Consider the following 55,795-nt stretch of genomic DNA (forward strand, 5'->3'; position numbering starts at 1 on the left):
AGCGGGCAGCGTCCGGCCAACGGCGGGCAGCGCCCCGCCGGGCAGCCCGGACTGGTGCGGCCGGCGCCGAAGGCCAAGGTCCGCCGTGCCCGCCTGCTGGTCAGCAAGGTGGACCCGTGGTCGGTGTTGAAGATGGCCTTCCTGCTCTCCGTTGCCCTGGGCATCGTCACCGTGGTGGCGTCGATCGTGCTCTGGACAACGCTGGACATCACCGGCATCTTCGACCGCGTTAACGGGCTGCTGAGCGAAATTGCCGGTACTGAGGGCGGCGGCTTCGACCTGCGCTCCTATGCATCACTGGGACAGGTTGCATCGTTCGCCACCATCATCGCCGTCGTGAACGTGGTCTTGCTGACCGCGCTGGCCATGTTGTCCGCGGTGCTGTACAACATCTCGGCCACGCTGGTGGGCGGCATCGGGGTCACACTGACGGACGACTGAGCCGATTTGAAGTTCCGGCCCGGCGTACTGTAAAGTCGTATCTCGGCCCGCAAGGGCAGGGGGCGTATAGCTCAGGCGGTTAGAGCGCTTCGCTGATAACGAAGAGGTCCCAGGTTCAAGTCCTGGTACGCCCACGGATTTACCCATCCCACCGATTTCGGGAGGACACCGTGAAGAAGTTGCTGCTGTTGGCAGCCGCGGCTGCGGGCGTGTTCGCTTATAAGAAGTGGCAGGAATCCGAAGCGGAGAGATCCGCATGGAGCAAGGCGACTGATAAAGTCGACTGACTCCGTCTCGGCCGGCAGATACCGGCCGAAACCCTCCGGGGGCATGGCGCAATTGGTAGCGCACCTGCTTTGCAAGCAGGGGGTTAGGGGTTCGAGTCCCCTTGCCTCCACCGGACGAGAGAGGCCCCGATCTGCGGATCGGGGCCTCTCTGCATGTGCGCCGGATGCGTGATTGCCCCGGGTCGCCCCTACGCTGATGTGGTGATCATTTTCCTGGCCACGCTGGCTGTGCTCGGCATTTCCGCCTCTGGTCCCATCATGGCGGCCACTGCAGCGCCGGCCCTCGCCATCGCGTTCTGGCGAAACATGCTCGGTGCCGTGGTGATGGGAGTTCCGTCAGCCATCGGCCAGCGCCGCGAGTTCCGGCAACTCACGACGTCGGACCTTGGCTACAGCGCGCTGGCGGCGGCCGCGCTGGCACTCCACTTCGCCTGTTTCATCACGGCGCTGCAATTGACCTCCGTGGCGGCGGCGACCGCTCTGGTCTGCCTGCAGTCGGCATGGATAGTTCTGTTTAATCGGCTTCGAGGAGTCAAGGCCTCGCGGCTAATCTTGTCCGGCGTCGGTCTCGCCTTCGTCGGGGTGCTGGTGATTTCCGGGTTCGACCTGCGGGTCTCCAGCGAGGCGCTCCTGGGCGACCTGCTTGGCCTGATCGGCGGAGCTATGGCGGGAATCTACACGATGGCCGGAGGGCGGGTCCGCCGCCGGCTCTCGACCGGACCGTACACCACCATCTGTTACGGTCTGTGCGCGGTGATCCTGCTGGTGATGGCGCTGGCCTTCGGCCAACCGCTGGTCGGGTTCCCTGTTGATGCCTGGGTCGGCATCATTGGCGTGACCGTCGTCGCCCAGTTGCTGGGCCACTCGGTCTTCAACCACCTGCTGGCCGTGCTGAGCCCGCTGGTTGTTTCCATGTTCATCCTGCTGGAAATTCCGGGAGCAGCGCTGCTGGCGGCCATTTTCCTCGGTCAGAGCCTGCCGTGGGGCACCTACCTCGGGCTCGGCCTCATCCTGGCCGGGCTGGCCGCCGTTGTGCTAGCCCAGAACCGGCCAAAACTGGTTGCTCCGGCGCCGGCCTCGGAAGCCACCGGCCCGCCCCGGGAATAGCCGGCTAGAGGCCGCCGCGGGGAACGCGCAGCTGGGTGCGGGCTTGGTGGACCCGGCGCAGCAGTTTTGCCGGGTAGTACACGGTCATGAAGATCAGCATCGGCACCTGAAGCACGCGGCGGTCGATCTTGTGCGCTTTGTACGTCCGCTCGAAGCGCGTGACGTAGTACCGGTAGTCCTTGGGCGAATCTTCCAACCGCCGGGCAGACATGCCGCTGATCATTTCCGGCACGTATTGGATCCTGAGAGCGTGGTCGGCCAGATGGACCGAAATATCGATGTCCTCGTGCAATTGGTCCTCTTCATCACGGCAAACCTCCTGGCTGATGATGTCCCAGGCTCCGCGCCGGATGGCCATATTGGATCCGAAGAGGAAGTGGTACTGCTTCTTGGCCAGCTTCAACACAAAGCGGCGCATGCGGTCGTCGGCCTGCAACCCGAAGCGGCGCATCGGCATGTCGTAGTACAGCACCGGGCCGGTGCACGCCATCACTTCCGGATCGGCGAAGGCGCGTTGCACCTGCTCGACCCAGTCAGGTTCCAGCACTGAATCCGCGTCGATCCTGCCCAGGATCTCTCCGGTTGCGTGGGCGAAACCGAAATTGCGGGTGGGAATCAGGCCCTGTTCGGCATCCTGCTGAAGCAGGATCAGCGGCACGTCAGGGTACTCGTCCTGCATGTGGCGGACCAAGTCTGCTGTTGCATCGGTGGATTTGTTGTCCACCACGATGATTTCCGCTGGCGCCACGGACTGGCACAGGGCAGCATAGATGCACTGGCGGATGACGGACTCTTCATTGAAGGCCGGAATGATGATCGATACCCCGGGCGCGGCGCTCTTCACGGCATGAATCTATCAGCCGTGTTCTTGGTGCGCGGGGAGGCGCGGGCTGCGCCTGGCTGCGCCCTGAAACGTCGAATGGGAGCCCCCATCCGGGAGCTCCCATTCGCAGGTCGGGTTGGTTCGTTAGGACTTACTCCTTGGCGTTCTTTCCCTCCGCCTTGTCGGCAACTTCAGCCGCCTTCTGCCCGGCCGAACGAGCCGAGCTGGAGGCGCCGTTACTGGAGGCACCAGCTGCTGCGGCAGTTTGGCCCGGGGCAGTTCCCGCTGCAGCATCTGCACCCACGTTTTCCACAGCATGCTTGGCCGAGCCGGTAGCAGAAGTGGTTCCCGCACTGGTTTCAGCGGTTGTTGCAGTCGGTGTTCCGGTGGTGGTGGGTCCCGGTACCGGTGCGGCAGCCGGGGTGGTGGGCTGGACCGGTGTCTTCCACGGATCTTCGACCGGCCGTGCTGCGCGCCAGGCGGCCACCGCGGCCACGGCTGCTGCACCGAGAATGCCCAGGATCAGCCAAACCTTGCCGCCGCCGGACTTTTGCTGCTCTTGGAGCCCCTTGGCGGCGGACAGCTTGGCGCTTCCGGCACCTGCCTTGTGGGCCTTGTGCAGCTCCATGGCGGTCAGCTTCGCTCTCTCAGCAGCCGCCTTCTGGATCTTCTTGATAGCCCGTTTGGATCCGCCTGCCTTGATCAGGGCAGCTTGAACCGAGGGAGGCACGGCGTCCTTGTCCAAGGCCCTGGCGACCTGGTCTGCGGTTGCGCCGATCCGGGCTGAGACGGTCGGAATGTACTCGCTGACCACCTTGTCGCGGGCATGCGTGATGGCCGGGGTTGCACGGTCAAGGGTGACCTGGATCCGCGGTGCCGCTTCATCCACGGCATGGGAAATCATCGGGGCCAAGCTGTCCAGCTTCTCCTGAAGCCGAGGCGTTACAGTGGCGACGCCGTGCGAAAGGTCCTTCGCTGCGGTTCCAATACCTTTTTCAATCCGCGGGACGGCCCAATTCCTAGCGGCTTCCACTTTGGGAGAGGCCCAGTCCTTTGCCGTTCCTACGGCGACAAAAATGTTGCCTTCTGCATCGCGGGCTACTCGATGGGTCTTCTTCACTACTACCTCCCGGAGATGGTGACGGTCGCTCATCAGCCTACTTCCTGTGCTTGGGCACGGCTATGCCGATCAAGGAATGCCGAGGATTTTCACTCACCGCGGAACCGGCCACAGTCGGGCTTCGGCGCAAAACGGCGTGGAAGAATGGTGCCATGACTGCTATTGCTACAGCTAAAGCCACTATCCATACCAACCACGGGGACATCGTGGTGAACCTGTTCGGCAACCACGCCCCGAAGACCGTGAAGAACTTCGTGGGACTGGCCACCGGCGAAATCACCTGGAAGCACCCGCAAACCGGTGAAGAGACCAACGCTCCCCTCTACGACGGCGTGATCTTCCACCGCATCATCAAGGACTTCATGCTCCAGGGCGGAGACCCGCTGGGCCAGGGAATCGGCGGCCCGGGTTACCAATTCGACGACGAAATCAACCCGGACCTGAACTTCAACGAACCGTACAAGCTGGCCATGGCCAATGCAGGCATCCAGGGCGGCCGCGGCACCAACGGGTCGCAGTTCTTCATCACCACCGTCCCCACCACTTGGCTCCAGGGCAAGCACACGATCTTTGGCGACGTCACCGACGAAGCCTCGCGCGCCGTCGTCGATTCTCTTAATGCTGTGGCCACGGATATGCGTGACAAGCCGCTGGAAGATGTGGTCATCAACAACATCACCGTAGAGCAGCTCTAAGTTGCCTACCGTCCCCGCCCGGAACGCCGGGCGGGGACCATGTCCCAGCAGGAGCGCCCCCATGTCCTACGGAATGCCAGCCGAACCGCCGCAGACCGATGTCCCTGTCTGCCCGCGGCATCCAGACCGCGTCTCCTATGTGCGCTGCCAGCGCTGCGGACGCCCGGCCTGCCCCGAATGCCAGCGCTCGGCTTCGGTAGGCATCCAGTGCGTCGATTGCGTCAGGGAAACATCCCGAAGCACGCCGTCAGTACGAACGGTCTACGGCGGAGCCGCGGTGATGGGCCGGCCGGTGGTGACCTTGACCTTAATCGGCATTTGCGCCGTCGCGTACCTGCTGCAGTGGGTGATCCCGGGCTTCACCGAACAGTTCTTGTACGCTCCGCTGTACACCCTGCCGAATCCTTACCTGCCGGCGGAACCGTGGCGGATGATCACTTCGGCCTTCCTGCATTCGCCGAACTTTCTGCTGCACATAGCCTTCAACCTCTACGCCCTGTGGATCCTGGGCCGGCATCTGGAGCCATTGCTGGGCCGCCTGCGGTTCCTGGCGCTGTACCTGTTGTCCGGCTTCGGCGGATCGGTCGGCGTGCTCCTGCTTTCAGCGCCCAATGTTCCAGTGGTTGGCGCCTCGGGGGCGATCTTTGGACTCTTTGGGGCCTTGTTCATCGTGCAGCGGCAGCGTGGCGGCGACGTGCGGTCGTTGTTGGTGCTGATCGGCATCAATGCCGTGCTGGGATTTGTGGTGGCCGGAATAGCCTGGCAGGCACATCTGGGCGGTCTGCTGGTCGGCGCCCTGTCCGCGGTGGTGCTGGCCTACGCGCCCAAGGGTAAAAACCGCAGCATCGTGCAGTTCGGAGGTCTCACAGGCATTTTCCTGCTCCTGGTGGCAGTGACGGCGCTCAAGGCCTTCGGCTAAACAAGCCAGGTTCGCCTCAGGCGGGCGGGTACTTCAGTCCTTTTCGGACTGCGGCACCTGCCCGTCTTCTTATTTCCCCAGCCTGTGGGTGAAACTGTGGAGAGAAACCGGTCGCGTTCGGCGGAAAAACGGTTTTATCCACAGGCGTTGTCCACAGTGAGGATAAGTTACACACATGTAGTTCCACAGGTGTGGATAACGCGATTCCGGCGATGAAGGGGCAGAATCGGGAATAATCCCCAAAGTTATGCACGCCTGTGGATAACTTCGGTCTACAAGTGTGAACACGTGGACAACTTAGACTCCAACCCATGCAGCGTGGCATGCCTTACCGTGGAGGGCGACACAATCCGACGGCAAGAGACACAAGCGGGCCCGGCAACCCGGCCGTCGGGTAACGTTAAAAATCCGGTCCCTGGCTCGACCAGCCAAGGACTGCGCCGGCCGTCCCGAACCCAGTTGACAGTCGAATGAATGTCGGGTCCTCGCGTTTTGCACGGCCTGCCGGGTCTTATCGAGGACCTGCTCCTGCCAGCCTGTGCCAGGCCGGGCCACCCATGCGCCCTTCCGTGATGGGAAGGATCAACAGAAGGAAACATACGTGACTACCGAAACCGGCAACTCCGCACGAATCGACCTCACCAGCGAGGAAATCTTCAGTGCCCACGAGGGCGGCAAGCTGCAGATCGGCCTCACTGCCCCGCTGGAAAGCAAGCGTGACCTTTCCATCGCCTACACCCCCGGAGTAGCCCAGGTCAGCCGTGCGATCAACACTGACCCTGAATTGGCGCAGAAGTACACGTGGGCCTCACGCTTGGTGGCCGTGGTCTCCGACGGAACCGCGGTCCTGGGCTTGGGCAACATCGGTGCGGCCGCATCGCTTCCGGTGATGGAGGGCAAGGCGGCCCTCTTCAAGCAGTTTGCCGGTCTGGATTCGATCCCCTTGGTCCTGGAGACCACCGACGTCGACGAGATCATTGAGACCTTGGTGAGGCTGCGTTCGAGCTTCGGCGCCGTGAACCTAGAGGACATCTCCGCGCCGCGCTGCTTCGAACTGGAAGCGCGGCTGATTGAAGCCTTGGACATGCCGGTCATGCATGACGACCAGCACGGCACCGCCGTCGTTGCTCTCGCCGCACTGACCAACGCCGCCAAGGTGGTCAACCGCGAACTGTCCTCGCTCAAGGTGGTCATCTCCGGAGCGGGCGCTGCCGGCATTGCCGTTGCCGAGATCCTCTTGGCTGCCGGCGTTGCTGACGTGACCCTGCTGGATTCACGCGGCATCATCCACAAGGACCGCGGCGACCTGACCGACATCAAGGCTGCCTACGCGGACCGCACCAATCCGCGCGGCACCACCGGCGGCAGCGCGCAGGCGCTCGACGGCGCGGATGTTTTCATCGGCGTTTCCAGCGGCACGATCCCGGAAGAGACGCTGGAGAAGATGTCCGACGACGCCATCATCTTCGCGCTGTCCAACCCTGACCCGGAAGTACACCCGGAGACGGCGGCCAAGTTCGCCAAGGTCGTGGCCACCGGCCGCAGCGACTTCCCCAACCAGATCAACAATGTGCTGGCCTTCCCGGGCATCTTCCGCGGAGCCCTGGATGCCGGAGCCCGCCGGATCACGTCCGCGATGAAGGTAGCAGCTGCCACCGCCATCGCGGACATCGTCGGGGACGATCTTGCCGCCGACTACATCATTCCCAGCCCGCTGGATTCGCGGGTAGCACCGGCGGTTACTGCTGCCGTAATCGCCGCCGTCGACGAAGGCTGACCGTTCCGCGCCGTAGCTCTCCGCAGCCCGTAAACAAGACAGGCGCCCGTTCCCGGATCCGGGAGCGGGCGCCTGGCGTTTCACCTAAGCGTGCGGGTTAGAGCCATTTATTGCGTTTGAAGAACCAATAGAGCCCCAAGGCCATCAGGACCATGAGGAGCAGAGCGAAGGGGTAGCCCAAGGGCCAGTGAAGCTCGGGCATCGCCTGGAAGTTCATTCCATAGATCGCTGCGACAAGAGTCGGAGCGAAGAGAATCGCTGCCCATGACGAGATCCGCTTGACCTGCTCGTTTTGGGCGACGCTGGTTTCTGTGAGTTTCTGCGCCTGCAGCGTCGAACTGAGGCTTAGGGCATTCTGCAGCACGGCCCGGAAAGCATTGACGCGCTCGGTTAGCCGGATCACGTGGTCCTGGACGTCGCGCAGCCCTCGGGCCACCTCCAGGTCCAGGGCATGGTCCTCCGGGCCGCGGTGCAGGATGGAAATGATGCTCTCCAGCGGCTGGATGGCACGCTGGAACTCGATGACTTCGCGCAGCAACTCGTAAATTCGGCGTGAAACGTTGGGGTCCCCGCCGAAGAGTTGGTCTTCGATTTCGTCGATGTCGTTCTCCAGGCCGAACGCCACCGGCTCGTACTCATCCACGACCTGGTCCAAGACCGCATAAAGCGCCGCCTGCGGGCCCGCCGCCAGCAGATCAGGTACAGCTTCCATCCGATGCCGTACGCGCGACAGGTCCGGCGACTCGGCGTGCCTGACGGTAATCAGGAAATTCTGCCCCATGAAGACGTGGAGTTCGCCGAACTCCACTTTTTCCGTCTCATCCATATAGCGGGCGGGCCGGAGCACGGTGAACAGCGTGCTGCCGTACCGTTCGAGCTTGGCGCGCTGGTGGCCGCGCAGGGCGTCTTCCACGGCCAGATAGTGCAGATCGAACTCAGCTGCCACGGTGGCCAGTTCAGGCTCGCTTGGCCTGTAGAGGCCGATCCACGCCATCCCACCGTACCGGTGCAGTTCGTTGAACGTCTGCTCCAGGTTTTTCGGGGTGGAGGCACGTACGCCGTTGACGTAGATGCCGTTATCGACCAGCACCACTGCCTACGAACGCCACCTGGTCGTCATCAGGAATCCGGCGATGGCGATGCCGAAACCAATCATGATGTTCCAAGACCCTGCGGCCGGCAGCGGCCACGCTCCCTGCGTGATGTAGAAAACGATGATCCACAGCAAACCCACGATCATGAGGCCGAACATCACCGGCTTGAACCAGACGGCATTGGGCGGGTTACCCTTGGCAGTCAATTCCTCGGGACGCCGTTCGGTCCTCTTGCGGCGCTTCGACTCGGGCACAGATCCTCCGGGGCAACAGGGGCGGTTGGCATTTGGACCGGGCGGCAGTCTCCACGCGAGTCCACCGCCGTCGGGCCGTCTAATTGTTCAGTCTAGCCAATGTATGTGACGTTCGCCGCCGCGCATTTGCCGGGAGCGCTGCCGCGGGCAGATCATAGTGGAGTGCTGCTGGTTGACGCAGGGCTCCCGTTATCCGGATCGGGGCTTGCCGCCGGCTCCACCAGTCTCCCATCCGCAACACGATTGGCCCGATCGTCACATGAGCAAATCCCCGCGCATCCTCGTCATCGACAACTATGACAGTTTTGTCTACACTCTGGTCGCCTACCTGCAGCAGTTGGGTGCGGAAACAACCGTGGTGCGGAACGACGACGTCACGCTGGATGAGGCGGTGGAACTGGCCGGAGCCCGCGACGGCGTCTTGGTCTCCCCCGGCCCCGGAACGCCCGCGGAAGCCGGCATCTGCATCGAACTGATCCGCTGGTGCGGCCGGGAGGCGAAGCCGATGTTCGGTGTGTGTTTGGGGCACCAGGCGCTGGCCGAGGCCTACGGAGCCACCGTGACCCATGCCCCCGAACTGATGCACGGCAAGACGTCCGACGTCACCCACCGCAACCAGAACGCCTTCGAAGGCGTGCCGAACCCGTTCACCGCCACCCGCTACCATTCCCTGGCCGCGGTGCGCAGTACTATTCCTGCCGAACTCGAGATCACCGCGGAGACCGAGAGCGGAGTGGTGATGGGCCTGGCCCACCGGAGCGCACCCCTGTGGGGCGTGCAGTTCCATCCCGAATCGGTGTTGACCGAAGGCGGCTACTTGATGCTGGGCAACTGGCTGGAATCGCTGGGCGCAGCGGGCACGGCTGTACGTGCTGCCACGCTCAGCCCGCTGATTTCCCACTGACTAGCCGGCGCTAACAATACCCGGCGCCGACAAGACCAGCGCAGACAAGCACCTGCGGTGGGTCGCGGAGCGCAGCGTCGGGCTACCTCGGCACTAGGTGATTAGTCGTTGCCGCGGCCGTTTCCGTTGCCTGAGTTGTTGCCTTCGCCCCTGTTGCCGTCCCCATTGTTGCCGTCCCCGTTATTGCCGCGGTCGTTGCGTTGATCCGATCCCCGGTCGGTTTCCGGCTCGGGAGACGGAGGCTCGACGGCAACGGCCAGGATGATCTCGGTGCCTTGCTCGACGTTGGTTCCCGCTTTGACGCTTTGTCCGACGACGGTGCCTGCCTTCACTACCTCGTTCTCGACTTCTTCCACCCGGTAGGGCAGGCCGACCGCGGCATCGTCGAGCATGGCTCCCGCGTCCTCGACGGTTTCGTTTACCATGTTGGGAACGCTGACCAACCCGTTCGACACAATCAGGTCCACCGTGGCCCCGGTCTTCACCTTCTTGCCGGGAGCGGGATTCGTGGTCACCACGTTGCCCCGTGGCAGGGTGGCACTGTTCGCGGGTTCGCTGTCCCCTGGCTCCAGGCCAAGTTGCCGGAGCTTGTCCCTGACTTCGGCTTCCGTGCGGCCGGCCAGATTGTCCGGGATAGTCGCGAATTCACGGCCCTGGGAGATGTAGACCACCACCTGGCTGCCCGATTCCACCTGTTCGCCGACCCCAGGGTGGGTTCGAGTCACCATGTCCTTTTCGACGTCGTCGCTGAACTCCTGTTCCACCCGGGGCTTGAGTCCGGCTTCCCAGATGGCATTGGTGGCATCGTTCTGGTCCATCCCTGCCACCGCAGGCACGGCAACGGTATCCGGGACAGCATTTTGCACCAGCACGTTGTACAGGTAGTAGCCACCGCCCACCAGCACCAGCAGGAGAGCGATCACCAGCGTCACCGTCCAGGCCCGGCGCCTGGCCCGGCGTTCGGGTTCAATATCGTGCTCAGTGCCCACTGCCAGGGCGGTGGGCATCTGCTCACGGTCGTAGGCGGCGGTGTGCGGACCAGCGTCGTCCTCGGGTGCGTAATCCGTCGGCGTCAGTGCCGAGGTCTGCCCAGACACCGCCTGAGCCTGCTGAGTGATCAGTTCCGTGGCCGCGGCCTGGGCGGGAAACGCTTCCGTTGCCGGACCGGACGGCTGGTGCAGTTCACCGTGCGAGGCCGCGCGCAGCGCTTCGGCAAATGCTGCGGCTGTCTGGAACCGGTCGGCTTTGTCCTTCTGGAGCGCATGCTCCAGCACGGAATCAAGCGCCGGGGTCACCGCCGGGTTGAAACGGCTGGCAGGTTCGGGAAGTTCGCGAACATGTTGGTAGGCCACCGAGACCGGGCTGTCGCCGATGAACGGCGGCCGGCCGGCAAGCATTTCGTAAAGCAGGCAGCCCGCCGAATACAGGTCGCTGCGGGCGTCGACGGTTTCGCCACGGGCCTGCTCCGGGGACAAGTACTGAGCGGTTCCCAGAACCGCCTGGGTCTGCGTCATTGTTGCGGCCGAATCGGCCAGCGCCCGGGCTATGCCGAAGTCCATGACCTTGACGCTTCCGTCCGGCGTGACCATCACGTTGGCCGGCTTGATGTCCCGGTGCACAATGCCCGAGCGGTGGCTGTATTCGAGCGCAGCCAGAATGCCGAGCGTGTAGGCGATCGAGTCGTCGATGCCGAGCTCGTGGCCCTTGATGAACTCGCGCAGCGTCCTGCCTTGGACGTACTCCATCACGATGAAGGGAACCTTGACGTCGTGCGCCGCTGCTCCGGGCAGATCCATGTCGCCGGTGTCGTAGACGGCAACAATCGCTGGGTGGTTCAGCCCGGCCACCGCTTGGGCTTCCCGCCGGAAGCGGGACTGCAACATCGGGTCGCGGGCAAGATCGGCGCGCAGTTGCTTGATCGCTACCGAGCGGCCCAAGCGGATGTCGCGGCCCAACAGGACGTCGGCCATGCCGCCGCGTCCGATGAGTTCACCAACCTCGTAGCGGCCAGCCAGTATGCGCGGCGAGTCCACTGGTTGTCTTCCTTCCATCAAACCAACCGGGATCCGGTCATGGCTTGCCTGCCTTATCCGTGCCCGTCGTCGGCTGGGTCTTTGCCTCGGGTGACTCGGTCTGGGTCGGTGCGGGAGTTTCCTGTTGCTGAGGTCCGCTGGAGACCACATAGCTGACGGTGGATCCGGCAGGGACTTCGCCGCCGGCCGGCGAAAGGCTGAGCACGGTTCCAGCCGGCTGATCGCTCGGTTGTTCGCCAGAGCGCTGCGGAACTAGGCCCGCATTCTGCAAGGCGCTCTGCACCTGGCTCTCCGACTGGCCGACCAGCCCGCCGGGGATGGACACCGTCCCAGGGCCGGTGGAGTAAGTGACCGTGATCGGCGTGCCTACCTCGACCGTGCCGGTTGGCGCGATGTCGATGACTGTGTTTTTGGATTCGCCGCTCTCCACCGGGTTCGGGACCACTTGGTAGCCCATGTTTTCGAGCTCCGCGCGGACGTCACTGAACTGCCGGCCCAGGAACGCATTAGCTGAAATCCGATTGGTTTCCACCGTCGGCGTTTCGCTTGGTGTTTCGCGTGGTGTTTCGCTCTGTGTTTCCACGGGCGTGGCGGCGGTTGTCTTCGGCGAGGACGACCGGGTCGCTGAGCTGGTGGCGGCGGAGGACGACGACTCGGTTCCACCAGTGGGCGTCAGCATGGGCAGCAGGATCGCCCCGGCGACGGCGAAGAGCACAAGCAGGATCAAACCAATCAGCGGCCAGGTCCACGGACTGCGCTTTTTCTGCTGGCGGCGCGGCGCCTCCTCCGGATCGTCGCTGTCCAGGTCCTCGTCGGTCCAGTTACGTTCGGCGCCGAGGCCGGCGGCTCCGGCTGCGGCGCCGGCGCCGGCCACGGCCGGCAACTGGGAGGTCCCGGGGCTGGCGGTGGGGCTGACGGCGCGGGTGGGAGCGGTCCCGGTGGTGGGCACCGGGGCAGTCATCACTCCGGTGTTGCCCTCGCCCTCGAACAGCAGCATGCCGGGTACGGCGGCTTCGGCGGCGCGGATGTCGCCGGCGCGGATGGCGTCGGCCGCCTCCGCCAGTTTTTCGGCGGTTGCGGGCCGGTCGGCCGGGTCCTTGGCCAGCATTGACATCAGCAGTGCCCGGATCGGCCGCGGGAGCGACTCAGGCAGTGGCGGCGGCGTGTCGTTGACCTGGGCCAACGCGATAGCGATCTGCGACTCTCCGGAGAACGGCCGGGAACCGGAGAGGCACTCGTAGCCGATCACACCCAGCGAGTAGATATCGCTCTGCCCGGTGGCGGTCTGACCTGTGGCCTGTTCAGGGGCCAGATACTGGGCGGTGCCCATGACCTGTCCGGTTGCCGTCAGCGGCACCTGGTCTGCCAGCCGGGCGATGCCGAAATCGGTGATCTTCACCCGTCCTTCGGGCGTGATCAGCAGGTTGCCGGGCTTGACGTCGCGGTGCACCAGTCCCTGTGCATGCGCAACGGCAAGCGCCCTGGCAGTCTGGGTGATGATCGACAGCGTCCGGTCCGGGGAGAGCACCCGCTCGCGCTCGATGATGGCCGAGAGCGGATGGCCGGGCACGAGTTCCATCACCAGGTACGCGGATCCGGCCTCTTCGCCGTAATCGAAGACGTTGGCGATGCCGATGTGGTTCAGCAACGCGGTGTGCCGGGCCTCGGCGCGGAAGCGGTTGAGGAAGCCCGGATCGCCGGTGTACTCCTCCTTGAGGATCTTGATGGCGACGATGCGGCCTAGGACCTGGTCTTGCGCCTTCCAGACCTCACCCATGCCGCCGATGGCGATTCGTTCAGTGAGCTGGTACCTGCCGCCTAATGTGATACCCGAGGTAGGTCTCACTTATTTAACACCGCCTCTAGGAGTTGCTTAGCACTTGTACTTGCGAGTGAAGAACCGGTAGCCACATCGACATCTTCGAAGACCACTGATACGACAGCTTGGGGATCGTCCGCGGGCGCGAACCCGGTGAACCAGGAGTTGTTGCCTTCTTTGCCGGCCATCAGTTCGGCCGTGCCGGTCTTGCCCGCGACTCTCACGCCGGGAATCGCCGCGCGGCCGCCGATGCCGCGGTCCACCACGTTGACCATCCAGTCCTGGATCAGCTTGGCATTGTCGGCGGAAAGGGAACGCTGAAGCTCTTGGGGCTTCGGGCTGTCCATGACCCGCAGGTCCGGGGCACGGACGGTGCGGACCAGGTTCGGCTTCATCAGCACGCCGTCGTTGGCGATGGCACTGGACGTCATGGCTACCTGCAGCGGTGTCACGCGCACGTCGTACTGGCCGATGGCCGACTGGGCGAGCAGGTCGTCGCTCATACCGGTGGGGAACCGGCTGGCGGTGACATGGGTAGGGATCTGGTAGGACTCGCCATAGCCGAACTTGGCAGCCTGTTCGGCGATCGCGTCTTCACCCAGGTCCATGGCGATCTGGGCGAACGGAGTGTTGCAGGACTGCTCCAGGGCAAAAGAGAAGTCGACAGTGGTCCGGGCGGCACAGCCGCCGTTGACGTAGTTCGGCAGCTCAACGTTGGTGCCCGGAAGCTTCAGCGCGGGCGGGTTGTCCAGCTTGCTGTCGGCGTCGTACTTGCCGGACTCCAGGGCGGCAGACGCTACCACCAGCTTGAACACGGACCCGGGGGCCAGCAGGCTCTCGTTGGCCGCGTTGGTGAACGGCGACAGGCCTGGCACATCCTCCAGCGCCGCCATGTTCTTGGTGACCTTTTCGGTGTTGTGGCCGGCAAGCTTGTTCGGATCGTAGCTGGGCTTGGATACCATCGCCAAAATGTTGCCGGTGTCCGGCTCCATCACCACGATTGAGCCTTTGACGCCCTCGGGCATCAGGTCCCAGGCCAGCTGCTGCAGTTCGGCGTCCAAGGTCAGCTCCACAGAGGCGCCTTCAACCTGGCCCCCGGAAAACATCTGCACGATCTGTTCGTAGAAGAACTCGTCGCCGGAACCGGAGAGCTGGGCGTTCATCGCCGATTCCATCTGCGTGGAGCCGTAAACCAGTGAGTAGAAGCCGGTAATCGGCGCGTAAAGCTCTGGTTCGTTGTAGACCCGTTGGTAGGCGAACTCGTCGTCGGAAGGAACAGACTCGGCGATGGGATCCCCGTCCACCAGAATGGCGCCGCGGTTCTTGTCGAAGTCCTTGTAGATGGTCCGGCTGTTCCAGGGGTTGGCGTTGAGGTTCTCTGCCTCGAAAAACTGCACCACGGTGAGCGATCCGAAGAGCAGCGCGAACATCGCGAGGGCGACAACCCAAGTGTTGCGGATGGCCTGGTTCATGGCTGGATCACCTCCGTGGATCCGGTGTTCCGTTCGTCGGTCTTGCTGCGGCGCCACGGCCGGTCACCCGGGGGACGGCTGTCGGTTGCCGGGCCGGTCACGGTGGGGCGGCGAGCTGCGTCGGATATCAGCAGCAGCAGGGCAACGATCAGCCAGTTGGCCAACAGCGAGGAGCCGCCGGCGGCCAGGAAGGGTGTGGTCAGGCCGGTCAGAGGGATGAGCCGGGTGACACCGCCGATCACCACAAAGCACTGCAGCGCCAGGGTGAAGGAGAGCCCCGTGGCCAGCAGCTTGCCGAAGGCGTCCCGGCTGCCCAGAGCGGCACGGATGCCGCGGCTGATCAAGAGGACGTAGAGCATGACAATGGCGGAGAGGCCGATCAGTCCAAGTTCCTCGCCGAGGGCGGCAATGATCATGTCGCTGTTGGCGAAGGTCACCAGGTCCGGACGGCCCTGGCCCAGGCCCGTGCCGGTGAGTGCCCCGCTGGCCAAGCCGAACAGGCCTTGGACAATCTGGTGGCTGCCGCCGACGGCGTTGTAGACCTCGGGATCAAAGGCCTTGATCCAACTGTTGATGCGGGCGGTGACATGCGGAAAGAGCTGGAAGGCGACAAAGCCGCCCACGGCGATCATGAGCAGGCCGATAATGACCCAGCTGACCCGGCTGGTGGCCACGTAGATCATCGCCATGAAGAGTCCGAAGAACAGAATGGAGGAACCGAGATCGCGCTGGAAAACCAGCACGCCGATGCTCACCAGCCACGCTGCCAGCATCGGGCCCATATCCTGCCAGCGGGGCAGCTGCAGCGGACCGATTTTACGGCCGGCAAGCAGGATGAGGTCCCGGTTGGTGGATAGATACCCGGCAAAGAATATGGCGAGGGTGATCTTGGCGATTTCACCAGGCTGGAACGTTGCGAATCCCAGGTTGACCCAGATTCTGGCGCCGTTGACCTCCATGCCTACGAAGGGCAACAGCGGGAAGATGAGCAGGGCGGCGCTGGCGATCAGCGACAAATAGGTAAAGCGGCGCAGCACGCGGTGGTCGCGTAACAGCCAGATGACGGCGACGACGACGGCGATGGCGATGCCGGTCCAGAACAGCTGTCGGGTTGCCGCGGTGTCGCCGGTGGCGATGTCCAGCCGGTGGATCATCGCCAGTCCGATGCCATTCAGCGCGGTGACGATGGGAAGTATTACCGGATCGGCATACTTGGCGCGGAGGCGCAGGACCACGTGGACCGCCAGGACGAGCACCACTAGGGTGATGCCTTGGGTGAAGAAGTCGGTGTCAAAGGCGCGGTCCTGGTCCAGCCCAACCAGCATGTTGGCGCCGATGCCGACGACCAGCGCCAGTATGAGCAGAAGCAGTTCGGTGTTGCGCCGCGAACGGGGCACTGTCTGGATGTTACTCATGGCTTATCCCCCTACACATTCCGGCGGCAGGGCGGCTTCCGCACTGGCAGCCGGACTCGGCGTGACGCGCCGTGCGGCACTCGCCCGTTCCGTCGGTACAGCGCTGGGGCTGGGCCCTGGTTCGGGGCAGTTCTGTTGGCTACTGATCCGGAGCTGCTCCACGATTTGTTCGGCATGCACCAGATCCCGCGCGGAGATGCTCGAATTCAGCCGCTGCTGTTGATAAACGGGCAGGCTGTCCAGCGGGATGTTGTAAACGGTGTCCACATGTGAAAGGTCAAGCGGGCCGAAGTTCTGCGAGACGCCGTTGAAGATCGCCACCCGGCCATCCGACGCGCCGACAAAATACTGTGTCTGGGTCCAGAGGTAGCCGAACCACAGCACAGCCACCAGCAGAAGCGACATGACGGTCAGGAACGCCGGAATCAGCCACGGCTTGCGGAGCGGAGCGGCCGCTTCCACCTCGGACGCCTCCGGTGCCTCCGGGGCCTTGTGGGTCAACAGCGCCGCTGCGCGCCGCTTGTTGGAGTGGGCCGTGACGATCGGGATCTGTCCGGTTTCCGTGGCCAGCGCCGCGGCACCCACCAGCACATGCGGGCGGTTTCCCAGCTCACGGCGGATGGCGTCGGCGCGGATCGCCTCGTGGGGTTCATCCGGTTCACTGGGTGCCTCGGAGTCCGCCAGCACCCCTGAGACTCCGTCCGGAGAGGCACCCGCAGCGGCCGCCGGCCCAGCGGCTGCACGGGAGGCACCGCCGTCGTCGGTTGCCGCCGACTCGAGCGGTTCCGCGGTGAGGTTCAGGGATGCGGTGTCAGCGGCTTCAGACGGTGCCTCGACGACTTCGATCATCACAATGGTCACGTTGTCGGGCGAGCCGCCGTCGAGCGTGAGGTCCACCAGTTGATCCACGGCGTCCTGCAGCGTGGGCGCGTTGCGCACCACCGACTCCACCACGCGGTCCGGCACGACGGCATTGAGCCCATCGGAGCAGAGCAGCCACTTCTCCCCCGGCTCGGCATCGTGGCTGGCCAGGTCGAGTTCGGGGCTGGCATCCACGTCGCCCAGCACGCGCATGAGCACGTTGCGGTGCGGGTGGATCTCGGCTTCCTCGGGGCGGAGCCGGCCTTCGTCGATGAGCCGCTGGACGAAGGTGTGGTCAATGCTGACCTGCTCGAAGATCCCGTTCTTCAGCCGGTAGGCGCGGGAATCACCGATGTGCGCGAATTCGAGCTTGTCATCGTGCAGCAGCAGGGCGGTCACGGTGGTGCCCATGCCGGCCAGCTTGGGATCGGTCTGTACCAGCTCCGAGAGGATGGAATTGGCGGTCTGGATCTCGTCGGCCAGGACCGTGGCCGGTTCCTGATGGCCCGCGCGGTCCAGATGGACCAGGTCCAGCACGGTGGAGGCGGACGCGACGTCGCCGCCGGCATGGCCGCCCATGCCGTCGGCAACTACGGCAAGAAAGCGGCCGGCATAGGCGGAGTCGTCGTTCTTGGACCGCGTCATGCCCACGTCCGACCGCGCTGCATAGCGCAGAACCAGAGCCACGGTCATGGCCTCAATTCAATGACCGTCTTGCCGATCCGGATGGGAACTCCCGGGTCAACGGGCAGGGCTCGGGTCAGTTGGTTTTCGGCCAGATAGGTGCCGTTGGTGGAACCCAAATCCTCAATGAACCAGCGGCTGCCCTGCGGAAAGAGGCGGGCGTGGCGGCCGGAGGCGTAATCGTCCTCCAGCACCAGCGTGGCTTCCTGTGCGCGGCCCAGCAGGATGGGACTGGCTGCCAACTCCAGCGAATGCCCGGCCAGCGGGCCTTCGGTGACCACCAGCCGGCGCGGAGCCGCCCGGGGTGTCGGGGCGGCTTCGGCCAAATCGGGATTCTTGCGCACTTCCCGCGCGGTCGGGCTGCCGGTGCGGTTGCGTTTGCCGATCTGCAGGTCGCGCCGCAGGGCCGAGACGATGCTAATGATCATGATCCAGAGCAGGATCAGGAAACCGAACCGCAGTGCGGTGACAACAAGCTCCCCCATTAGGCCCCGCCGCCCCGTGTTGGCAGCAGGCGGAAGGTAATGCGGGTGCGGCCCATGGTGATGATGGAGCCGTCGGTGAGCTCGGTCTGGCCGAGGATCTTTTGGCCGTTGACGTAGCTGCCGTTGGTGGAGCCCAGGTCAACGGCCAGTGCGGAGCCGCCCGCGGTGCGGATCTCCAAATGGCGCCGGGAGACGCCGGTGTCGTCGACCATGATGTCGGCTTCGGAGGAACGCCCCAGCACGATTGAGGGTGCGTTGAGCGAGTAGCGTTGCCCGTTGATTTCGAGCACGGCCTGCAGTTGGGTGGGCTGCCGGGACGGTGCGGCCGGTGCGCTGCGTTGAGCCGGGCGCTGCTGTTGGCCGTCCGACTTCACCACGGTGGCCTGGACTTCGAAGTCGCCGCCCTTGAGGGCGCCGTCCTTGGCGAAGGAAACGCGAACCGGACCTTGCAGAGTGTATTTCTGGCTATTGACGTGGCGGATCACCACGTCGCACAGTTCTTCGGCCAGGGTTGCCCCCCATTGCTCAGCCATCGCGTAGTCGGAGTCGCCCAGTCGGACCTCGAAGACGTTAGGGGCCAAAGTGCGGCCCTGCGCCAGGGTGATGGAACCATTGTCCAGCTCGCGGCGCAGGCGGCTGGCAATCTCCACCGGCTGCACCTGGCCTTTGCCGCCCACGGAGAAGGCGCCACGGACCATCTTTTCGATGCCGCGTTCCATACTGTCCAGAATTCCCATCGGGCCGCCTCCTCCCTGTTGTCGTCCTGCATGCTTTGCCTGCGAGAAGCGGACAGAGCACACCGGTCTGGCGATTCTCCCATTCGATACTACTTGCGCGTGTCCCAAAAGGCCCTATTCAATAACGATTGCCCAAGCCGCGGCGGTGCGGCAACGTGGTGAAGCTCACCTGGGCGGACTGCGACGGCGGCGGGCGTCGCCGGCCGTTGAGGCCCTCTCGATCCCCGTGCCCGTGCGGATTGAGGGGGCTGGATCCCCCGATTGGGAATTTGGGCCTGTTTCACGCTACTATTGATCTCGCTGTTCTTGAGGAAAGCGAACCGGGAAAAACGGTTCCAGCCGACGGAACATGTGAAATGCGCGCGAGTGGCGGAACGGCAGACGCGCTGGCTTCAGGTGCCAGTGTCCGAAAGGGCGTGGGGGTTCAAATCCCCCCTCGCGCACGCAGAGCAAGAGCCCCGGTCTTCGGATCGGGGCTCTTGCCGTTAACTTCCGGTTCCGCAGCCCCGTTGCGCAGCGGCAGGACCGCGCTGATGGACCTTTCTTGTGCTGGCGCGACGGGATATTGTGCCAGCCATGCGCATCAAGATGACCAGCATCCATGTCACGGATCCGGCAGCCGCCTTCACCTTCTATACCGAGGTGCTCGGCTTCCAGGAGTTGATGGCCCTGCCCGAATTCTCCCTGTTCATCGTTCAGTCGGACGAGCCGGGTGAAGGTGCAGGACTGTTGCTCGAACCCAGCGACAATCCAATCGGCGCGGCCTACCGGCAAGGGGTGTACGACGCCGGAATGGCTGCCATAGTCTTCGGCACGCCGGATGTGCAGGCCGATTACGAGCGGCTGACCGCCGCCGGTGTACGGTTCACCGGCCCACCGGCTCCGGACCCCTCCGGCACCCTGGCCGCCGTCTTGGACGACGGCTTCGGCAACCTGATCCAGCTGCACCAGGACTGAGCCGGGCGGTCTGGGCCTGCAGGTAGTTGAGCACGGCCGAGGACGACGCGGCGATGCTCCAGGGCGCGAAAGAGCCGTTCCGCGGCCCCCGAACCTTGGACGGGGACAACCCCCGTACCGGGCGGACGGAGTGCTTTTCTTTCCTCCGCCCGGTGCGGCGGGTCAGGCCTGCTTGCCGGCTTCCTTCAGCCGCTGCTCTTCCTTTACGCGCTGCTCTTCCGCACGAACGGCGGCGAAGGAGGCGCGCTCGGCAACCAGCCACTGGGGCGGATCCTGCAGCAGCGCGGTGATCTCCGCCGTCGTCAGCGCCTCGGTGACGCCGCCGCGTGCCAGGCCGGAGATGGAGACGTTAAGCTTGCGGGCCACCTCGGGCCGTGGATGCGGGCCGTTACGGCGCAGGTCGGCCAGCCACTGGGGCGGATCCGTCTGCAGTTTGTTGAACTCTTCACGCGAAATCAGGCTGTCCTGGAACTCCTGCGGGGCCGCGGGCAGGTAAATGCCCAGTTTCTTGGCGGCCGTGGCCGGTTTCATGGACTGGGACGTTTTCGCGCTCATGAGCCCAGCCTATCCGCCCTGCGCTACGGTGATGAAGTGCAGGATGCAGACGACGAGCCGAAAACGCCGGCCCCGCCCGCCGGACTGAAGGTTGGCTACGTCCCGGGCGTGACGCCGGGGAAGTGGACGCGCCGTTGGGTTGAGCGGTTGCCGGACATCCCGTTGACCGCTTTCCCCTGCGCGCAGGACGAACAAACCGCCATCCTGCGCGACGGCCGGGCAGACCTGAGCTTTGTGCGGCTGCCGGTGGACCGCCAGGGTCTGAGCGTGATTCCTTTGTACGCCGAACTGCCGGTGGTGGTCGCGCCGAAGGAACATGAAATTGCCCTGTACGACGACGAGGTGCCCTACCAGGAGATCGCGGGCGAGAACTTCCTGAACCCGGAGGAGATGGGTGGTGCCAAGACCGGCATGGAGGTGGTGGCCTCCGGGGCCGGGCTGATGATCCTGCCGATGTCCGTGGCGCGGCTCTACAACCGCAAGGACGTGGTGTACCGGACGGTCACTGACCAACCGGAAACGCAGATTGGCCTCGCCTGGCTGGCGGACCGGACGGATGCCGCCATCGAGGAATTCATCGGGATTGTCCGGGGCCGCACCGCGCGAAGTTCGCGCCAGCCGTCGGTGCAGGAACAGCAGGAGAACACTAAAGGCCGCAAAAAGACGGCCCAGAACGACGGCGGAGCCTCCGGCGCGGCGAAGGGCGCCAATGCAGGCAAGGGCTCCGGCGCGAGGCGGGAACGCGGTTCGGGGCCGGCGGGAGGCAAGCAGTCCGGCCAGGGAAAGGGCAAGCCCGGCGGCGGTCGCACACCCAAGGGCCGCGGACCGCGGCGCGGACGGCGGTAGCGTCCGTCCGCCGGATGCCGGGTCCACGGCGGTGTTGGCTAGGCTTCAGTTATGACCGTGAGCAGCCCTGACCATCTGGACGATACCGATCTTGCGGCCTGGCTGGTGCGCGCCGCCGGAACCCTGGCCAACGGAATGCGGTCGGGGGTGACCACGTTCGAGGAGAAGACCAGCATCTCCGACGTCGTCACCGCTGCCGACCATGCCGCGGAAAAGCTGGTGGTGGACACGCTGCGTAAGCTCCGGCCGGACGACTCGATTTTGGGCGAGGAAGGCTCCAGTCACCAGGGAACGTCGGGCCGGACCTGGGTGATCGACCCGGTGGACGGAACCTACAACTTCTTCACCGGAGGCCATTATTGGTGCTCCGCGCTGGCATTGACCGACGACGCCGGGTCCCGGCTGGGGGCGGTCTACCACCCCGCAGAGGACGTGCTGTGGCTCGGCGGGCGGGACCTGCCCACCGCCCGGAACGGCCTGCCCGTGGCGGAGATCGCCAGCGCGCCGCTGGCGGCCAGTTGCGCCTCGGCGTACCTGCACCATACCTACTTGCGGGACGAGGCCGCGGGCGAACCCTACCTGCGCACGCTGCTGGGTTCGGCCACCTACCGCAGTTGGGGGTCCGCCTCCTGCGAGCTCGCCGCCACGTCGGCCGGACTCTTTGGGGTTTGGTACCAGCAGGGGCTGCCGGACTGGGACTGGCTACCGGGCCAGGCCTTGGTGGAAGCGGCAGGAGGGTCCTCCGCCGTCGTGGAAGTGGATGGCTATCGTTGGTCGGTGGCAGGCGGCCGACAGCAGGTGGCCGAGGCAGTCAGCTTGTTGCAGGGGTAAACGGGTTTCCGTGCCGGCCGGCGTGGCATAGTGGGGCTGTGGAAAAGACCTACGAAACCATTCAGCTGGAATGCCTCGGCGAATTGGCCACCATTGTCATCAACCGTCCCGGTTCGCTCAACTCGCTGAACACCCAAGTGGTGGCCGACCTGGCGCAGTTCGTCGCCGACATCCGGTCGCCCGAAGGCCAGGAAGTCCGCAGCATCCTGATTACGGGCGCCGGCGAGAAAGCCTTTGCAGCCGGCGCCGATATCCGCGAACTGTCGTCGATGGGGCCCGACGATGCAGAGGCGCACAGCGCGGCCATGCAGGACCTCACCCGGGTGCTCGAGACGTTGGACCTCCCCGTGATCGCTTGTGTCAACGGGTTCGCTCTGGGCGGGGGCCTGGAACTGGCACTGGCCTGCGACTTTATCTACGCCACGGAGAACGCGAAGTTTGGCCTGCCGGAAGTCGGGTTGGGCCTCATTCCCGGCTTTGGTGGCACCGTTCGGCTGCCGCAGCGGATCGGCGCCGGGCGAGCAAAGGAACTGATCTATACCGGTCGCAGCATCGGCGCCACGGAAGCGCTGCGGATCGGCCTGGCCAACGCCGTTTTCGCCACCAAGGACGACATGCTGGACGCTGCGGCCGCTACCTGCCGTGAGATTTCCGCGAAGTCCCCGGCCGCCGTCGCCAATGCCAAGCGGACCGTGGATGCGGCCCTCGGCATTCCCACGGCAGAGGGGCTTCAGATAGAGCGCCGGGCCTTCGGGCAGGCCTTCACCACGGAGGATTCGCGGATCGGCAGGGACGCTTTCCTGGACAAGGTGGCGCCCGCCTTTACCGGGCATTAAAGGCGGGCGCGGGCAGGGTGATCAGCGAGTGGCGCGGTGCCACGCCGGATCGTACTGGGTGGCAAGCCGGGCCAGGGTCAGTGCTGCCAGCATCAGGCCGAAGTCGCGCAGTGCCACGTCGTAGAACCCCGACAGGGTCAACAGGTTGATGATGATGCCGGCCAGCCACAGGGCCACGACGTAGGCGGCGTAGCGGGGCTTGATCCAGACCAGGATGCCGGCGGCGATTTCGATGACGCCAACGATCAGCATGGCGGTGTGGGCGCTGAAGGGGAGCAGGCTAACGACCCACGGTGCCAAATACTGTTCCCAGTGGGTGAGCAGGTTGAAGAACTTGTCCAACCCCATCAGGATCGGCAGGACGGTGAATCCCAGCCTCAGCATCCAGAAGGCGCCGTAGGCGGGCTCGGTCCTGACCCGCTGCAGTGTTGGAGTGATGGTAGCCATCGGAACCTCCGGAAAATTCTAAAAACCGAATAAGTATTTTTAGAATCCTCCGAATCGGCTCCGATGTCAATGGCCGCCTGGTTGCCGCCGCTAATGCTCCGGATGCCAGGCGTCGGCCTGCGTGAGCCGTTTGGTCACCGCGGGGCCGCCGATGCTGGTCAGGACCGAACGCTCGCCGACGATGACCAGCAGGCTGCGTGCGCGGGAAGCCCCCACGTAGAGCATCTCGCGGGCCCGCTCCGGATCGGCGAACCCGTTGACTGCCAGCACCACCACGGATCGTTCCAGGCCTTTGAACCCCAGCACGTTTCCATAGAACACGTCGCTGTCGTCGAAGAAGGCGTCCCAGTATCCTCGCCAGCCCAGCGCGTCCACGTCCTGCTGCTGAACCGGGTGCTTTCGCTTGGTGGTCAGCAGGGCCACCTGCTGCGGGGCCCAGCCTTCACGCTCGATCAGCTGGTTGACGGCATCGTCAGCCCGTTCAATAACGGTGCCGGCCGGTGCTTCCACTATCCGGATCCGGGCGCCCGAAAGGCCCCGGGGGATGGCCAGTTCGTTGGACAGCGCGCCGGACAGGGCCGCGATTTGCTTGGTGTTCCTCAGGTTCTCGTTCAGCACGAAGGGCGGCGCTTCGATCGGCGGCCGGCCCTCGCGGCCGAAGATCCGCTGGTCGTCGTCCATGAAGACATACAGCCCGCCCGCAGCGGGATCCTTCAGGCAGACCAGGACGGATTCCCACCAGAGCGCACCGAAGTCCTGGCCTTCATCAACCACGATGGCATCGAAGAGCTCTTGGTCCGGCTGGATCTTGGCCAGGCGTTTGAGCGTCCGGGGCAGGTAATGCTCGTAGTACTGGTTGGTCAGCAGCCGGGGGTCCAGCGGATGGTGCGCGCCCCAGCGCACTGGCAGGTCGTGGAACATGCCCACGTGGGCGGGGCGGTCGGCCGGTTTCCAGCCTGCGGTTTCTGTCTCGAAGTAGCGGGCCAGGCCCCGGCTGTAGCAGAGCAGCGCTACCCGTTTTCCGGCCCGGGCCAGCCGCCGGGCCTGCTCCAGCGCCAGCCACGTCTTGCCGGTTCCGGCCCCGCCGATGATCCGCGCGCGCCGCTGGTTCTTGAGCACATCAAGGATCGCCGCCTGGTCTCGGGTCATTTGGTCGGCGCGGCCTTCGTGTTCTGCCGCCGCGGAGAGGGCCCCGTTGCCGGGCAGCGGTCGGGTCAGCTGCGCCAGAATGCGCTCGGCGACGTCCGGGGTGGTGTCGCCGTCGCCGTCGCCGTGGAAGTTGATTGCCTCCCGGACAGCATCGTCCGGATACTTCAGGTCCTGGGCGCCGATCACCATCGCACGCCTCAGGCCGGGAATGTCCCAGCGCCGGGGCACCGACGTGTAAGGAAATGCCAGCAGGTGCGCGAAACGGACCTGCCGGCCAAGCCCCAGCTGGGCGCCGAGATAGCGCTGGAGCATATGCCGGCCGTCTTGGACCTGGACCAGCGGGTCTTTGATCCGGTGTTGCTGGCCGTTGCTGGCCTGGTACCACTGCCCCGCGTCGTAGCTGACATGTCCGCCTTTGACTTCGATGGCTGCTATCCCGACGCCGGGCCAAATGACGAGCAGATCGATTTCCCGCTCGGTGCCGTTTTCGATGAGGTTGACCGAATGCAGCAGTGCCGCGGACGGCGGAAGCGTTCGCACCAGCGCGTCCCAGACCTCCCGTTCGGCATGCCTGTCCCGGCCGAACTCAGGCTGTTCCGGAAAACAGCGCGGCATACCGCCCCCTCAACATCAACACAGTGGTTTATCACACAGACTACCCAATGCACGTCACCGGTCCGCCGTCGCCCGGCACGGGAGGCCGCGGCAGGCATCGGCGCAGGCTGCTCAGCAAGCGTGGCAATTCGTTGCCGAGCCACCGACCGTTATGTAGCGTTAAGCAAAGTGGCAGCTGAAAGCGGCGCACGCGGCGCCGTTCCTCAGCGGATTGAGGATGATCATGGCAACTGTAGATGAAACCGTTGAGATCGCCCGGCCCGCCGAGACGGTCTACGCCGAATGGCTGCGCTTCGAGTCCTTTCCCTCGTTCATGCACGGCGTGAAGTCCGTGATCCGGACGTCAGACACCACCCACCACTGGGTCACGAAAGTCGGCGGTGTGCGACGCGAATTCGACACCACGGTGATCGAGGAAGAGCCCGGACAGCGGATGGTCTGGACCTGCGAAGGCGGCGTCAGGCACCGCGGGACGGTGACCTTCGGAGTGGTCGACGCCAACACCACTTCTCTGCACGTCCATATCGACTGGCAGCCGGGTTCGCTGCTGGAGAAGGCCGGTTCCGGACTGGGCTCGGACCACCGCGAAGTGCGTAACGAGCTGTGGCGCTTCAAGAATTTCGTGGAGTCCGGCGGGTCGGAAACCCATGATGTCGGCGGCAAGGAGTTCTACGGCGGGACCTTTGCAGGGGGGTTCCCGCCACAGACAACGGCGCAGCGATACCTCCCCCGGAACGAGGACGCCAACGCCTACAGTTGGGAACCGGACCTCAGCGAGGCGGAGCGGGAGCGCCGGAGGCTGCTGCACCTCAAGAAGCGCAGGGAGGCCCGGGAAAGCCGCGGCGAAGCCCGGGAAGGCCGGAGGCTGCTGCACCTCAGGAAGCGCAGGGAGGCCCGGGAAAGCCGCGGCGAGGCCCGGGAAGGCCACGACGAACCGCGCGAATGGGCCGACGATCCGATGCTGGACGACCCCGCCCTGCGCGAACCGCGTGCTAGGGACGAGAGCTCAGGTGCAGGGAGCTAACGGCGCGAACACAGCCTGAAGCCAGCCGTCCGGAACCGCCGTCAGGAACGCGCGCTGATCCGTTCGACCGAGTCTGCAGCCCGCTGCGACAGCTCCTCGGACAGCGGCGCACTCTTGGCGGAGTTCGCGGCATCTGCCTGGCCTTCGGGGCTCAACACGTATTGCCCGAAAGCCTTCACCAGGTCCACCTTGTTCTGGTCCTCGTATGTGGTGCAGTAGATGTGGTAGGACACCAGCATCAGTGGGTAAGCTCCGGCCGCGGTGGTCGCCCGGTCCAGTTCCAAGGCCAGATCGTGTGCCGGCCTGCCCTGGACCTGCTTGGCCTGGTCGAGCGCCGTGGCGGCTGCTTCTGCGCTGACCGGGACAAAGCTATCGCCGACTTTGAGGCTGGCCTTGCCCAGTGGGGCTCCGACGGCTGAATCATCGGCGTAGGTCACGGCGCCTTTGGTCCCGGCCGCCATGCTGACGACGCCGGTGGTTCCCTGCGCATTTTCGCCGGCGTATTCAGCGGGCCAGGTGTCGCTCGGCTCTGCCGTCCACGTGTCGGGCACGACGGCATGCAGATATTCGGTGAAGGTCTCGGTGGTGCCGGAGTCCTCCGAGCGGTTCACCGGCGTGACCGGCAGGTCGGGCAGGTCAACGTCCGGGTTGTGCTTGGCAATCGCGGGGTCGTTCCAGGACTTGATCTTTCCCTGGAAGATCTTTGCGATGGTCTCCGCGTCCAGATTCAGTTCGGTGATGCCGGGGAGGTTGAACGCCACGGCAATCGGGGAAATATACGCCGGAACGTCGAAGGCGCCCTCGGGGCCGCAGACTTTCCGCGACTGCTCCAGTTCCTCGTCATCCAAGTAGGCGTCCGACCCTGCGAAATCGACGGCGCCGGCCAGGAAAGCGGTGCGGCCGGCACCCGAGCCGTCCGGCGAATACTGCACCTGCGCGTCGGTGTGGAGCAGGCCGAAACCGGCCACCCATGCATCCATGGCGGCATTCTGCGACGATGCGCCGGCTCCGGTCAGGGTGCCGGACAGCGTAGAGCCTTGCTGCGCGGCGGACTCTTGCGCCGGACCCAGTGGGTAATCGGAACCGCAGGCGGCCAGGGACAAGGACATGAGGGCGGCGGCCCCTAGGGCGGCCGCGCGGTGTTTCAGCTCAGGCATCCGGACTAGCGTACCCGTGCGCTGGCGCGAACCCCAAGGCGCTAGCGTCCCTCCAGGTCCTTGACGGCCGGTCCTTCCAGTACCTTTCCGTCGGGGCTGAAGCGGGACCCATGCAGCGGGCAGTCCCAGCTCGCTTCAGCATCGTTCCAGGACAAGACACCGCCCAGATGGGTGCACACCGCACTGATCCGGTGTGTGGCGGCATCCACGGTGCACACGCCGACCGGCCGCGCATTCTCCCGGACCACCGTTCCCTGTCCCTCAGGCGGTGCAGTTTGGCTGGTCCGGGTTAGCCCGCCCAGCCATCCGGTCAGCAGTTCCAGCCCGGCGGACGCGTTGGTTTCGGCCGTGCTCGCCGCATCCCGGCCGGAAATGCGGGATTTGTAGAGCTCCTTGGCCCAGTGGTTGTCGCCGCCCAAGATCGAGGCCGAGAGTGCCAGCGCAGCGGCAACCCCGTTCGTCATGCCCCACTTGTTGAAACCGGTGGCCACCAGGATCCGCTTTTCGCCGGGTAGGACGGGGCCCACATAGGGCAACGCCCCCGCCGGTTCATAGTCCTGGGCGGACCAGGTGTGCGTCGGCTCGGCGCCGGGAAAATGCTGTTGGGTCCAGCGGACCAGGTCTTCGACCTGTCCGCGGGTGTGGCTCTGCCGCCCCACCACATGGCCGTTGCCGCCAGCCAGCAAGAGCTCCCGGCCGTCGTGGCGTGCCGTGCGCAAAGAGCGGGTTGGCGCGTCGATGGACAGGTACATTCCGGCCGGAACGTCACCCGGGACGGTGAAGGCGGCTGCGTAGGACCGCTTGGGCGTCAACACGCCGAAATGTCCCCCGCGGTTGAGCATGGGTGTTCCGGTGGCCAGCACCAAGGTCCCGGTCTGGACGTCACCCAACCCGGTTCGCACCGTGACGGTCCGCGCCGCGGTGCCGGCGCCGCCGTCGTTCGCATGGCCGACGCCGGTGACCCGCATGCCCTCGAAGACCATGCCGCCGCGGCCGCGCAGTTCGGCAACCAACGCGGCGAGCAGGCGCATCGGGTGGAGCTGGGCCTGGTCCGCTAACCGCAGCATGCCGGTCACCGCGAACGGCAGCTCGGCGGAGCCGGACACCGTTTCCACCGAAAGGCCCGCCGATTCGCTGGCACGCTGCTCGGCAGCCAGATCGTCCGCGCCCTGCGGGGTAGCGGCATAGGTGTAGGCGTCGCGCCGGTCGTATTCCACCTGGTGTTCGTCGCAGTACCGCAGAATCCACGCCTGCGCCTCTTGCTGTGCAGCAACATAGGCCGCGGTGGTGGCGGCATCGTGGTGGCTGGTGATGCGGGAGAGCTGGCCGCCCTGCAGCAGGGACACCTTGGCGGTGGTATGGCCGGTGGTTGCGGCGCCGACGGACCGGGCCTCCAGCACCGCGACCCGCTGTCCGGCCCTGGCGAGCAGCACCGCAGTGGCCAGTCCGGTCAGGCCCGCTCCGGCTACTACCGAATCGAACCCGGACTGGCCCGTATATGTATCCACGGCAATCCCGTCCGCGGTATCTAGCCAGAGCGAATGCATCGATGCTGTCCTTTCGGCCTGTACTACACACCACACCCTGTCCCTGCGGGCGCGTCAAGGCCCAAATGCACCGGACACCTGACAGGATGGAAGCAATGACGGCCGGCGGAAGGCGGAGGGCATGAAAACTGCGGTGCTGATGATCGATTTGCAGAACGCGTACTTCGAAGACCCTGCGTTGGCCAGCCGGCGGGAAAACGTGGTGGAAGCGGCAAACCTGCTGATCAAAACCGCGACGGCGGCGCAGGTACCGGTGCTGCTGGTCCGCACCGAGCACCAACGAGATCGTTCCACCTGGACAGTGAGCATGCTCGATGATGACCAGGGCTTCATCTTCGAGGGCACCGAACAGGCCGACCTCCTGCCAGGGCTGCAGGCGGAAGGGCTGGAGAGCATCGTCAAAACCCGCGATAGCGCGTTTTTCGGTACCGACCTGGCCGAGCGGCTGCGCCGTGACGGGGTGGAACGACTGGTACTCGCGGGCGTCGCCACCCACAATTGCGTGGCACAGACGGCGGCCGATGCGTTCGCCCACAACTTCCGCGTGGTCTTCGCCAAGGACGTCATGGCCTCGACGAATGAAGACTATGCCGACTCCATGATGCAGATCCTCAGCGACGAGTACCGCCAACCGATCTTGGGACGGGGCGCGATAGCAGAGCTGCTGGCCGGAGCCCGCGAACGCTGACCTGCCCGCCTAATCCTCCGAGAGCAGGTGGCACCAGGAGTCCGTCAGTGTCTCCAGGCAGGTCTCGCGGTCCACGAACCAGCCGGTGCTGATCCAGCGCTGGGACAAGTATTCCAACTGGCCGAAGGCAAGGACACAGCGGATTTTGCGGCTCGACGGGTCAAACCGGTCGGCCCGGTCCAGACCGGCGGTCATGTCTGCGGCTACGTCGCGGAACCAGTCCTCCAGCGTGGTGGCGACCTCGGGCTCGATCGGGGCCGCCTGATAGACCGCGTGAAGATAGGGGCGGGTCGCCTCCCACTGGTCGAACTTGCGGTTGAGCCAGGTCCGGACCAGGTCCCGCTTGCCCAGCTCCACCACGGCTGACAGGGACGGGTCGTCCACGCTGGTGAGGATGGCGTCCACGGTCTTGACCACCTCGCCCATTAATTGCGCCTTCGACGCGAAGTGCAGGTAGAAGGTGGTCCTGGTGGTGCCGGCGCCGGCCGCGATGTCGTCGATGGTCGTGGCCGCATAGCCCTTCGACTCGAAGAGCTCCAGACCGGTGTCCAAGAGGAGTTGCCTGGTCTGCTGTTTCTGGACTTCGCGCAGTGTTGCCATGCGTCACAGGATAGTCGGTGGCGGCGCCGTCTCCTGACCGCACGAACGTTACAACGCGGAGAGCGGCTCCGCCGGAACGCCTAGCTCTCCCGCAATGGACGCGATCCTTGCCGCCCACGATAGTTAAACGACGCTAAGCACATTCACTTGACAGCGTGTTGTCTGAATCACTAGTGTTGGCGCCATCACGGGGTCTGTTGCCCGCCGTCACATTCAGCAGCACCGCGCGCAGCCGTCAAAGACGCACCGGCACGCCCCAGTGCTACCCGTTCGCACCAACAAGGAGTTCCCTATGAGCCAGGGCCAGGAAAGCGTTACGTCACCGCAGTCCTATCCACCGCCACAGGCGCCGCCGACGGATACCCCGCCGGCCCGCACGAAGGGCACCCTGGCCGCCGCCTCGCTGGCGGTGATGGTGGCGCAGATTGCCAACGCCCTGCCCGGCGCCCTCAACGGCGAGTTCCAGTTGACCTTCAACACCTTCGGCTCTCAGCTGACCTGGATCACCGCGGCCTTCATGATTCCGGTGGTGGTCTTCGAACTGACCTTCGGTGTGCTGGGCGACAAGTACGGCCACCGCAAGCTGGTCCTCGGCGGTGCGGTACTGGTCATGATCGGTTCGCTCATCTGCGCCATTTCACCGACCGTCCAGGCGATGTGGATCGGCTCGGCCATTAATGGTCTCGGCGCAGGGGCCATCTTCCCCGCGTCGCTGGCGCTGGTTGCGTCGGTGGCACGGACGATGCAGGAGCGCGTGCGTGGCATCGCGATCTGGGCAGGCTTCCTGTCCGCCGGTTCGGCCCTGTCACCCTTGCTCGGCGGAATGTTCGCCGGCTTCGGCTGGTGGCGCGGCGCCTACGCCGTCGTGGTGCTCACCGGCCTTGCCGCCCTGCTGCTGACCGCCCTGCGTTCTGCCGAAGCCAAGGTGGCGCGGGAACGCCGGCTGGACATCTGGGGCCAGATCACCTTCGCGCTGGGCCTGATCCTGATTCTGTTTGGCCTGGTGCAGGGCCCGGAAGACGGCTGGACCACCTCCCACGTGGTGGCTGCCCTGGTCGCCGGTGCCGTCCTGCTGGCCGTCTTCGTGGCCATCGAACTGCGGGTGGAATCTCCGTTGCTGGAGCTGAGGCTGTTCCTGAACCGCCAGTTCACCATCTCCTCGATCGTTGCCGTGGTCGGCATGTTCGCCTTCCTGGGCGCCTGCTTCTCCACCAGCATGTGGCTGGGACCGGTCCAGCACCAGAACCCGCTCTACCTCGGCCTGCTGTTCCTGCTGCTGCAGGGCCCGGCGTTCGTGTTGATCCCTGTGCTTTCCCGGCTCCAGGCCCGGGTCTCCTCCCGCTGGCTGATGACCTTCGGATTCCTGGCCATGGCTGCCGGCGCCCTCATCAATTCCCACGCCGACGTGACCAACCGTGACGTCACCACCTTCATGCTGCCGTCCCTGCTGGTCGGTCTGGGCTTTGCCTTCACGTTGAGCCCGATGACTGCCGTGGCGGTGAACTCGGTGCCGCGGGAGATGACCGGCATGGCCAGCGCCACCACCAATTTGCTGCGCGACCTCGGCTTCGCCCTGGGTCCCGTGCTGGTGGGCGCTATCGCACTGTCCACCGCGGGCGGCCAGTTGGTGGCATCGCTGCAAACCTCCGGTTTGGCACCGGACCAACTGGGCCCGGCAATGGGCATTGCCGAAGCCGGCGGCCCCATCGCGCTTAACAGCATCCCGGATGGTGTTCCCGGTTCGGGCGCCAGCCAGTTCGCGCTTGAGGCTTTGGGCAGCGGATTCACCCAAGCCTTCCTGGTGGTTGCCATTGCAGCACTGGCCGCGGCCCTGCTCAGCTTCTTCGGGCTGCATGGTGTCCGCGAGACTGATCAGGAGCCGGAAGCAGTGCAGGCCGACGCCTAGTCCTCCCCGCCCGGAACAGATGAGGAAGCCGGTCACTCCCAACGGGATGACCGGCTTCCTTGCGTCGCGCGGACGTGATCCGCAGGCGCTTAGTGCTCGGCGTCCGGCTGCAGGCGGCGCACGAACGGGGCGCACACGACGGCAACGAGGCCCAGGATGCCGCCCACGGTGAAGGCGACCCGCACGCCGTCGACCAGGGCAACGTTTTCAGCGATGCCGCTTGCAGCGGCCAGAGTGGTGCCGATGGTCATGGCTGCGATCAGCACTGCGGTGCCCGCAGCCCCGGCCAACTGCTGCAGCGTGTTCATGATGGCGCTGCCGTGGCCGTACTGCTCGCGCGGCAGGGCACCCAGGGCAACGGTCATCAGCGGCGTCATCAGCATGGCCATGCCGATGCAGAACACCGTGTGGAAGGCGACGATCACGGCGATCGGGGTGTCAATGTGGACGCTGCCCAGCAGCCACTGTCCGCCGGCCAGCAGGACGGCGCCCGGAATGACGATGGGGCGAGGTCCGACTTTGTCGTAGATGCGCCCGACGATCGGGGAAACGATGCCTTGGATTAACCCGCCCGGGAGCAAGGCCAATCCGATCGTCAGCGTGCCCAAGCCCATGCCGTTCTGCATGAAGATGGGCATGACCATGACGGTGCCCAGCATGGTTGCCATGGCGATCATGACGATGACCACCGAGATGCGGAAGTTGTGCACTGTGAACGGACGCAAGTCCAGCAGGTCCGAATCGGTCTTGCGCAGGGCGCGCTGGCGGCTGATGAACAGCACCAGCGCGATGATGCCGACAACGAGGGAGACAACCGGCGCCCAGGCACCTTCCATCAGGTCGGCAATGGAGGAGAGCGCGTAAACGATGCCGCCGAAGGCGAAGGCGGACAGGATGACCGAGAGGACATCCAGCGGAGCCTTGCGGGTTTCCTTTCCGGTCTTGATGGCGAAGACACCGAAGAGGAACACGACGACGGCTACCGGGATCATCAGTCCGAACACCCAGCGCCAGTTCAAGGAGTTGATGATGGCGCCGGAAAGGGTGGGGCCGATCGCTGGAGCCACGGAAATCACGACGGAGTTCAGGCCCATCACCGTGCCTCGGTGCCGGACCGGGACGGAGGTCAGCGTGGTGGTCATCAGCAGCGGCAGGATGATCGCAGTGCCGCCGGCCTGGATGATGCGGGCGACCAGCAGGACTGCGAAGGTCGGCGCGACGGTGGCCAACGCCGTGCCCACGATGAACAGCAGCAGCGCGGCGACGAAGAGGCTCTTGGTGGTGAAACGCTGGAGCATGAAGCCGGTGGTCGGAATGACAACGGCCATGGTGAGCATGAAGCCGGTGGTCAGCCACTGAGCGGTGGTGGCCTGGATGCTCAGATCGGCCATCAGGTTGGGCAGGGCGACGGTCAGGACTGTCTCATTGAGGATCATGATCAGCGCTGACAACACCAGCGCGGTGATCACGGCGGCAACGCGCTTGGGTGAGATCCTCTCAGGCTCTACGGCCTGTGCCGCCGCCACTTCTCCGGGCGGAACTTTCTCCTCTAGGACGTCTTTCATGAACACCTTTTCTGTAGCGCTAGCGGGGCTAGGGGACTGGCTTCGTATTACTTACAAAAGTATAAGTATATGCCCTAGGAGGGTTGTAGGACGCAAGCTCTTAGTTCGGTCTGCCGATCAGGACGGCCAAGCGCTGGAGGGCCGGAAGGCTGCCTGCTAGCTGCTCTTGCTCCTCGGGGCCGAGTTTTGCGGCTGCCGCGCCGAGCGCTTCGGCCCACGCTGTTTCCAAGAGGGTTCTGATGCGTTGTGATTCCTCAGTGGGGTGCAGCGTGACGTAGCGTTTGTCGGCCGCGTCGCGGATGCGGGTCACCAGGCCGCGGGCAACCAGTTCGCGGAGCTGTGTACTGACGTTGCTGAATTGACGGTCCAAGCGGGCAGCGACTTCTGCGACGGTGATGCCGGGCTGGGACTCGATGACGCGCATGATGTCCACCATGCCGTTCGGAAGCAGCGGAATCCCGGCGTTTTCATGCGATTTGCGACGCACATCGGACGAGATGTCGATCAAGGCCACGGCCAGCTGGCGGTGGTCCACGGCGTGGCCCTGCACGGCGCCGGGCTGGGTGCTCTCCATCCCACAAGCATAAGATGCGGGGCGGATGCCGGGACGGGAGTCGGGACCCTCACCTCCAGTCCACCGAGCAGGACCCTAGCCCGCGGGCAGTGTGCGACGTAGCCTGAGGTGAACCGCCAGGAGGGACGTGCCATGGACCAGGACATCCAAAAATACATCAGCGCACTGGTCGAGAAGGAACAGCAACTGCGGGACTCCATGCCGGACGATCCGGACAAGGCCTCTGCCCGTACCACTGAACTTCGCCGGTTGGAGGAGCAGTTGGACCAGTGCTGGGACCTGCTCCGTCAGCGCCGGGCCAAGCGCAAGGCCGGCGAGGACCCCGGCGAAGCGGAGACCCGGCCGGTAGACGAAGTGGAGCACTACCGCCAGTAGCCGCGCCCACGAGGAGCCAGCAGCGGCAGGCGTCGCCCCGCCGTCGAACTGGGGCCGGAGTCAGGCACCCTTGGTGGACTTGGATCCGGACTTCTTCTTGGCCGGGGCATCGGAGGACGATTTGGCTTCCCGGTTCTTCTCCACGCTGCGGCGCAGGGCCTCCATCAGGTCCAGCACCTTGCCGCCTTCCTCCGCTTCCTCCTCGCCGAAGGTCTTCTCCGTGTCCAGCGCCTCGCCCTGCTCCAGCTTCGCCTCGATCAGGGTACGAAGCTGTTCCTGGTACTCGTCGGTGTAGTCGGCGGGGGTGAAGTCCGAGGAAAACGAATCCACCAGTGCCGCCGACATTTCCTTTTCTTTGGCGGAGATCCGTACGGTTTCTTCCAAAGAGGGAAAACTCGCCTCCCGCACTTCGTCCTCCCAGAGCAGGGTCTGCAGCATCAGGACCTTGCCGCGGACGCGCAGCGCCGCCAGCCGGGTCTTTTGCCGAAGGGCGAACTGGACAATGGCGGTGCGGTCCGTCTCCTCCAACGTCCGGCGCAGCAGGACGTACGCCTTGGTGGACTTCGAATCAGGCTCCAGGTAGTAGCTGCGGTCGAACATGATCGGGTCGATCTGGTCGCTCGGCACGAACTCCACCACTTCGATTTCGCGGCTCTTTTCCACGGGCAGCGACTTGAAATCCTCGTCGGTGATCACCACCGTGTGCTCGCCGTCGTCGTACGCCTTATCGATGTTCTGGTAGTCGACGGTCTTGCCGCAGACCTCGCAGCGGCGCTGGTACCGAATGCGGCCGCCGTCCTTGTCATGAACCTGGTGCAGGCTCACATCGTGGTCTTCGGTGGCGCTGTACAGCTTGACCGGGACGTTGACCAGCCCGAAGGCCACGGCTCCCTTCCAGATGGCTCTCATGGCACTAGTCAACACCCGCGGGCAATACAAAGCCAGAGGCAAGCCACTAGCCAAAGCGGGCAGGCGGCGGCGAGACTGGCGGTATGGCCACCCGGAAATCCAGTCAGCAGGAGACCGTCACGGTTGACGGGCACCGGCTCAGGCTCACCAATTTAGACAAGGTGCTGTATCCGGAGACCGGGACCACCAAGGCAGAGGTCATTGCCTATTACTCCGAGATTGCCGAGTACCTGATTCCGCATGCGGCCGACCGGCCGGTGACCCGCAAACGGTGGGTCCACGGCGTGGGCACCGCCGCTGAACCGGGCCAGGTGTTCTTTCAAAAAAACCTGGACACGTCGGCACCCGACTGGGTCCAGCGGCACGCCATTGAACACAAGAGCAACACCAACGTCTACCCCCTGGTCAATGACCGGGCCACGCTGACCTGGCTGGCCCAGATTGCCGCCTTGGAAATCCACGTTCCGCAATGGAAGTTTGGTCCGCGCGGCAAGATCAACAACCCGGACCGGATGGTGCTGGACCTTGATCCGGGCGAGGGCGCAGGGCTGCCGGAGTGCGTTGAGGTGGCATTCCTGATCAAGGACATTCTGGAGGGGATGGGGCTGGACCCCCGGCCGGTCACGTCCGGCTCCAAGGGGATCCACCTCTACGCCGGACTGGACGGCAAGCAGACGTCGGATGAAGTCAGCCAGGTGGCCCACGAACTGGCGCGCCTGCTGGAGGCCGACCACCCGGACCTGGTGGTCAGCGACATGAAGAAGTCGCTGCGCAAGGGCAAGGTGCTGGTGGACTGGAGCCAGAACAACTGGGCCAAGACCACCATTGCCCCGTACTCGCTGCGCGGCCGGCCGCACCCCACCGTGGCAGTGCCCAGGACCTGGCAGGAACTGCAGGACCCGGGCCTTACCCATCTGGACTTCCAGCAGGTGCTGGAGCGGGTCAAGCAGATCGGGGACCCGCTCTCCGGCATGGCCGGCGGCAGCGCCGACGAAGAGTCACTGGCCGCGGCGCCGGCGTCCGACCGGCTTAGTACCTACCGCTCCATGCGCGATGCGGACCGCACACCCGAGCCGGTGCCGGCAGCCATTGAACGCAGGGAATCGTCGGATGAACCGGTCTTCGTGATCCAGGAACACCACGCACGCCGACTGCATTACGACGTTCGGCTGGAGCACAGCGGGGTGCTGGCGTCCTGGGCCGTGCCCAAGGGGCCACCGACCACGACCGGCAAGAACCATCTGGCCGTCCAGACCGAGGACCACCCGATGGAATATGCAGCCTTCGAGGGCACGATCCCCAAGGGCGAATACGGCGCCGGGGTGATGACAATCTGGGACAGCGGCACCTATGAAGTGGAGAAGTGGCGGGACGGCAAGGAAGTCATCGTGGTGCTGCACGGGCGCCCGGATGGCGGTTTGGCGAACGACGGCGGGCCCGCCGGCGCGCGCCGGTACGCCTTGATCCACACCGGCGGCGAGGGCGGCAAAAGCAACTGGTTGATGCACCTGATGAAGGACCAGCCGCGCGCTGAACCAGGGACGGCGCAGGGCGTACGGTCGGAAACGAAGGACAAGGACGAGGACACCGAAGAGCACGAGCGGGCGACCAGTGCGCCGGCGGCGTCAGCCGGCGCCGGCTCCGCGCCGGGGAACGTTGATCCACCCCGACCGGTAAAACCCATGCTGGCGGTCCAAGGAACGGAGGCCTCCATCGACGAGGAGGACGGCTGGGCCTACGAGATGAAGTGGGACGGCATCCGCGCTGTCGCCGTCGTGGCGGAGGGCCAGGTGCAATTGATCAGCCGCAATGGCCAAGACATGACGAAGACCTACCCGGAGCTGGCCGACCTGCCGGATTATCTGCTGGCCCAAACAGCAGTGCTGGACGGGGAAATCGTCGCGCTCGACGCCAAGGGGCGGCCGGACTTCGGCCGACTCCAGAACCGGATGAATCTGGTGAAGGCAGCGGACATTGAGCGGGCGGCCAAGAAGTATCCGGTGGAGTATTTCCTCTTCGATTTGCTGGAATTGGACGGAACAGCAACGCTTGGGCTGGAATACTCCCAACGGCGCGAAATCCTCAACGAAGCGGTGGAGACCCCCCAGGACGGACACATCCAAGTTCCGCCGGCACTGGACGCCACCGTGACCGAAGCCGTCGCAGCCAGCCGGGAGGTCGGCCTTGAGGGGATTATTGCCAAGCGCACGGACAGCAACTACGCGCCGGGCCTGCGGACTAGGAGTTGGATCAAGATCAAAAACCAGCTGACCCAGGAAGTGGTCATTGTGGGCTGGCGGCCGGGCAAGGGGTCCCGCGCCCGCAAGGTCGGCTCGTTGCTGGTGGCCGTTCCCGACGGCGTGGAGCTGAGCTACCTTGGCCGCGTCGGTTCCGGCCTGACCGAACGCGAACTGGCCGAGATCGGATCCCGGCTGAAGAAAATGTCCCGCAAGACCCCGCCGCTGGAAGGCGTGCCGTCGGCGGATGCCTCGGATGCGCACTGGGTCCGGCCAGCGCTGGTCGGCGAGGTGCAGTTCAGCGAACGCACCGAGGCCGGAAAGCTGCGGCATCCAGTCTGGCGGGGCTTCCGGCCGGACAAGAAGCCGTCGGACGTCGTCGTCGAAATTCCGCAGTTCCAGCCCTGACGAGTCGGACCCCATCGCTTAAAAGTTTTTGCACCGAACCCCTATCATTCTGCGGCTCAATCGTTAGTCTTTACCCAGAGGAACTTCAGGGGGAAGTTTCCGGGGGATGTTTCTTGGGGAAGAAGGCCGTACCTCATGGGGAGTTCATTTAAGCCGACTATTCGCGACGTTGCCGAGCGGGCGGGAGTCTCGCTGGCAACGGTTTCCTATGTCTTATCCGGCCGCCATGGGGGCTCAACGCGGATCAGCGAGCCGACCAAGGCGAGGGTGGTGGAGGCAGCCAAGTCGCTGGGTTACGTGCCAAACCATGCGGCACGCGGCATGCGGCGCGGGCGCACGGACACGGTGGCCGTGGTGGTGGAGAATCTGGATTCGGCCTGGGACCGGCAGTTGGCAGAGGTGGCCAACCGCGTGCTGCCGGAACACGGCTACCGGGTGGTGGTCCTCCTGGGGCAGGAAGCCTGGCGGAACTTCATGCTCTCCGGCGGCGCGGATGGCGCCATTCTGGGGTTCAGCACCGAAACGCCGGAGGAAGACCACACCCTGCGCGATCTCGCGGACCGCGGAGTGGCCCAGGTAGTGGTGTCGCAGTTCCAGCAGCCGGACGGCTTCGACGTGATCTCGGTTGACGCCGAAGCGGGCATCGCCCAGGCGGCGGCATACCTGGCTGCCCGGCACAGCCGCATCGCAGTGCTGCACCGCGGCGGACCCGCCCCTGGTCCACGGGGCACCCGGTTGGGGCTGTTCCGGCAGGCGATGGCCGACCTCGGGGTCGAGCTGGACGAGAACCTGATCCGGGCCACGCACGGGTCCTGGCGTGAGTCGTACGAGGCGACCGGCGAACTTCTGAAGCTGGCCGATCCGCCCACGGCGTTCTTTACCACCGCAGACCTGGAGGCACTGTGCGTTTCCGGTTCCGCCACCGCAGCCGAACTTCGGATCCCGGAGGATATGGAGATCATCGGGGTGGAGACCTCGGACCTGGGGCACCATTCCGACCCGCCGTTGAGTTCGGTGGGCCCGGATCCGCTGGTGGGCACCGTGGTGGACCTGCTGATCGACCGGCTGGAGGGGCGTGCCCCGACCAGCGGCCGCTTGGTGCCTGCGCCGTGGAAGCTGCACCACCGAGGGACCACGGTGGCCGGCGCACCCGGTGAAGCTGCCGCCCACGGCGCGGATGAGCCCGTGGACAGCGTTTCCGACGGGGTCCCGTAGCAGAGCCGCCGCTAGAGTGCAGGGATGGACTGCACTCGGCACAGCTACGGCCCGGATCCCAGTCAGTACGCCGAACTCTACCGACCTGACCGGCGTCGGCACGCGGCCGTCGTCGTTCTCATCCACGGCGGATACTGGCGAGCAGTCTACGGGGCCGAGCTGGCACGGCCGCTGGCAGCGGACTTGGCCGGACGCGGCTGGATTTGCTGGAACCTTGAGTATCGCCGGGCAGGCAACGGCGGCGGCTGGCCGGAAACGTTCGACGACGTGGCCTCCGGCGTCGACCAACTCGCCATCACTGCGCAACGGCTGGGATTCGCGGCGGACCACGTGGTGGGGCTGGGCCATTCGGCGGGAGGCCAGCTGGCCGTATGGGCCGCTGGGCGGGGGCGGCTGCCGACGGGGGCCGCCGGACTGCGGGTGCCCGGGGTGGATCCGCGGGTGGAGTTCGATGCCGTGCTCAGCCAGTCCGGCGTGCTGGACCTGGCGCGTGCCCATGAGCTGGGCCTGAGCGGCGGGGCGGTGGAGAACCTGCTGGGCCGCCCCCGGGTCAGAGCGGCTGCGAAAGCGGGGCCTTCGCCGGCGCTGGGCGGCCAGGGCACCCGAGCGGAAGACACTGATGCGGATGCGCTTGATCCGTACGGGCTGGCCGACCCGATGTGGAACCTGCCGCTGCCGGTCCCGGTCTACGCCTTCCACGCAGACCAGGATGCGGACGTGCCGCGGGAGCTGTCCGAACGCTATGTCACCGCCGCCCGGGCGGCCGGCGGCGAGGCGGAACTGATCCTCGTTCCGGGAGACCACTTCGACCTGATCGACCCGGCCTCGGAGGCCTTCGTCCGGATCCGGCAGACGCTGGAGCGGCTGGGCTGATGGCCGTGCCGCAACCGGCACCGCTCTGCTACCTTGGCAGTGTGCTGACGGTCATAGGCGAGGCGCTGGTGGACGTGGTCCGGTCCGACACCCGGCCGCCGCGCGTGCATGTCGGCGGAAGCCCGATGAACGTGGCAGTCGGGCTGGCGCGGTTGGGCCACCCCGTCCAGTTCGTCGGCCGGTACGGCAAGGACCAGCACGGGGACCTGGTGCACAGCCATCTGCGCCGCAACTCCGTCCTGGTGCCGCTGGACCCGGACGCGTCGCCCACTAGCAAAGCCACCGCCAACCTGGATCCCACCGGAGCCGCCCGTTACTCGTTCGACCTGCTCTGGGAACTGCCGGAGCTTGACCAGGTCAGTCCCCGCCTGCTCGACGAAACGGTCTGGCTGCACACCGGCTCGATCGCCACCATGCTGGAGCCCGGCGCGCACACGGTGTTCAGGACCGTGCAGCGGGCGCACCCCCGGGCGCTGGTCAGTTACGACCCGAACTGCCGGCCGACGCTGATCACCGACCGGGATTTTGCCCGCCGGCAGGCCGAAAAGTTTATGGTGCTGGCCGACGTGGTGAAGGCATCTGATGAGGACCTGCGGTGGCTGTACCCGGACCGCCCGGTCGAGGAGACGGCACGGGATTGGCTGAAGCAGGGGCCGGCCGCAGTGGTGGTCACGCTCGGGGCCAGGGGCAGCTGGGGAGTGGTCCGGGCCGGATCCGCCGAGGTCGCCGCTCCGGCGGTGTCCGTGGTGGACAGTGTAGGAGCCGGTGACGCGTACATGTCAGGGCTGCTCGATGCGCTGCTGGCAGCCGGGTTTTCCGGTTCGGCGCGGCGGGAACGGCTGCGGGACATGGCCGCCTCCACGCTGGAAGGCCTGATGGCCCACGCTGCCCGGTCTGCCGCGGTCACGGTGTCAAGGGCCGGGGCAAACCCGCCGCATCGGGGCGAATTGGGCTAGCGCGGCGCCCGGCGGCAGGTTCCTCCCTAGACTGGTGCAATGCGCCTTATCGCCAGCGACTTGGACGGAACCATCATCGGCCGGGACGGGAAAATCAGCCCCCGCACCGTCCGTGCATTCCGCAGCGCCGCGGCCGCCGGCGTCGAAATCGTCTTTGTCACCGGCCGGCCGCCGCGCTGGCTTACCCCGCTGGCCGAGCAGATCGGCCACCGCGGCAGGGTGATCTGCTCCAACGGCGCCGTGGTCTACGACCTGGTGTCCGGCCAGGTCCTCTCGGCGCAGGCGCTGCCATACCAGAACATCCTCGAGGTGCGCCAAATCATCCTGCACCTGCATCCGTCCGTGACCTTCGCGGCGGAAACCACCGAGGGCTTTCAACTGGAACCGGGCTTTATCCAGCCAGGCTCGGTCGAACTGTTGGACGGCATCGTGCCCAAACTGCTGCCGGACAGTCTGCGCCGCACCGATGCGGTGGTGAAGCTGCTGGCCCGCGGCACGGACCTCGATCCGGACGACTTCCTCGCAGAGGTTGGCCCGGCGGTGGGCCATCTGGCGGCGGTGACGCATTCGGCGCCGGGCAACCCGCTGCTGGAAATGGCGCGGCCGGGGCTCAACAAGGCGGTCACGCTGGCCGAGTACGCGGATTCGCTGGGCATCGACGCCCAGGACGTGGTGGCCTTCGGCGACATGCCGAACGACATCGAGATGCTGCAGTGGGCCGGGGCGGGTTACGCCATGGCCTCCGGACATCAAAGGGCACTGGAAGCGGCCCCGTTCCGTGCCCCGGCTTTCAACGACGACGGCGTCGCCCAGGTGATCGAGGAACGCTTGGCCGGCCGAGGGCAAACGCCGCGCGGACCATTGGCCACTGCCTGAACCGACCACTGCCTGAGCCGGCCACCGCCGGAGCGGACTTCAGGAGCCGCGGCCCGCTCCGGTTGCCGCGGCTTGCGGCCGGGCTTCGGAACCTTCGGAGAGATACCGGCGGGCAAACCAGCTGGGGCCCACGGGCCGTTGCCTCGCGAACAAGTCCAGGTCGGCGAAAACCAACTCTTCGAACAGGCCGGCTTCGGCGGCTACACCGGTGCCCGGCGCAGCAATGAAGCTGCGGCCCGGGCCGTTCCACGCCACGGCCAATTTGCCGCGGCGGGCCAGCGCCCGAAACCAGCCGTCCCGGCCTGCGCTCCCGCCGGGCAGCACCAGCAGTTGCGCGCCCTCATCGGACATCGATCGGCGGGGCGAATGGAGCGCGCCCCGCACGACCGGGCCGGCGTCGTCCTCGGTCGCCAGGCAGATCAGCCGCCCGGTCAGTGGCACCACTGCGGCAGAGTCCGTGCAAGCCTGGAGCTCGCCGGCGGCGTCCAGCAGCCAGAGTTCGGTTGCAGCGCCGGTTCCGCTGCCTGTGCCGCCGGCCGCGGCAACCCCATACTTCGCCGCTAGCCTGCCCAGCTCGCGCCGGAAGTTGGGCGGGAATCCCGCCGGGAGCACCAGCAGCTGGGCGCCCAAGCCGGCCGCCTGTTCCAGCCAGCGCTGGCAGCGCACCGCTGCTCCATTGCCATGCAGCCCGGCAGCCTGCACAAGGGCAATGCGCATCGGTTCCTCCTGGTCGGCAACGGTGGGCGGGCCGGTAGAGTACCGGATGTGAGCAGTACCAGCCCGTACCTCAATCCTACGTTTCCCGGTTCCGGGCGGAACCGGCCGCTGGCCCTGTCCCACCGTGGCTTTTCCTTGGCCGGACAGGAGAACTCGATGGCCGCCTTCCGTGCCGCCGTCGAACTGGGCTACCGCTACCTGGAAACCGACGTCCGGGCCACCCGCGACGGCGTGCTGATGGCGTTCCATGATCCAACCCTGGAACGCACCACCGACGGCCGCGGCGCACTGGCAGCACACACGGCCGGACAGCTGGCGCAGGTGCGGATCTCCGGGGAGCCGATCCCCACATTCGAGGAACTGCTGACCGCCTGGCCGGATGTATGCCTCAACGTGGATGTAAAGGACATGGCTGCGGCGGACGAGCTGGCCCGGCTGATCGAAGCCCACCGGGCGCATGACCGCGTGCTCGTGGCCTCGTTCTCGGAGCGCCGCCGCTTCCGGGTCTTGCGGGGGCTCAGCCGCCCGGTCGCGAGCTCCGGCGGCGTTTATGCCACTGTAGGAATTTATCTTCTGGGCTTCGTCGGCCTGGCCACGTTGCTGGCGCGGCTGCTTCGGGTGCATGCCGTGCAGGTGCCCGTAAAATACGGCCGGTTCACGGTGGTCACGCACGGATTCGTGCGTCGCTGCCACCGCGCCGGCCTGCAAGTTCATGTGTGGACCATCAACGACCGCGCCGAGATGCTGCGGCTGCTGGCCCTCGGCGTGGACGGATTGATCTCCGACCGGGCCGACCTTCTGGCCGAGGTCATGGCCGAACGCGGGAGCTGGCCGCAGCGGGAGTCAATGCAGAGGGAGTCAACATGAAGGTCTTGATTGCACCGGATAAGTTCAAGGGAACGCTCTCGGCCGCCGAAGCTGCCAGCGCGATGGCCGACGGTGTGCTGCGGGTCTATCCGGATGCCCACGTGCAGCTGCTACCGATGGCCGACGGCGGCGAAGGCACGTTGGAGGCCGCTCTCGCCGCCGGTGCCGTGGAGCACAAGGACCGCGTGGTCGGGCCGTTGGACCGTGAAGTAACGGCGTCCTGGGCCATGCTGGAGCGGCCGGATCGCAAGACCGCCGTGATCGAGACGGCGCGCGCCTCCGGGTTGCTGCTGACCGAACCCAGCGTGCAGTCGGCCCTGGCGGCCCATTCCTATGGCAGCGGCCAGTTGATCGAGGCGGCGCTGAACGCCGGCGCCACCGAAATCGTGCTGGGCGTCGGCGGCTCGGCTATGACCGATGGCGGGTCCGGCGCGCTGCGCGCCCTCGGGCTGAGCATTTACAACGACGGCGGGGCCGAAGTCCTGCTCGGCGGTGCGGCCCTGGCAACGGCCGAGCTGCTGGATGCCACTGGTCTGGACCCGCGGTTGGCGGAGACGGTCATCCGGATAGCGGCCGATGTATCGAACCCCCTCTACGGCCCGGACGGCGCCGCGCACGTCTTCGCTGAACAGAAGGGAGCCGACGCGGTTTCGCGCCGGCTGCTCGACGAGGCATTGCAGCGCTGGGCGCAGTTGCTACTGCAGGCAACCGGCCGCGACGTGAACGTGGCCGGCGCCGGGGCGGCTGGTGGGTTCCCGTCCGGTTTCATCGCGCTGGCAGACGCCAACCTGGAGCGCGGTTTCGAGGTCGTCGCAGACCTGGTGGGGCTGGACGCCGCGCTGGCCGATGCCGACCTGGTGCTGACCGGCGAGGGTTCACTGGACCGGCAATCGGAGTTTGGCAAGGTGCCGCTGGCGGTGGCCGGACGGGCCCGCGAACGGGGAGTCCCCGCCGTCGTCGTTGCCGGTCACATCAGCCTCTCGCCGGACCAGCTGGCCGAACACGGCGTGCACGCGGCCGCCAGCTTGGTCGAGGCGGCCCGCAGCGAGGAGCAGGCGATGGCCCACGCCGCGCGCTATGTCACGTTGGCCACGCAGCACGCCCTCGAAGGGGCTTAGGCCCGGGGCCAGACCTATCATGAGGGCATGAGCAGTACCTCTGTCCCGTCCTCCGCAGCAGTGCGTCAACGCTTCCTTCCGTCCCTGGTGCTCTGGCTGGCCCTTCCGATGGCGGTGCTGGTGCCGCTCTGGGTGGTGGCCGGGCGGATGCTGTTCGGGATCGGCGGCCAGATGGTGCTGTGGCTGGGCATCAGCCTGGGACCGGTGCTGTTGGTACTGCTATTGCTCACCGGCATCAAGCTGGCCGAGGCGGCCCGCCGGGGTGGGCAGCTTCCGGTGCGGGCCGTCGTGGCGCCGGCACTCGCCTGGCTGTCGGCGATCGCCTTCGGATTCACCGTCCCGGACTTCGGCGGCGGGGCCGGAGACGGCACGTCCATCATGTCGCTGTTGGCCGGTCCCTCCGCCCTCGGGATGTCCACAGCACTGTGCAACCCGTGCGGCATCATCGCCCTGGCTCTGACCATCGCAGCCACGGTGTTCGCCTTCCGCGCCGCGGCCGATGGCAGGCCGGAGACGCCCTAGCTAGAGCTGTTGCGCCTCGCGGTTGCGCCGCACATGGCTGCGGGCATGCTCCACCGCAGCGTCCAGCTCCCCGAACAGGTGCTTGTGGTGCCGCAGTGACTCCAGGACCCCCACCCGGCGGGCCAACTGCAGGTGCCGGTCCTGGATCCCCTTGATGAGCACGGTGATGCCCCGGCGCTCCAGCTCGGTGACCAGGTCGGCAATGACCTTCGCCCCGGTGGCGTCGAGGATCTGCAGCTGGGACATCCGAATGATCACCACCTGCACGTTGCGGATGGCGCTTGCGCGTTCCAATACGCGGTCCGCCACACCGAAGAAGAGGGCGCCGTCCAGCCGGAACACCGCGATCTGTTCGTCGCCGTCCTGCGCCGGGCCGGGGATTTCCTCCCGGTGCACGCCGCTGGAATTGACCAGTGAGCGGAGCGCGAAGAACGCCGCTACGACGATTCCGATGACCACGGCCTGGATCAGGTCAAAGGACACGGTGATGATCGCGGTGACAATGAAGACGGCGGAGTCGGCGCGGGTGGAGCCCAGCACGCTGCGCAAGGTGCTGAGCGAGACCATCCGAAAGGCGGTCACCATCAGGACCCCGGACAGTGCGGCCAGCGGGATCTGGGAGACCGGCCCGGTGGCAAAATAGACCACCGCCAGCAACACCAGCGAATGCACGACGGCGGAGGCACGGGTGCGTGCGCCGGCCCGGAGGTTGACGGCGGTGCGGGCGATGGCCCCGGTGGCCGGCATGCCGCCAAAGAAGCCGGAGGCCAGCGAGGCCAAGCCCTGCCCCACCAGTTCGCGGTCGGCGTCGTAGGGCCCGGTGTCGGAGATGGAGGCCGCCACGCGGGCCGAGAGCAAAGATTCGATGGCAGCCAGTGCCGCGATGGTCACGGCTGGCCCGGCCAGCGCGGCAACCATGGCCAGATCGAGGGACGGCAGGGACGGGGCCGGCAGCGCACTGGGCAGGGCGCCGATTCTGGCGACATCCAGCCCGGCCAGCTGGGCCACCAGGGTGGCGACGACGATGCCGATGATGGATCCGGGCAGCTGCGGATGAATTTTCGGCGCCCCCACCATGATGGCAGCTACGATCAGCACGAGGACGATGGGCCAGAACATGCCGACAAGGGACGCGGTGCCCAGGGCTTGGACTGCCGAGACTGCCGCGTTCGTGCTCGGGCCCGGTGCGGTCCCGAAAGCAGCCGGTACCTGCTGCAGAAAAATGATGACGGCGATGCCCAGCGTGAAGCCCTCGATCACCGGCCACGGGATGAAACTGACCGCCCGGCCCAGCTTCAGCGCTCCGGCGACGAGCACCAAGAGCCCGGCCATCAAGGTCACCACGGCCAGCGAGGAGATGCCATGGCTGGCGATGACCGGCGCCAGCACAACCACCATGGCTCCGGTGGGGCCGGACACCTGGATGTTGGAGCCGCCGAAAACGGCGGCCACAATGCCGGCAATGATGGCGGTGATCAGACCGGAGGCAGCGCCCGCGCCTGAACTAACGCCGAAGGCCAGAGCCAGCGGCAGGGCAACGATGCCGACGGTAATGCCGGCCATGAGGTCGTTTTTCCACGTGCGCGGAAGCTGGGCGTAATCGGCGGCGCCGGGCAGCAGCGCAGCGGCTCCCTTCAAAGCCTTCACCGTACCGACGCCTCTTCGGGGGCGACTCCTGCCGTTGACGGGGAAGCCTCGCCGGCCGGCGGGCTGAAACCCGCCAGTTGCTGCGTAGTGGTGTGCAGGAGCTGCTGCAGCAGGCTGCGTGCAACGGTCAACAGGTCGGCTACTTGCGGATAGGCCAAGCGGTAGAAAACCTGCACGCCGCGCCGTTCTGCCAGCACCAGGTTGTGCCGCCGGAGCACCGCCAGATGCTGGGACAGATTCGAGGCTTCCTGGTTCGTGCCGTGCATCAGCTCAGTCACGGTCACTTCAGGGGAATCCGCGAGCAGTTCCAGCACCCGGATCCTCACCGGGTGGGAAAGTCCTTTGAACAGATTGGCTTTGACTTCATACAGCGGGGCATCGGCGGCGGGAAAGCGGTCCACGGTGTTCCTTCAGGAGTTCACTACTTTAGGATTCCATCATATAACCATCCATGGGGCGACCCGGTGCGAAGAGGCGCCCGCACCCCGGGCTGCTGCAGTGCCTGACCAAGGGTGCGGGCGTGACTATGTGTGCGGAGATGTTCGTGAACGATCAGATCCGGCCGGACGGCTCAGGCGGGAACCACCTCAAGCACGGGCAGGCTGTCCAGGCCGCGGCTGGAGTTGTTGATCTTCCGCACGCCCTCGCCGACAGTGAACGACTTGACCCGGCGGCGGAGCGCCTCCAGCACAGCGTAGGCCTCGAGCCGGGCCAAGCCCTGTCCGGCGCAGCCGTGGATTCCGTAGCCGAAAGACAGGTGGTCAATCGGATTGCGTTCCACCCGGAAGGTGTCCGGGTCCTCGTAATGGCGGGGGTCCCGGTTGCCGGCGTAGAAGAGGAGGGCAACCTGGGAGCCAGCCGGAATGATGGTGCCGTCCACGTCGACGTCCCGCGTGGTGCCGCGGCCTTGTGCGTGCATTAGCGCTTCCAGTCGAAGCGTTTCATTGAAGGCCGCCGGAATCAGCGAGGCGTCCTGACGGAGCAGTTCAAACTGGTCGGGGTTCTTGCCGAAAGCATCGATGGCGTTACCGATGGCGGCAATGGTCGTGTCCATGCCTGCCGCTACGTACTGGTGGATGATCTTGCCGCAACTCTCGGCGGGAATCTCGCCGCGGTGTCCGGCGTCAAAGATGGCCCGGCCGATACTGCCCTCGGCGAGCTCTTCCCGCTGCAGGCCGGTAGACCAGTGGAAGAGTTCCCCGGCCAACGGGAAGTTCTGCGCGGTGCGTTCGTTCATCGGGCCCAGCGTGTTGAAGGCGGCGGCGCCCCAGTCGAGGATCTTGCCGCGAACGTCACCCTGCACGCCAATCAGGTCCAGCACCACCTGCAGGGGCAGCTCACGGGCCAGATCGCCGATCGCGTCGAACGAGCCGCGCTCCACCGCTGCAGCCACCAGATCATCGGCCTTCTGGTCGATGCTGACCTTCAGCTTACGCAAGGCACGGGGGGTGAGGTTCTCTGTGAGGGCACTCCGCAGGGCCTCGTGCTTGGGCGGATCCGTGGCCAGGCTGGTGCCGGCCAAGGCGCCGTTCATATCCGGATTGAACGCCACCGCCGTCGAGGAGAACGCCTCCCAGTTGCCGAGGGCTTCACGGATTTCCTGGTATCGGGTCAACACCCACACGTCATTCTTTTCCAGCCGGACGGCTGCTGCCTGTTCGCGCAGTTCCGTGAAGGCCGGGTGGGGATCGAGCAATACTTCGTCGGACCAAAGGTCGATGTCGGACGTTTGCTGCACTGCAACCATTCCGTGGCACCTCGCATCTGTAAGGGCCGCAGGCAGCGGCACGCGCTTCTGCGGGGTTCGGGCATTGGGCCGTGGGCCGCATCGAGTCGACTGACTCGATGTGTCCGGCACCACTATGGCTATCCAACGGCGTCATGTTGCATAAGGCAAATGAATGTTTTGAATGAGAAGCATGCGCAGCGTGCATTCATACTGCGGGTGTCGCTGGGTCTATCAGGTCAGTCGCACCGGGCTCAGTGCCGTTCCTGCTGGGTACTGCCCGCCGAGCAGGAAGGCGCCTTCGCCGGTGAGCGCCGCCGAGAAATTGGTTGCCGCTGTTTCGGGTTGGCGGGTCAGGCGGGCAACGGCCACGAACCGGTCCTGCTTGCCGCGGCGTTCATGGACGAGCAGGACCGCGCCAGCATCATCGAAATCCAGGCGGGGGTCCCGGAACTCGACGTCGAGCATGCCCCAGTGACCGGTCAGCCGGACGGAGCCGGCGAATTCCATGCTGCCGCCCGGTTCGGTCGCGGCTCCGGCCTGGCGCAGGGGAAACCAGAAACCCTCCGCACGCCTGGCTGCGGGTTCGGTGACCTCGACCTGGCCGTCGTCGAGGGACTCGATGTAGGCGGTCAGGCTGGTCTTGATCGGCCAAAGTATTCCTGCATCCATCGCTGCTCCCTGCGGTAGCCGTGCCTGAATCCGTTTCAAGCACGTGATGGAGGTTGACGATACAAGAACATTCCGAGGCCGTTTGCCGGGTCCCGTCTTACATGGCTTTACAGCGCGCGTATTCACACGACAGTGTGTATTCTGGGCGTAAGCAAGATCACACGCCGGGGTGCTGCGGCGGGACAAGGCGGTGCTGCCGAGAGGAGGTTCAAGATGAAGATTGTCGTTGACTGGCCGCGGTGCGAGGGGCATGGGCTGTGTGAAGAGGCCGTCCCCCAGTTGATGCACCTCGACGACGAGGCCGGCGCCGCGACGAAAGAGCGGGTCTTTCACCGTGGCAGCCGGGAGCCCTCGTCGAGGCCGCGGTCAGCTTTCGTGCCGGAAGCCGAGCTTGATGGTCACCTGCCAGTCCGCGATCTTGCCTTCCTCGAGGCGGCCGCGGACGGATTTCACTTCAAACCAGTCGAGGTTGCGCAATGTCTTGGATGCTTCGGTGATGGCATTGGAAACCGCGGCGTCGATCCCATCCGGCGACGTGCCCACGATCTCCGTGACGTTGTAAACGTGGTTGGCCATGCTTCCTCCTTGCGGACGTATCCGGGGCTGATACCCCGAGGATGCCTGCAACGCTAGCGGCGGGCCACCGCGCGGTCTAGGTCCCGACGATCCGGGGGCATGTCAGCGCCGGGAGTCGGCCGCGTGCCATCGCCGGAGGCGTCGGCCGAGCAGGCCCTGGTCGGTCAGCCGAGCTTGGACGGTTTGACGCCCTCGTCTTCGGCAGCGTCCACCGGCTCGGTGCCGCGCCAACGGGCCACCGCGCTCATGCCGTGGAAGATGACCAGTGCGGCCGCGGTCCCCAGCGCGATCCCTTCGAACGTCAATGCGCCAACGGTCCAGGTGAAGTTGGCGATGCCGACCACCAGTGAAACGCCGGCCACTGCCAGGTTGATCGGGTTGGCGAAGTTCACCCGGTTCTGGACCCAGATCCGCACGCCGAGGATTCCGATCATGCCGTAGAGCACTACGCCGGCACCGCCCAGGACCCCGACCGGAACCGTGGCGATCGCGGCGCCGAACTTCGGGAGCAGGCTGAGCAGAACGGCGACGATGCCGGCCACCCAATAAGCGGCGGTGGAGTAGACCTTGGAGGCTGCCATCACGCCGATATTTTCGGCGTAGGTAGTGGTGCCGGACCCGCCGCCGCTGCCAGCCAGCACGGTGGCCAGGCCGTCGGCCATCAGTGCGCGGCCGGTCACCGGGTCAAGATCCTGTCCGGTCATCGCCGATACCGACTTCACATGGCCGATGTTCTCCGCCACCAGCACCAGCACCACGGGAACGAACAGGCCGATCACGGAGATGTGGAACTCCGGGGCGTGGAAATCAGGCAGCCCGAACCAGTCGGCGTCGCTGATAGCGGAGAAGTCCACTTCCCCGCGCAGGATGGCCGCCACATAACCGACCAGCACGCCGATCAGGATGGACAGACGGCCGAGCAGTCCGCGGAACAGCACAGTCACCAGCAGGATCGCCACCACCGTGATCAGTGCGGTCACGGGTGCTTGGTCGAAGTTTCGCTTGGCCGTTGGCGCCAGGTTGAGGCCGATCAGCGCCACGATGGCACCGGTCACTACCGGCGGCATGACGACGTGGATCCAATGTGTGCCGGCCTTGTGCACGATGAGGCCGATCAGGAAGAGCACGGCGCCGGCCATGATCAGACCGCCAAGCGCTCCGCCCATGCCGTGCTGGTTCATCGCCGCGCTGATCGGGGCAATGAACGCAAAGCTGGAGCCCAGGTAGCTGGGGACCCTCCCCGCCGTGACGATCAGGAACAGCAGGGTGCCCACACCAGAGAAAAGCAACGTGGTGGACGGCGGGAAGCCGGTCAACAGCGGGACCAGGAAGGTGGCGCCAAACATTGCGACCACGTGCTGGGCGCCGATCCCGATGGTGCGCGGCCAGGTCAGCCGCTCCTGCGGCTCCACCACTGTCCCCGCGGAAATGTTCTTGCCGTCGCCATGCAACGTCCAGCGGAACGGGGATGACTTCACGGGCGTGCTCATGGTGGGCCTCTTAAGAGTCGGGGGAGTCAGTGGAAATATCCGCAGGACATCCTACCGCTCCAGCAGTGGCACCGCGCCGTCGTGACGATCAAAGACGCGGCAGCTCCGTGACCCTGCCGGCGCCCTCAGGCGATGACGGCGTCCACGATCGCTTTGGCCTCGGCCTGCACCTGCACCAGATGGTCCGGCCCGCGGAAGGATTCGGCGTAGATCTTGTACACGTCCTCCGTGCCGGAGGGCCGCGCCGCGAACCAGGCGTTTTCGGTGGTGACCTTGAGCCCGCCGATGGCGGCGCCGTTGCCCGGCGCTTCGGTCAGCTTGGCGGTGATCGGCTCGCCGGCCAGCTCCGTCGCGGCCACGTCGGACGCGGACAGTTTGGCCAGCGCGGCCTTCTGCTCCCGGGTCGCCGCCGCGTCGATGCGCGCGTACGACGGCGACCCGAACTTCGCGGTCAGCCCGCCGTAGAGTTCGGACGGCGATTTACCGGTGACTGCGGCGATCTCGGAAGCCAGCAGCGCGAGCAGAATGCCGTCCTTGTCTGTGGACCACGGCTTGCCGTCGAAGCGGACAAATGACGCTCCGGCTGACTCCTCACCGCCGAAGACGCCCTCGCCGGAGAGCAGCCCCGGTACGAACCATTTGAAGCCCACCGGCACCTCTACCAGCCGCCGGCCCAGGCCGGCCGCCACCCGGTCGATCATCGAGGAGGACACCAGCGTCTTGCCCACCGCCGCCTCCGCCGGCCAGTCCGGCCGGTGTGTGTAGAGGTAGTCGATGGCCACCGCGAGGTAGTGGTTCGGGTTCATCAGTCCGGCGTCAGGGGTGACGATGCCGTGCCGGTCCGCATCGGCGTCGTTCCCGGTGGCGATGTCGAAGGCGGCGCCGCCGCCGCGCACCGCGTTGATCAGCGAGGCCATGGCCGACGGCGAGGAGCAGTCCATCCGGATCTTCTCGTCCCAGTCCAGCGTCATGAACGCCCACTGCGGGTCAACCGTCGGGTTGACCACCGTCAGGTCCAGCCGGTGCCGTTCGGCGATGGCACCCCAGTAATCCACCGAGGCCCCGCCCATCGGGTCGGCGCCGATCCGCACGCCGGCCGCGCGGATGGCGTCCAGGTCCAGCACCTGCGGCAGATCGTCAACGTACGCGCCGAGGAAATCGTAGGTTCCCACCGCGCCGGAGAACTGCGCCTGCCCCAATGTCACCCGCTTCACCCCGCGCAGGCCCTCTTCCAGCAGCTCATTGGCGCGCGCGGCAATCCAGCCGGTGGCATCCGAGTCCGCGGGACCGCCGTGCGGCGGGTTGTACTTGAACCCGCCGTCGCCGGGCGGATTGTGCGAGGGTGTGATCACGACTCCGTCGCCCTGTGCCTCGGGGTGGGCGGCGTTGTGGGTCAGGATGGCGTGGCTGATCGCCGGCGTCGGGGTCCAGCCGGTGCGGGAATCCACCAGTACCGTGACACCGTTCCCGGCCAGTACTTCCAGGGCGGTGTCCTGGGCCGGATCAGAGAGCGAGTGCGTGTCCTTGCCGACGAACAGCGGGCCGGCGATCCCCTGGCCGGCGCGGTACTCCACGATCGCCTGGGTGATGGCAGCGATGTGGTCCTCGTTGAAGGAGGCCTTCAGGCTGGAACCGCGGTGCCCGGAGGTGCCGAAGGCCACGCGCTGGGCCGGGTCGGCCGGATCCGGCTTGATGTCGAAGTAGGCGTCCCGCAGCGCGGTCAGGTCTACAAGGTCGCTGGGGAGGGCCACTGTGCCCGCACGGTTTGCCATGAATCAAGCATGCCAAAAAACCCAAGGATCCGTAGCGCTTTCCGGCGGATCCGCCGCGATAGCCGCGCATTCGGGCCCCGCCTAGACTGGTAGGGCACCCGCACCGCGGCTGCCCGAAGCAGGAAAACTACCCAGGGGGAATCCAGAGCATGTCCGGCACGGAGAACAGGCCGCCTTTCAACGATCCGAAGCACCCGGGCTGGTACACGGATCCGAACGCCGGCCAGGCCCTGCCGCAGCCGCCGTCGCTGCCCGAGGCGCCCCATCCGTACGCCTACCAGCCCGGCCCCGACGCCCAGCCGTATACCGGCCAGCAGCCGTACGGCGGGCCGGACTACAACCAGCCGATGTACTATACGCCGCAGGCTCAGCCGAAGGGCCTGAGCATTGCGGCGCTGGTGCTGGGCATCGTCTCCGTGGTGACGTTCGGCGTCATGTTCGTCCCGCAGATCCTGGCCATCGTCTTCGGCCACATCGCCCTCTCCAAGGAACCGGCCGGGCGCAGTCTCGCGCTGGCCGGATTGATCATGGGCTATGCGGTGACCGGCATCTGGTGCCTGCTGCTCTTCATCGGCGTCCTCGGCAGCATGTAGCGCCGCCCCCGGCCCACTGCTGGTTCACTTCACCATCCACTACGCAGTTCCGGCCCCTTTTCAGCGCTCAGAAGGGCCAGAGCTGCGGAGTGGATGAGGAAAAGGCCCTCAATGACGGCGATGCCCGGGCGAGGAGCCAATCCTCACCCGGGCATCGCCGTCGTGGTTGACATCCGGTGTTAGCGGATGCCGCCCATCAGCTTCTTCAGCGACGGCACGGCCGCGGCCAGGCCGACACCCAGGATGATCGCCACCACGCCGATGAAGCCGAAGTACGGGGCCTCATTCGTCGGGTCGTAGTAGCCGGCCAGGATGCCTGCCAGTGTGGTGCCGAGCGAGATGGACAGCAGGAACAGCGCCACCATCTGGGTCTGGAAGGCCTTCGGGGCAAGCTTGGTGGAGACCGAGGACCCGGTGGGGGAGAGGAACAGTTCTGCCATGGTGAACAGGAACAGGATGCCAACCATCGCCAGCAGCGGCGTGGAGTTGGCGCCGCCGCCGGCCAGCGGAATGAAGGCCAGGAACGCCAGGCCCATGACCACCAGGCCCAGGGCGAACTTCATCGGCGAGCTGGGCTGCTTGGGGCCGAGCTTGGTCCACACGGCGGCGAAGATGCCGGCGAAGATGATGATGAACACCGGGTTGATGGACTGCACCCAGCTGGCCGGCATTTCCCAGCCGCCCAGCGAGCGGTCCAGCTGCTTGTCCGCATACAGCGCCACCACGGTGAACTGCTGCTGGAACAGCGCCCAGAACGCGGCGGAGGCGATGAACAGCGGGATGAAGGCGTACACGCGCTTGCGCTCCACGGCGTCCACCCGCTTGCTGGAAAGGATCACCACGAAGTACACGACGGCGGCAATGATCGCCAGCCAGGCCATGATCGGGGCAAGGTTCTCGGCGGTGACCAAGCCGAAGGCCACCAGCAGCACCATAACGACGACGGCGGCAACGGCCACGGCAGCGACCTTGCCGTAGTTGCTGCGCGGCAGCGGATTGGCTACATGGTGCGAGGCCTCCGGGAGGTTCTTGCGGGTCAGCGCGTACTGGGTCAGGCCGATTGCCATGCCCAGCGCGGCCAGGCCGAAGCCGTAGTGGAAGCCAAGGTGCACCTGGGCCAGGCCGGTGAGCAGCGGACCGAACAGGCCGCCGATGTTTACGCCCATGTAGAAAATGGAGAAACCGGCATCGCGGCGGTCGTCCTTCAGACTGTACAGCGAACCGACCAGCGAGCTGGCGGTGGCCTTCAGGCCGCCGGAGCCGATGGCCACCAGGATCAGGCCGACGGCCAGGCCGGTGCCGCCCGGAAGCACGGCCAGCGCGATGTGCCCCAGCATCACCATGATGCCGGTGTAGAAGAGGACCTTTTCGGAACCCAGAATCCGGTCGGCTACCCACGCGCCCAGGATGGAGGAGAGGTAGACGCCGCCGCCGTAGGCGCCCACCAGGCCGGTGGCGATGCCTTCGTCGATGCCCAGGCCGCCCTCGGCGACCGAGTAGTACATGTAGTAGAGCAGGATGCCCTGCATGCCGTAGAAGGAGAAACGCTCCCAGAGTTCTACGGAGAAAAGATTGGCCAGCATCCGTGGATGCCCGAAGAAGGTTTTGCCGGTTTGGCTGGACTTTATTGCTTGTTCCGGCTGCGGATTCCCGGACTGCACGGTATTGCTCACGGTGTTCAATTCTGACATTTAGCGACACGCGTTGTCATATCCTTGCCCCTCGCGGGTGCGGATGCTAGAGCGTTTCCGCAGGTCAGCGGGGGGTTCAGCGGCGGGTCAGCGCACGTTCTCCAGCTGCGCGGCAACGGCCAGCAACGCCGCTTCGGAGCCAGGCCGGCCGATCAGCTGGACCCCCGTGGACAAGCCCTCCTCGGTGGTGCTGACCGGCACGGCAATGGCGGGCAGACCGCACACGTTGACCAGCGACGTGAAGGGCGAATACTGGCATTGGCGCATGTAGTCCACGTCCGCGCCGGCGGAGGTGTACCAGCCCACCGGCCGCGGCGTTTGGGCCAGCGCC

54 protein-coding genes, 3 tRNA genes and 1 pseudogene (1 of these 58 cut by a window edge) are annotated in these 55,795 nt (G+C 65.8%); 28 read left to right on the top strand and 30 right to left on the bottom strand.

Annotated features, from left to right (window positions below; translation table 11 throughout):
* The 5 genes from AC5RWX_RS13475 to AC5RWX_RS13495 form a co-directional block, all read left to right on the top strand.
* On the top strand, positions 1-441 hold a 441-nt coding region (locus tag AC5RWX_RS13475; RefSeq protein WP_494097514.1), incomplete at its 5' end, for a DUF3566 domain-containing protein.
* A 60-nt stretch (positions 442-501) separates the two neighbouring features.
* Positions 502-575 (top strand) — tRNA-Ile (locus AC5RWX_RS13480).
* Between the two features lie 36 nt (positions 576-611).
* Complete coding sequence (locus AC5RWX_RS13485; protein WP_240691783.1) at positions 612-728, top strand: DLW-39 family protein; 117 nt, start codon at positions 612-614, stop codon at positions 726-728.
* Between the two features lie 37 nt (positions 729-765).
* Positions 766-838, top strand: a tRNA-Ala gene (locus AC5RWX_RS13490).
* A gap of 91 nt (positions 839-929) precedes the next feature.
* Positions 930-1,835, top strand: coding sequence for a DMT family transporter (locus tag AC5RWX_RS13495; protein WP_494097515.1), 906 nt, complete (start codon positions 930-932; stop codon positions 1,833-1,835).
* A gap of 4 nt (positions 1,836-1,839) precedes the next feature.
* Here the strand turns inward: AC5RWX_RS13495 and AC5RWX_RS13500 are convergent, their stop codons facing one another.
* Positions 1,840-2,679, bottom strand: coding sequence for a glycosyltransferase family 2 protein (locus AC5RWX_RS13500; protein ID WP_493943855.1), 840 nt, complete (start codon positions 2,677-2,679; stop codon positions 1,840-1,842).
* A 130-nt stretch (positions 2,680-2,809) separates the two neighbouring features.
* Complete coding sequence (locus tag AC5RWX_RS13505; protein WP_494097516.1) at positions 2,810-3,811, bottom strand: hypothetical protein; 1,002 nt, start codon at positions 3,809-3,811, stop codon at positions 2,810-2,812.
* Between the two features lie 119 nt (positions 3,812-3,930).
* On the opposite strand from AC5RWX_RS13505, the gene AC5RWX_RS13510 reads away from it, so the two are divergent.
* The 3 genes from AC5RWX_RS13510 (at position 3,931) to AC5RWX_RS13520 (ending at position 7,169) form a co-directional block, all read left to right on the top strand.
* Positions 3,931-4,473 (top strand): peptidylprolyl isomerase, encoded by a 543-nt coding sequence (locus tag AC5RWX_RS13510; RefSeq protein ID WP_493940588.1) that lies wholly within the window; start codon positions 3,931-3,933, stop codon positions 4,471-4,473.
* Between the two features lie 61 nt (positions 4,474-4,534).
* Entirely contained in the window at positions 4,535-5,392 is an 858-nt protein-coding gene (locus AC5RWX_RS13515) for a rhomboid family intramembrane serine protease (protein WP_493940587.1), read from the top strand.
* A 601-nt stretch (positions 5,393-5,993) separates the two neighbouring features.
* Complete coding sequence (locus AC5RWX_RS13520; RefSeq protein ID WP_493940586.1) at positions 5,994-7,169, top strand: NAD(P)-dependent malic enzyme; 1,176 nt, start codon at positions 5,994-5,996, stop codon at positions 7,167-7,169.
* A 97-nt stretch (positions 7,170-7,266) separates the two neighbouring features.
* On the opposite strand, the gene corA is transcribed toward AC5RWX_RS13520, so the two are convergent.
* Both corA and AC5RWX_RS13530 read right to left on the bottom strand, forming a co-directional pair.
* Positions 7,267-8,262, bottom strand: coding sequence for a magnesium/cobalt transporter CorA (gene corA / locus AC5RWX_RS13525; protein ID WP_493940112.1), 996 nt, complete (start codon positions 8,260-8,262; stop codon positions 7,267-7,269).
* A 3-nt stretch (positions 8,263-8,265) separates the two neighbouring features.
* Entirely contained in the window at positions 8,266-8,517 is a 252-nt protein-coding gene (locus AC5RWX_RS13530; RefSeq protein WP_493940113.1) for a cell division protein CrgA, read from the bottom strand.
* Between the two features lie 259 nt (positions 8,518-8,776).
* On the opposite strand from AC5RWX_RS13530, the gene AC5RWX_RS13535 reads away from it, so the two are divergent.
* On the top strand, positions 8,777-9,421 hold the full coding sequence (locus AC5RWX_RS13535; protein ID WP_494097517.1) for an aminodeoxychorismate/anthranilate synthase component II: 645 nt from the start codon (positions 8,777-8,779) through the stop codon (positions 9,419-9,421).
* 101 nt (positions 9,422-9,522) lie between these two features.
* On the opposite strand, the gene pknB is transcribed toward AC5RWX_RS13535, so the two are convergent.
* The 7 genes from pknB to AC5RWX_RS13570 are packed head-to-tail and all read right to left on the bottom strand — an operon-like array spanning position 9,523 to position 18,927.
* Positions 9,523-11,454, bottom strand: a complete 1,932-nt coding sequence (pknB, locus tag AC5RWX_RS13540; RefSeq protein WP_494097518.1) for a Stk1 family PASTA domain-containing Ser/Thr kinase — start codon at positions 11,452-11,454, stop codon at positions 9,523-9,525.
* A gap of 37 nt (positions 11,455-11,491) precedes the next feature.
* Entirely contained in the window at positions 11,492-13,300 is a 1,809-nt protein-coding gene (locus tag AC5RWX_RS13545; RefSeq protein WP_494097519.1) for a protein kinase domain-containing protein, read from the bottom strand.
* On the bottom strand, positions 13,297-14,745 hold the full coding sequence (locus AC5RWX_RS13550; protein ID WP_493940117.1) for a peptidoglycan D,D-transpeptidase FtsI family protein: 1,449 nt from the start codon (positions 14,743-14,745) through the stop codon (positions 13,297-13,299). Before AC5RWX_RS13550 ends, AC5RWX_RS13545 begins: the two co-directional genes overlap by 4 nt.
* Positions 14,742-16,160 carry an FtsW/RodA/SpoVE family cell cycle protein gene (locus AC5RWX_RS13555; protein ID WP_494097520.1) on the bottom strand — a complete coding sequence of 473 codons (1,419 nt, stop codon included), beginning with the start codon at positions 16,158-16,160 and terminating at the stop codon, positions 14,742-14,744. The genes AC5RWX_RS13550 and AC5RWX_RS13555 overlap by 4 nt, the downstream gene beginning before the upstream one ends.
* A gap of 3 nt (positions 16,161-16,163) precedes the next feature.
* Entirely contained in the window at positions 16,164-17,714 is a 1,551-nt protein-coding gene (locus tag AC5RWX_RS13560) for a PP2C family protein-serine/threonine phosphatase (protein WP_494097521.1), read from the bottom strand.
* Entirely contained in the window at positions 17,711-18,190 is a 480-nt protein-coding gene (locus tag AC5RWX_RS13565; RefSeq protein WP_493940120.1) for an FHA domain-containing protein FhaB/FipA, read from the bottom strand. Before AC5RWX_RS13565 ends, AC5RWX_RS13560 begins: the two co-directional genes overlap by 4 nt.
* Positions 18,190-18,927, bottom strand: coding sequence for an FHA domain-containing protein (locus AC5RWX_RS13570; protein ID WP_493940121.1), 738 nt, complete (start codon positions 18,925-18,927; stop codon positions 18,190-18,192). Before AC5RWX_RS13570 ends, AC5RWX_RS13565 begins: the two co-directional genes overlap by 1 nt.
* A 360-nt stretch (positions 18,928-19,287) precedes the next feature.
* Between AC5RWX_RS13570 and AC5RWX_RS13575 the strand changes: the two genes are divergently transcribed.
* Positions 19,288-19,370, top strand: a tRNA-Leu gene (locus tag AC5RWX_RS13575).
* A 133-nt stretch (positions 19,371-19,503) separates the two neighbouring features.
* Positions 19,504-19,884: a VOC family protein gene (locus AC5RWX_RS13580; protein ID WP_493940122.1), complete on the top strand. Its 381-nt coding sequence runs from the start codon at positions 19,504-19,506 to the stop codon at positions 19,882-19,884.
* Between the two features lie 162 nt (positions 19,885-20,046).
* On the opposite strand, the gene AC5RWX_RS13585 is transcribed toward AC5RWX_RS13580, so the two are convergent.
* Positions 20,047-20,439: a DUF5997 family protein gene (locus AC5RWX_RS13585; RefSeq protein WP_493940123.1), complete on the bottom strand. Its 393-nt coding sequence runs from the start codon at positions 20,437-20,439 to the stop codon at positions 20,047-20,049.
* 36 nt (positions 20,440-20,475) lie between these two features.
* On the opposite strand from AC5RWX_RS13585, the gene AC5RWX_RS13590 reads away from it, so the two are divergent.
* From AC5RWX_RS13590 to AC5RWX_RS13600, 3 genes are read left to right on the top strand one after another with little or no spacing between them, the layout of a single operon-like run.
* A complete protein-coding gene (locus AC5RWX_RS13590; protein WP_494097522.1) occupies positions 20,476-21,285 on the top strand; it encodes a LysR substrate-binding domain-containing protein in 810 nt (269 codons plus the stop codon).
* Between the two features lie 51 nt (positions 21,286-21,336).
* Positions 21,337-22,116 carry an inositol monophosphatase family protein gene (locus AC5RWX_RS13595; RefSeq protein WP_493940125.1) on the top strand — a complete coding sequence of 260 codons (780 nt, stop codon included), beginning with the start codon at positions 21,337-21,339 and terminating at the stop codon, positions 22,114-22,116.
* Positions 22,117-22,154: 38 nt separating this feature from the next.
* Complete coding sequence (locus AC5RWX_RS13600) at positions 22,155-22,952, top strand: enoyl-CoA hydratase/isomerase family protein (RefSeq protein ID WP_494097523.1); 798 nt, start codon at positions 22,155-22,157, stop codon at positions 22,950-22,952.
* Positions 22,953-22,973: 21 nt separating this feature from the next.
* On the opposite strand, the gene AC5RWX_RS13605 is transcribed toward AC5RWX_RS13600, so the two are convergent.
* Both AC5RWX_RS13605 and AC5RWX_RS13610 read right to left on the bottom strand, forming a co-directional pair.
* Positions 22,974-23,399, bottom strand: a complete 426-nt coding sequence (locus AC5RWX_RS13605; protein ID WP_494097524.1) for a hypothetical protein — start codon at positions 23,397-23,399, stop codon at positions 22,974-22,976.
* A 90-nt stretch (positions 23,400-23,489) separates the two neighbouring features.
* Entirely contained in the window at positions 23,490-25,163 is a 1,674-nt protein-coding gene (locus tag AC5RWX_RS13610; RefSeq protein WP_494097525.1) for a nuclease-related domain-containing DEAD/DEAH box helicase, read from the bottom strand.
* 223 nt (positions 25,164-25,386) lie between these two features.
* Here AC5RWX_RS13610 and AC5RWX_RS13615 point away from each other — a divergent pair, with 223 nt between their 5' ends.
* Complete coding sequence (locus AC5RWX_RS13615) at positions 25,387-26,187, top strand: SRPBCC family protein (RefSeq protein WP_493940129.1); 801 nt, start codon at positions 25,387-25,389, stop codon at positions 26,185-26,187.
* Between the two features lie 41 nt (positions 26,188-26,228).
* On the opposite strand, the gene pstS is transcribed toward AC5RWX_RS13615, so the two are convergent.
* Both pstS and AC5RWX_RS13625 read right to left on the bottom strand, forming a co-directional pair.
* Positions 26,229-27,344 carry a phosphate ABC transporter substrate-binding protein PstS gene (pstS, locus tag AC5RWX_RS13620; protein WP_494097526.1) on the bottom strand — a complete coding sequence of 372 codons (1,116 nt, stop codon included), beginning with the start codon at positions 27,342-27,344 and terminating at the stop codon, positions 26,229-26,231.
* 41 nt (positions 27,345-27,385) lie between these two features.
* A complete protein-coding gene (locus AC5RWX_RS13625; RefSeq protein WP_494097527.1) occupies positions 27,386-28,891 on the bottom strand; it encodes an FAD-dependent oxidoreductase in 1,506 nt (501 codons plus the stop codon).
* 121 nt (positions 28,892-29,012) lie between these two features.
* Here AC5RWX_RS13625 and AC5RWX_RS13630 point away from each other — a divergent pair, with 121 nt between their 5' ends.
* Positions 29,013-29,579 carry a cysteine hydrolase family protein gene (locus tag AC5RWX_RS13630; RefSeq protein ID WP_493943836.1) on the top strand — a complete coding sequence of 189 codons (567 nt, stop codon included), beginning with the start codon at positions 29,013-29,015 and terminating at the stop codon, positions 29,577-29,579.
* A gap of 9 nt (positions 29,580-29,588) precedes the next feature.
* On the opposite strand, the gene AC5RWX_RS13635 is transcribed toward AC5RWX_RS13630, so the two are convergent.
* A complete protein-coding gene (locus tag AC5RWX_RS13635) occupies positions 29,589-30,179 on the bottom strand; it encodes a TetR/AcrR family transcriptional regulator (protein ID WP_494097528.1) in 591 nt (196 codons plus the stop codon).
* Positions 30,180-30,471: 292 nt separating this feature from the next.
* Between AC5RWX_RS13635 and AC5RWX_RS13640 the strand changes: the two genes are divergently transcribed.
* Positions 30,472-32,085, top strand: a complete 1,614-nt coding sequence (locus AC5RWX_RS13640) for an MFS transporter (RefSeq protein ID WP_494097529.1) — start codon at positions 30,472-30,474, stop codon at positions 32,083-32,085.
* Positions 32,086-32,174: 89 nt separating this feature from the next.
* Here the strand turns inward: AC5RWX_RS13640 and AC5RWX_RS13645 are convergent, their stop codons facing one another.
* Together AC5RWX_RS13645 and AC5RWX_RS13650 are read right to left on the bottom strand one after the other, a co-directional pair.
* On the bottom strand, positions 32,175-33,650 hold the full coding sequence (locus AC5RWX_RS13645) for an MDR family MFS transporter (protein ID WP_494097530.1): 1,476 nt from the start codon (positions 33,648-33,650) through the stop codon (positions 32,175-32,177).
* A 100-nt stretch (positions 33,651-33,750) separates the two neighbouring features.
* On the bottom strand, positions 33,751-34,224 hold the full coding sequence (locus AC5RWX_RS13650; RefSeq protein WP_494097531.1) for a MarR family winged helix-turn-helix transcriptional regulator: 474 nt from the start codon (positions 34,222-34,224) through the stop codon (positions 33,751-33,753).
* Positions 34,225-34,356: 132 nt separating this feature from the next.
* Here AC5RWX_RS13650 and AC5RWX_RS13655 point away from each other — a divergent pair, with 132 nt between their 5' ends.
* A complete protein-coding gene (locus AC5RWX_RS13655; protein ID WP_493940137.1) occupies positions 34,357-34,599 on the top strand; it encodes a DUF2630 family protein in 243 nt (80 codons plus the stop codon).
* Between the two features lie 60 nt (positions 34,600-34,659).
* Here AC5RWX_RS13655 and ku read toward each other — a convergent pair whose 3' ends face one another.
* Positions 34,660-35,508 (bottom strand): non-homologous end joining protein Ku, encoded by an 849-nt coding sequence (ku, locus tag AC5RWX_RS13660; RefSeq protein WP_493940138.1) that lies wholly within the window; start codon positions 35,506-35,508, stop codon positions 34,660-34,662.
* 83 nt (positions 35,509-35,591) lie between these two features.
* On the opposite strand from ku, the gene AC5RWX_RS13665 reads away from it, so the two are divergent.
* From AC5RWX_RS13665 to AC5RWX_RS13685, 5 genes are all read left to right on the top strand, one after another.
* Entirely contained in the window at positions 35,592-38,153 is a 2,562-nt protein-coding gene (locus AC5RWX_RS13665; protein ID WP_494097532.1) for an ATP-dependent DNA ligase, read from the top strand.
* A 135-nt stretch (positions 38,154-38,288) separates the two neighbouring features.
* The gene (locus AC5RWX_RS13670; protein ID WP_493940140.1) at positions 38,289-39,368 is read left to right on the top strand and encodes a LacI family DNA-binding transcriptional regulator; all 1,080 of its coding nucleotides are present in this window, start codon (positions 38,289-38,291) and stop codon (positions 39,366-39,368) included.
* Positions 39,369-39,392: 24 nt separating this feature from the next.
* Complete coding sequence (locus tag AC5RWX_RS13675) at positions 39,393-40,241, top strand: alpha/beta hydrolase (RefSeq protein ID WP_494097533.1); 849 nt, start codon at positions 39,393-39,395, stop codon at positions 40,239-40,241.
* Positions 40,241-41,197, top strand: coding sequence for a carbohydrate kinase family protein (locus AC5RWX_RS13680; RefSeq protein ID WP_494097534.1), 957 nt, complete (start codon positions 40,241-40,243; stop codon positions 41,195-41,197). Before AC5RWX_RS13675 ends, AC5RWX_RS13680 begins: the two co-directional genes overlap by 1 nt.
* A gap of 39 nt (positions 41,198-41,236) precedes the next feature.
* Positions 41,237-42,073, top strand: a complete 837-nt coding sequence (locus AC5RWX_RS13685; RefSeq protein ID WP_494097535.1) for an HAD family hydrolase — start codon at positions 41,237-41,239, stop codon at positions 42,071-42,073.
* Between the two features lie 39 nt (positions 42,074-42,112).
* Here the strand turns inward: AC5RWX_RS13685 and AC5RWX_RS13690 are convergent, their stop codons facing one another.
* Complete coding sequence (locus tag AC5RWX_RS13690; protein WP_494097536.1) at positions 42,113-42,790, bottom strand: hypothetical protein; 678 nt, start codon at positions 42,788-42,790, stop codon at positions 42,113-42,115.
* Positions 42,791-42,838: 48 nt separating this feature from the next.
* Between AC5RWX_RS13690 and AC5RWX_RS13695 the strand changes: the two genes are divergently transcribed.
* The 3 genes from AC5RWX_RS13695 to AC5RWX_RS13705 are packed head-to-tail and all read left to right on the top strand — an operon-like array spanning position 42,839 to position 45,297.
* Entirely contained in the window at positions 42,839-43,657 is an 819-nt protein-coding gene (locus AC5RWX_RS13695) for a glycerophosphodiester phosphodiesterase family protein (RefSeq protein ID WP_494097537.1), read from the top strand.
* Positions 43,654-44,775: a glycerate kinase gene (locus AC5RWX_RS13700; RefSeq protein WP_494097538.1), complete on the top strand. Its 1,122-nt coding sequence runs from the start codon at positions 43,654-43,656 to the stop codon at positions 44,773-44,775. Before AC5RWX_RS13695 ends, AC5RWX_RS13700 begins: the two co-directional genes overlap by 4 nt.
* A gap of 27 nt (positions 44,776-44,802) precedes the next feature.
* On the top strand, positions 44,803-45,297 hold the full coding sequence (locus AC5RWX_RS13705) for a hypothetical protein (RefSeq protein ID WP_493940147.1): 495 nt from the start codon (positions 44,803-44,805) through the stop codon (positions 45,295-45,297).
* On the opposite strand, the gene AC5RWX_RS13710 is transcribed toward AC5RWX_RS13705, so the two are convergent.
* From AC5RWX_RS13710 to AC5RWX_RS13725, 4 genes are all read right to left on the bottom strand, one after another.
* Entirely contained in the window at positions 45,298-46,944 is a 1,647-nt protein-coding gene (locus AC5RWX_RS13710) for a SulP family inorganic anion transporter (protein ID WP_494097539.1), read from the bottom strand.
* On the bottom strand, positions 46,941-47,345 hold the full coding sequence (locus tag AC5RWX_RS13715; protein ID WP_494097540.1) for an ArsR/SmtB family transcription factor: 405 nt from the start codon (positions 47,343-47,345) through the stop codon (positions 46,941-46,943). Before AC5RWX_RS13715 ends, AC5RWX_RS13710 begins: the two co-directional genes overlap by 4 nt.
* A gap of 170 nt (positions 47,346-47,515) precedes the next feature.
* On the bottom strand, positions 47,516-48,691 hold the full coding sequence (locus tag AC5RWX_RS13720; RefSeq protein ID WP_494097541.1) for a cytochrome P450: 1,176 nt from the start codon (positions 48,689-48,691) through the stop codon (positions 47,516-47,518).
* Positions 48,692-48,904: 213 nt separating this feature from the next.
* Positions 48,905-49,342, bottom strand: coding sequence for an HtaA domain-containing protein (locus tag AC5RWX_RS13725; RefSeq protein WP_494097542.1), 438 nt, complete (start codon positions 49,340-49,342; stop codon positions 48,905-48,907).
* Between the two features lie 213 nt (positions 49,343-49,555).
* Here AC5RWX_RS13725 and AC5RWX_RS13730 point away from each other — a divergent pair.
* A pseudogene (locus tag AC5RWX_RS13730) lies at positions 49,556-49,615 on the top strand (ferredoxin); the annotation flags it as partial.
* Between the two features lie 93 nt (positions 49,616-49,708).
* On the opposite strand, the gene AC5RWX_RS13735 reads toward AC5RWX_RS13730, so the two are convergent.
* From AC5RWX_RS13735 to pgm, 3 genes are all read right to left on the bottom strand, one after another.
* Positions 49,709-49,918, bottom strand: a complete 210-nt coding sequence (locus tag AC5RWX_RS13735; RefSeq protein WP_493940152.1) for a dodecin — start codon at positions 49,916-49,918, stop codon at positions 49,709-49,711.
* Between the two features lie 164 nt (positions 49,919-50,082).
* A complete protein-coding gene (locus tag AC5RWX_RS13740) occupies positions 50,083-51,408 on the bottom strand; it encodes a uracil-xanthine permease family protein (protein ID WP_494097543.1) in 1,326 nt (441 codons plus the stop codon).
* Positions 51,409-51,533: 125 nt separating this feature from the next.
* On the bottom strand, positions 51,534-53,180 hold the full coding sequence (pgm, locus tag AC5RWX_RS13745; RefSeq protein ID WP_494097544.1) for a phosphoglucomutase (alpha-D-glucose-1,6-bisphosphate-dependent): 1,647 nt from the start codon (positions 53,178-53,180) through the stop codon (positions 51,534-51,536).
* Positions 53,181-53,329: 149 nt separating this feature from the next.
* Between pgm and AC5RWX_RS13750 the strand changes: the two genes are divergently transcribed.
* Positions 53,330-53,773 (top strand): DUF4190 domain-containing protein, encoded by a 444-nt coding sequence (locus AC5RWX_RS13750; protein WP_494097545.1) that lies wholly within the window; start codon positions 53,330-53,332, stop codon positions 53,771-53,773.
* Positions 53,774-53,952: 179 nt separating this feature from the next.
* On the opposite strand, the gene AC5RWX_RS13755 is transcribed toward AC5RWX_RS13750, so the two are convergent.
* Together AC5RWX_RS13755 and AC5RWX_RS13760 are read right to left on the bottom strand one after the other, a co-directional pair.
* Entirely contained in the window at positions 53,953-55,356 is a 1,404-nt protein-coding gene (locus tag AC5RWX_RS13755; protein WP_493944202.1) for a peptide MFS transporter, read from the bottom strand.
* A gap of 195 nt (positions 55,357-55,551) precedes the next feature.
* On the bottom strand, positions 55,552-55,795 hold the 3' portion of the coding sequence (locus AC5RWX_RS13760) for an amidase (protein WP_494097546.1). It continues 1,139 nt past the right edge of the window; 244 of the gene's 1,383 nt are visible here — the last part of the coding sequence; its start codon lies off the right edge, out of view — the gene reads right to left on this strand; the stop codon is at positions 55,552-55,554.

The organism is Arthrobacter sp. SPT-J7 (assembly GCF_059089965.1).

Excerpts from the sequence above, each read along its gene's own strand:
- AC5RWX_RS13505 (WP_494097516.1), bottom strand. The coding sequence starts at position 3,811 with ATGAGCGACCGTCACCATCTCCGGGAGGTAGTAGTGAAGAAGACCCAT.
- AC5RWX_RS13510 (WP_493940588.1), top strand. The coding sequence starts at position 3,931 with ATGACTGCTATTGCTACAGCTAAAGCCACTATCCATACCAACCACGGG.
- AC5RWX_RS13515 (WP_493940587.1), top strand. The coding sequence starts at position 4,535 with ATGTCCTACGGAATGCCAGCCGAACCGCCGCAGACCGATGTCCCTGTC.
- AC5RWX_RS13535 (WP_494097517.1), top strand. The coding sequence starts at position 8,777 with ATGAGCAAATCCCCGCGCATCCTCGTCATCGACAACTATGACAGTTTT.
- AC5RWX_RS13550 (WP_493940117.1), bottom strand. The coding sequence starts at position 14,745 with ATGAACCAGGCCATCCGCAACACTTGGGTTGTCGCCCTCGCGATGTTC.
- AC5RWX_RS13555 (WP_494097520.1), bottom strand. The coding sequence starts at position 16,160 with ATGAGTAACATCCAGACAGTGCCCCGTTCGCGGCGCAACACCGAACTG.
- AC5RWX_RS13560 (WP_494097521.1), bottom strand. The coding sequence starts at position 17,714 with ATGACCGTGGCTCTGGTTCTGCGCTATGCAGCGCGGTCGGACGTGGGC.
- AC5RWX_RS13565 (WP_493940120.1), bottom strand. The coding sequence starts at position 18,190 with ATGGGGGAGCTTGTTGTCACCGCACTGCGGTTCGGTTTCCTGATCCTG.
- AC5RWX_RS13570 (WP_493940121.1), bottom strand. The coding sequence starts at position 18,927 with ATGGGAATTCTGGACAGTATGGAACGCGGCATCGAAAAGATGGTCCGT.
- AC5RWX_RS13580 (WP_493940122.1), top strand. The coding sequence starts at position 19,504 with ATGCGCATCAAGATGACCAGCATCCATGTCACGGATCCGGCAGCCGCC.
- AC5RWX_RS13585 (WP_493940123.1), bottom strand. The coding sequence starts at position 20,439 with ATGAGCGCGAAAACGTCCCAGTCCATGAAACCGGCCACGGCCGCCAAG.
- AC5RWX_RS13595 (WP_493940125.1), top strand. The coding sequence starts at position 21,337 with ATGACCGTGAGCAGCCCTGACCATCTGGACGATACCGATCTTGCGGCC.
- AC5RWX_RS13605 (WP_494097524.1), bottom strand. The coding sequence starts at position 23,399 with ATGGCTACCATCACTCCAACACTGCAGCGGGTCAGGACCGAGCCCGCC.
- AC5RWX_RS13610 (WP_494097525.1), bottom strand. The coding sequence starts at position 25,163 with ATGCCGCGCTGTTTTCCGGAACAGCCTGAGTTCGGCCGGGACAGGCAT.
- AC5RWX_RS13615 (WP_493940129.1), top strand. The coding sequence starts at position 25,387 with ATGGCAACTGTAGATGAAACCGTTGAGATCGCCCGGCCCGCCGAGACG.
- pstS (WP_494097526.1), bottom strand. The coding sequence starts at position 27,344 with ATGCCTGAGCTGAAACACCGCGCGGCCGCCCTAGGGGCCGCCGCCCTC.
- AC5RWX_RS13625 (WP_494097527.1), bottom strand. The coding sequence starts at position 28,891 with ATGCATTCGCTCTGGCTAGATACCGCGGACGGGATTGCCGTGGATACA.
- AC5RWX_RS13630 (WP_493943836.1), top strand. The coding sequence starts at position 29,013 with ATGAAAACTGCGGTGCTGATGATCGATTTGCAGAACGCGTACTTCGAA.
- AC5RWX_RS13635 (WP_494097528.1), bottom strand. The coding sequence starts at position 30,179 with ATGGCAACACTGCGCGAAGTCCAGAAACAGCAGACCAGGCAACTCCTC.
- AC5RWX_RS13640 (WP_494097529.1), top strand. The coding sequence starts at position 30,472 with ATGAGCCAGGGCCAGGAAAGCGTTACGTCACCGCAGTCCTATCCACCG.
- AC5RWX_RS13645 (WP_494097530.1), bottom strand. The coding sequence starts at position 33,650 with ATGAAAGACGTCCTAGAGGAGAAAGTTCCGCCCGGAGAAGTGGCGGCG.
- AC5RWX_RS13650 (WP_494097531.1), bottom strand. The coding sequence starts at position 34,224 with ATGGAGAGCACCCAGCCCGGCGCCGTGCAGGGCCACGCCGTGGACCAC.
- AC5RWX_RS13655 (WP_493940137.1), top strand. The coding sequence starts at position 34,357 with ATGGACCAGGACATCCAAAAATACATCAGCGCACTGGTCGAGAAGGAA.
- ku (WP_493940138.1), bottom strand. The coding sequence starts at position 35,508 with ATGAGAGCCATCTGGAAGGGAGCCGTGGCCTTCGGGCTGGTCAACGTC.
- AC5RWX_RS13665 (WP_494097532.1), top strand. The coding sequence starts at position 35,592 with ATGGCCACCCGGAAATCCAGTCAGCAGGAGACCGTCACGGTTGACGGG.
- AC5RWX_RS13670 (WP_493940140.1), top strand. The coding sequence starts at position 38,289 with ATGGGGAGTTCATTTAAGCCGACTATTCGCGACGTTGCCGAGCGGGCG.
- AC5RWX_RS13675 (WP_494097533.1), top strand. The coding sequence starts at position 39,393 with ATGGACTGCACTCGGCACAGCTACGGCCCGGATCCCAGTCAGTACGCC.
- AC5RWX_RS13680 (WP_494097534.1), top strand. The coding sequence starts at position 40,241 with ATGGCCGTGCCGCAACCGGCACCGCTCTGCTACCTTGGCAGTGTGCTG.
- AC5RWX_RS13685 (WP_494097535.1), top strand. The coding sequence starts at position 41,237 with ATGCGCCTTATCGCCAGCGACTTGGACGGAACCATCATCGGCCGGGAC.
- AC5RWX_RS13690 (WP_494097536.1), bottom strand. The coding sequence starts at position 42,790 with ATGCGCATTGCCCTTGTGCAGGCTGCCGGGCTGCATGGCAATGGAGCA.
- AC5RWX_RS13700 (WP_494097538.1), top strand. The coding sequence starts at position 43,654 with ATGAAGGTCTTGATTGCACCGGATAAGTTCAAGGGAACGCTCTCGGCC.
- AC5RWX_RS13705 (WP_493940147.1), top strand. The coding sequence starts at position 44,803 with ATGAGCAGTACCTCTGTCCCGTCCTCCGCAGCAGTGCGTCAACGCTTC.
- AC5RWX_RS13720 (WP_494097541.1), bottom strand. The coding sequence starts at position 48,691 with ATGGTTGCAGTGCAGCAAACGTCCGACATCGACCTTTGGTCCGACGAA.
- AC5RWX_RS13725 (WP_494097542.1), bottom strand. The coding sequence starts at position 49,342 with ATGGATGCAGGAATACTTTGGCCGATCAAGACCAGCCTGACCGCCTAC.
- AC5RWX_RS13735 (WP_493940152.1), bottom strand. The coding sequence starts at position 49,918 with ATGGCCAACCACGTTTACAACGTCACGGAGATCGTGGGCACGTCGCCG.
- AC5RWX_RS13740 (WP_494097543.1), bottom strand. The coding sequence starts at position 51,408 with ATGAGCACGCCCGTGAAGTCATCCCCGTTCCGCTGGACGTTGCATGGC.
- pgm (WP_494097544.1), bottom strand. The coding sequence starts at position 53,180 with ATGGCAAACCGTGCGGGCACAGTGGCCCTCCCCAGCGACCTTGTAGAC.
- AC5RWX_RS13750 (WP_494097545.1), top strand. The coding sequence starts at position 53,330 with ATGTCCGGCACGGAGAACAGGCCGCCTTTCAACGATCCGAAGCACCCG.
- AC5RWX_RS13755 (WP_493944202.1), bottom strand. The coding sequence starts at position 55,356 with ATGCTGGCCAATCTTTTCTCCGTAGAACTCTGGGAGCGTTTCTCCTTC.